The 57671-nt window shown below is 40.8% G+C and carries 55 protein-coding genes (1 of these 55 running past the window's edge); 32 read left to right on the top strand and 23 right to left on the bottom strand.

From position 1 onward, the window contains the following. The 10 genes from ureC to ACE198_RS16135 form a co-directional block, all read left to right on the top strand. Positions 1 to 167: the end of an urease subunit alpha gene (gene ureC / locus ACE198_RS16180; protein WP_251459352.1), read on the top strand. It extends 1546 nt beyond the left edge of the window; 167 of the gene's 1713 nt are visible here — the last part of the coding sequence; its start codon lies beyond the left edge, outside the window; its stop codon occupies positions 165 to 167. 10 nt (positions 168 to 177) lie between these two features. After that, the gene (gene ureE / locus ACE198_RS16175) at positions 178 to 624 is read left to right on the top strand and encodes an urease accessory protein UreE (protein WP_098575804.1); all 447 of its coding nucleotides are present in this window, start codon (positions 178 to 180) and stop codon (positions 622 to 624) included. Further along, positions 617 to 1303 carry an urease accessory protein UreF gene (locus ACE198_RS16170; RefSeq protein ID WP_098575803.1) on the top strand — a complete coding sequence of 229 codons (687 nt, stop codon included), beginning with the start codon at positions 617 to 619 and terminating at the stop codon, positions 1301 to 1303. Before ureE ends, ACE198_RS16170 begins: the two co-directional genes overlap by 8 nt. 24 nt (positions 1304 to 1327) lie before the next feature. Next, positions 1328 to 1939, top strand: a complete 612-nt coding sequence (gene ureG / locus ACE198_RS16165) for an urease accessory protein UreG (protein ID WP_098575802.1) — start codon at positions 1328 to 1330, stop codon at positions 1937 to 1939. Beyond that, on the top strand, positions 1940 to 2758 hold the full coding sequence (locus ACE198_RS16160; protein WP_098575801.1) for an urease accessory protein UreD: 819 nt from the start codon (positions 1940 to 1942) through the stop codon (positions 2756 to 2758). A 223-nt stretch (positions 2759 to 2981) separates the two neighbouring features. Beyond that, complete coding sequence (locus ACE198_RS16155) at positions 2982 to 3125, top strand: hypothetical protein (protein ID WP_375376235.1); 144 nt, start codon at positions 2982 to 2984, stop codon at positions 3123 to 3125. A gap of 20 nt (positions 3126 to 3145) precedes the next feature. After that, positions 3146 to 4081 carry a dipeptidase gene (locus ACE198_RS16150; RefSeq protein WP_375376234.1) on the top strand — a complete coding sequence of 312 codons (936 nt, stop codon included), beginning with the start codon at positions 3146 to 3148 and terminating at the stop codon, positions 4079 to 4081. Next, positions 4078 to 5106, top strand: a complete 1029-nt coding sequence (locus ACE198_RS16145; protein ID WP_375376233.1) for a DmpA family aminopeptidase — start codon at positions 4078 to 4080, stop codon at positions 5104 to 5106. Before ACE198_RS16150 ends, ACE198_RS16145 begins: the two co-directional genes overlap by 4 nt. Positions 5107 to 5111: 5 nt before the next feature. Then, positions 5112 to 5342, top strand: coding sequence for an excisionase family DNA-binding protein (locus ACE198_RS16140; protein ID WP_098575798.1), 231 nt, complete (start codon positions 5112 to 5114; stop codon positions 5340 to 5342). Positions 5343 to 5468: 126 nt separating this feature from the next. Then, entirely contained in the window at positions 5469 to 5840 is a 372-nt protein-coding gene (locus ACE198_RS16135; RefSeq protein ID WP_375376232.1) for a DUF488 domain-containing protein, read from the top strand. A 284-nt stretch (positions 5841 to 6124) separates the two neighbouring features. Here the strand turns inward: ACE198_RS16135 and ACE198_RS16130 are convergent, their stop codons facing one another. Continuing rightward, on the bottom strand, positions 6125 to 6946 hold the full coding sequence (locus tag ACE198_RS16130) for a YitT family protein (RefSeq protein WP_251459346.1): 822 nt from the start codon (positions 6944 to 6946) through the stop codon (positions 6125 to 6127). 119 nt (positions 6947 to 7065) lie between these two features. After that, positions 7066 to 7713 (bottom strand): PAQR family membrane homeostasis protein TrhA, encoded by a 648-nt coding sequence (gene trhA, locus ACE198_RS16125; RefSeq protein WP_098575795.1) that lies wholly within the window; start codon positions 7711 to 7713, stop codon positions 7066 to 7068. A gap of 131 nt (positions 7714 to 7844) precedes the next feature. Between trhA and ACE198_RS16120 the strand changes: the two genes are divergently transcribed. Beyond that, the gene (locus ACE198_RS16120) at positions 7845 to 8435 is read left to right on the top strand and encodes a DUF1836 domain-containing protein (RefSeq protein WP_375376231.1); all 591 of its coding nucleotides are present in this window, start codon (positions 7845 to 7847) and stop codon (positions 8433 to 8435) included. Here the strand turns inward: ACE198_RS16120 and ACE198_RS16115 are convergent. Next, complete coding sequence (locus ACE198_RS16115) at positions 8426 to 9994, bottom strand: glycosyl hydrolase family 28-related protein (protein WP_375376230.1); 1569 nt, start codon at positions 9992 to 9994, stop codon at positions 8426 to 8428. The genes ACE198_RS16120 and ACE198_RS16115 overlap by 10 nt on opposite strands. A gap of 122 nt (positions 9995 to 10116) precedes the next feature. Here ACE198_RS16115 and ACE198_RS16110 point away from each other — a divergent pair, with 122 nt between their 5' ends. The 3 genes from ACE198_RS16110 (at position 10117) to ACE198_RS16100 (ending at position 11834) form a co-directional block, all read left to right on the top strand. Beyond that, positions 10117 to 10773 carry a glycosyltransferase gene (locus ACE198_RS16110; protein ID WP_375376229.1) on the top strand — a complete coding sequence of 219 codons (657 nt, stop codon included), beginning with the start codon at positions 10117 to 10119 and terminating at the stop codon, positions 10771 to 10773. A 136-nt stretch (positions 10774 to 10909) separates the two neighbouring features. Next, entirely contained in the window at positions 10910 to 11224 is a 315-nt protein-coding gene (locus ACE198_RS16105) for a DUF3892 domain-containing protein (RefSeq protein ID WP_098575791.1), read from the top strand. Positions 11225 to 11258: 34 nt separating this feature from the next. Beyond that, positions 11259 to 11834: a GNAT family N-acetyltransferase gene (locus ACE198_RS16100; RefSeq protein WP_098575790.1), complete on the top strand. Its 576-nt coding sequence runs from the start codon at positions 11259 to 11261 to the stop codon at positions 11832 to 11834. Between the two features lie 46 nt (positions 11835 to 11880). On the opposite strand, the gene leuD is transcribed toward ACE198_RS16100, so the two are convergent. From leuD to ACE198_RS16020, 16 genes are all read right to left on the bottom strand, one after another. After that, positions 11881 to 12465 carry a 3-isopropylmalate dehydratase small subunit gene (leuD, locus tag ACE198_RS16095; protein ID WP_375376228.1) on the bottom strand — a complete coding sequence of 195 codons (585 nt, stop codon included), beginning with the start codon at positions 12463 to 12465 and terminating at the stop codon, positions 11881 to 11883. Positions 12466 to 12468: 3 nt separating this feature from the next. Next, complete coding sequence (leuC, locus tag ACE198_RS16090; RefSeq protein ID WP_375376227.1) at positions 12469 to 13890, bottom strand: 3-isopropylmalate dehydratase large subunit; 1422 nt, start codon at positions 13888 to 13890, stop codon at positions 12469 to 12471. 87 nt (positions 13891 to 13977) lie between these two features. Next, a complete protein-coding gene (leuB, locus tag ACE198_RS16085) occupies positions 13978 to 15084 on the bottom strand; it encodes a 3-isopropylmalate dehydrogenase (protein ID WP_375376226.1) in 1107 nt (368 codons plus the stop codon). Positions 15085 to 15119: 35 nt separating this feature from the next. Further along, entirely contained in the window at positions 15120 to 16661 is a 1542-nt protein-coding gene (locus tag ACE198_RS16080) for a 2-isopropylmalate synthase (protein WP_375376225.1), read from the bottom strand. Then, on the bottom strand, positions 16648 to 17682 hold the full coding sequence (gene ilvC, locus ACE198_RS16075; protein ID WP_098575785.1) for a ketol-acid reductoisomerase: 1035 nt from the start codon (positions 17680 to 17682) through the stop codon (positions 16648 to 16650). Before ilvC ends, ACE198_RS16080 begins: the two co-directional genes overlap by 14 nt. Positions 17683 to 17708: 26 nt before the next feature. Then, on the bottom strand, positions 17709 to 18230 hold the full coding sequence (ilvN, locus tag ACE198_RS16070) for an acetolactate synthase small subunit (protein WP_098575784.1): 522 nt from the start codon (positions 18228 to 18230) through the stop codon (positions 17709 to 17711). Continuing rightward, complete coding sequence (gene ilvB / locus ACE198_RS16065) at positions 18227 to 19954, bottom strand: biosynthetic-type acetolactate synthase large subunit (RefSeq protein ID WP_375376224.1); 1728 nt, start codon at positions 19952 to 19954, stop codon at positions 18227 to 18229. The genes ilvN and ilvB overlap by 4 nt, the downstream gene beginning before the upstream one ends. A 501-nt stretch (positions 19955 to 20455) precedes the next feature. After that, positions 20456 to 22126, bottom strand: coding sequence for a dihydroxy-acid dehydratase (gene ilvD, locus ACE198_RS16060; protein ID WP_375376223.1), 1671 nt, complete (start codon positions 22124 to 22126; stop codon positions 20456 to 20458). Between the two features lie 11 nt (positions 22127 to 22137). Then, positions 22138 to 23046, bottom strand: a complete 909-nt coding sequence (ilvE, locus tag ACE198_RS16055) for a branched-chain-amino-acid transaminase (RefSeq protein ID WP_375376222.1) — start codon at positions 23044 to 23046, stop codon at positions 22138 to 22140. Positions 23047 to 23456: 410 nt separating this feature from the next. Then, on the bottom strand, positions 23457 to 24188 hold the full coding sequence (locus ACE198_RS16050; RefSeq protein WP_375376221.1) for an exonuclease domain-containing protein: 732 nt from the start codon (positions 24186 to 24188) through the stop codon (positions 23457 to 23459). A gap of 1 nt (position 24189) precedes the next feature. Further along, positions 24190 to 25146: a DUF294 nucleotidyltransferase-like domain-containing protein gene (locus ACE198_RS16045; protein WP_375376220.1), complete on the bottom strand. Its 957-nt coding sequence runs from the start codon at positions 25144 to 25146 to the stop codon at positions 24190 to 24192. Between the two features lie 70 nt (positions 25147 to 25216). Then, positions 25217 to 26476, bottom strand: a complete 1260-nt coding sequence (locus tag ACE198_RS16040; protein WP_098575778.1) for an ammonium transporter — start codon at positions 26474 to 26476, stop codon at positions 25217 to 25219. 214 nt (positions 26477 to 26690) lie between these two features. Beyond that, positions 26691 to 27020: a MerR family transcriptional regulator gene (locus ACE198_RS16035; RefSeq protein WP_375376219.1), complete on the bottom strand. Its 330-nt coding sequence runs from the start codon at positions 27018 to 27020 to the stop codon at positions 26691 to 26693. Between the two features lie 138 nt (positions 27021 to 27158). Further along, entirely contained in the window at positions 27159 to 27326 is a 168-nt protein-coding gene (locus ACE198_RS16030) for a hypothetical protein (RefSeq protein ID WP_180230208.1), read from the bottom strand. 26 nt (positions 27327 to 27352) lie between these two features. Next, positions 27353 to 27490: a hypothetical protein gene (locus ACE198_RS16025; protein WP_166256179.1), complete on the bottom strand. Its 138-nt coding sequence runs from the start codon at positions 27488 to 27490 to the stop codon at positions 27353 to 27355. A gap of 185 nt (positions 27491 to 27675) precedes the next feature. Next, positions 27676 to 28029 carry a hypothetical protein gene (locus tag ACE198_RS16020; RefSeq protein WP_180230207.1) on the bottom strand — a complete coding sequence of 118 codons (354 nt, stop codon included), beginning with the start codon at positions 28027 to 28029 and terminating at the stop codon, positions 27676 to 27678. Positions 28030 to 28372: 343 nt separating this feature from the next. Between ACE198_RS16020 and ACE198_RS16015 the strand changes: the two genes are divergently transcribed. From ACE198_RS16015 to ACE198_RS16005, 3 genes are all read left to right on the top strand, one after another. Then, on the top strand, positions 28373 to 29203 hold the full coding sequence (locus ACE198_RS16015; protein WP_375376218.1) for a basic amino acid ABC transporter substrate-binding protein: 831 nt from the start codon (positions 28373 to 28375) through the stop codon (positions 29201 to 29203). A gap of 102 nt (positions 29204 to 29305) precedes the next feature. Continuing rightward, positions 29306 to 29962 carry an amino acid ABC transporter permease gene (locus ACE198_RS16010; protein ID WP_098575775.1) on the top strand — a complete coding sequence of 219 codons (657 nt, stop codon included), beginning with the start codon at positions 29306 to 29308 and terminating at the stop codon, positions 29960 to 29962. Continuing rightward, positions 29959 to 30681 (top strand): amino acid ABC transporter ATP-binding protein, encoded by a 723-nt coding sequence (locus ACE198_RS16005; protein ID WP_098575774.1) that lies wholly within the window; start codon positions 29959 to 29961, stop codon positions 30679 to 30681. Before ACE198_RS16010 ends, ACE198_RS16005 begins: the two co-directional genes overlap by 4 nt. Positions 30682 to 30715: 34 nt before the next feature. On the opposite strand, the gene ACE198_RS16000 is transcribed toward ACE198_RS16005, so the two are convergent. Continuing rightward, complete coding sequence (locus ACE198_RS16000) at positions 30716 to 31222, bottom strand: hypothetical protein (protein WP_375376217.1); 507 nt, start codon at positions 31220 to 31222, stop codon at positions 30716 to 30718. A 156-nt stretch (positions 31223 to 31378) separates the two neighbouring features. On the opposite strand from ACE198_RS16000, the gene ACE198_RS15995 reads away from it, so the two are divergent. From ACE198_RS15995 to ACE198_RS15985, 3 genes are all read left to right on the top strand, one after another. Then, entirely contained in the window at positions 31379 to 33058 is a 1680-nt protein-coding gene (locus tag ACE198_RS15995) for an acyl-CoA dehydrogenase family protein (RefSeq protein ID WP_375376216.1), read from the top strand. 403 nt (positions 33059 to 33461) lie between these two features. Further along, on the top strand, positions 33462 to 36215 hold the full coding sequence (locus ACE198_RS15990; protein ID WP_375376215.1) for a dynamin family protein: 2754 nt from the start codon (positions 33462 to 33464) through the stop codon (positions 36213 to 36215). 134 nt (positions 36216 to 36349) lie between these two features. Further along, positions 36350 to 37576: an RtcB family protein gene (locus ACE198_RS15985; RefSeq protein WP_375376214.1), complete on the top strand. Its 1227-nt coding sequence runs from the start codon at positions 36350 to 36352 to the stop codon at positions 37574 to 37576. Positions 37577 to 37657: 81 nt separating this feature from the next. Here ACE198_RS15985 and ACE198_RS15980 read toward each other — a convergent pair whose 3' ends face one another. Beyond that, positions 37658 to 38614, bottom strand: coding sequence for a D-2-hydroxyacid dehydrogenase (locus ACE198_RS15980; RefSeq protein ID WP_375376282.1), 957 nt, complete (start codon positions 38612 to 38614; stop codon positions 37658 to 37660). 195 nt (positions 38615 to 38809) lie between these two features. On the opposite strand from ACE198_RS15980, the gene ACE198_RS15975 reads away from it, so the two are divergent. Next, on the top strand, positions 38810 to 40021 hold the full coding sequence (locus ACE198_RS15975; RefSeq protein ID WP_375376213.1) for an MFS transporter: 1212 nt from the start codon (positions 38810 to 38812) through the stop codon (positions 40019 to 40021). 203 nt (positions 40022 to 40224) lie between these two features. Beyond that, positions 40225 to 40992 carry a 3-hydroxyacyl-CoA dehydrogenase gene (locus ACE198_RS15970; RefSeq protein ID WP_375376212.1) on the top strand — a complete coding sequence of 256 codons (768 nt, stop codon included), beginning with the start codon at positions 40225 to 40227 and terminating at the stop codon, positions 40990 to 40992. 45 nt (positions 40993 to 41037) lie between these two features. Here ACE198_RS15970 and ACE198_RS15965 read toward each other — a convergent pair whose 3' ends face one another. Continuing rightward, complete coding sequence (locus ACE198_RS15965; RefSeq protein ID WP_375376211.1) at positions 41038 to 41244, bottom strand: zinc ribbon domain-containing protein; 207 nt, start codon at positions 41242 to 41244, stop codon at positions 41038 to 41040. Positions 41245 to 41387: 143 nt separating this feature from the next. Between ACE198_RS15965 and ACE198_RS15960 the strand changes: the two genes are divergently transcribed. The 8 genes from ACE198_RS15960 (at position 41388) to recQ (ending at position 52780) form a co-directional block, all read left to right on the top strand. Next, positions 41388 to 43133, top strand: coding sequence for a sigma 54-interacting transcriptional regulator (locus tag ACE198_RS15960; RefSeq protein ID WP_375376210.1), 1746 nt, complete (start codon positions 41388 to 41390; stop codon positions 43131 to 43133). Between the two features lie 175 nt (positions 43134 to 43308). Then, entirely contained in the window at positions 43309 to 44832 is a 1524-nt protein-coding gene (locus ACE198_RS15955; RefSeq protein WP_375376209.1) for a long-chain-fatty-acid--CoA ligase, read from the top strand. A 199-nt stretch (positions 44833 to 45031) separates the two neighbouring features. Beyond that, positions 45032 to 46177: an acyl-CoA dehydrogenase family protein gene (locus ACE198_RS15950; RefSeq protein ID WP_375376208.1), complete on the top strand. Its 1146-nt coding sequence runs from the start codon at positions 45032 to 45034 to the stop codon at positions 46175 to 46177. A gap of 14 nt (positions 46178 to 46191) precedes the next feature. Next, on the top strand, positions 46192 to 47349 hold the full coding sequence (locus ACE198_RS15945) for a thiolase family protein (RefSeq protein ID WP_375376207.1): 1158 nt from the start codon (positions 46192 to 46194) through the stop codon (positions 47347 to 47349). 180 nt (positions 47350 to 47529) lie between these two features. Further along, a complete protein-coding gene (locus ACE198_RS15940; RefSeq protein ID WP_375376206.1) occupies positions 47530 to 49104 on the top strand; it encodes a fatty acid--CoA ligase in 1575 nt (524 codons plus the stop codon). 15 nt (positions 49105 to 49119) lie between these two features. Further along, positions 49120 to 50214, top strand: a complete 1095-nt coding sequence (locus ACE198_RS15935; protein WP_375376205.1) for a CaiB/BaiF CoA transferase family protein — start codon at positions 49120 to 49122, stop codon at positions 50212 to 50214. Positions 50215 to 50332: 118 nt separating this feature from the next. Continuing rightward, complete coding sequence (locus ACE198_RS15930; RefSeq protein WP_375376204.1) at positions 50333 to 50527, top strand: hypothetical protein; 195 nt, start codon at positions 50333 to 50335, stop codon at positions 50525 to 50527. A 120-nt stretch (positions 50528 to 50647) separates the two neighbouring features. Continuing rightward, on the top strand, positions 50648 to 52780 hold the full coding sequence (gene recQ / locus ACE198_RS15925) for a DNA helicase RecQ (RefSeq protein WP_375376203.1): 2133 nt from the start codon (positions 50648 to 50650) through the stop codon (positions 52778 to 52780). A gap of 201 nt (positions 52781 to 52981) precedes the next feature. Here recQ and ACE198_RS15920 read toward each other — a convergent pair whose 3' ends face one another. Beyond that, the gene (locus ACE198_RS15920) at positions 52982 to 53782 is read right to left on the bottom strand and encodes a formate/nitrite transporter family protein (RefSeq protein ID WP_251459304.1); all 801 of its coding nucleotides are present in this window, start codon (positions 53780 to 53782) and stop codon (positions 52982 to 52984) included. 505 nt (positions 53783 to 54287) lie between these two features. Here ACE198_RS15920 and ACE198_RS15915 point away from each other — a divergent pair. Next, entirely contained in the window at positions 54288 to 55820 is a 1533-nt protein-coding gene (locus ACE198_RS15915) for a recombinase family protein (RefSeq protein ID WP_098575762.1), read from the top strand. Between the two features lie 416 nt (positions 55821 to 56236). Further along, positions 56237 to 57421, top strand: coding sequence for a radical SAM/CxCxxxxC motif protein YfkAB (yfkAB, locus tag ACE198_RS15910; RefSeq protein ID WP_375376202.1), 1185 nt, complete (start codon positions 56237 to 56239; stop codon positions 57419 to 57421). Positions 57422 to 57671: the final 250 nt, after the last annotated feature.

Genomic DNA, 57671 nt, shown 5'->3' with positions numbered 1-57671 from the left:
CGGTACAGGGAATCCGCCAGCTATCAAAAAAGGATATGAAGCACAATGCGGAAATGCCAACCATTGAAGTCGATCCACAAACCTATGAAGTCATCGTCGATGGTAACCTTGTGACCTGTGAGCCAGCAGACGTATTGCCGATGGCCCAGCGCTATTTCTTATTTTAGGAGTGAGAGAATGATTATTGAAAAAGTAATTGGCAATGTGGAGGAAATCTCAACGACTGGACGCCATATCGAAAGAGTATATCTGGCGAGTGATGACTTAGTGAAGCGAATTCAGCGGGTGACAACGGACCATGGAAAAGAGGTTGGGATTCGTTTAAAGGAACCAAAAGACTTGATTGATGGCGATATATTATTCATGGATGACCGAAATATGATTGTCATCAGTGTCACCAGCGACGACTTGATTGTGATTCAGCCGACAAGTTTAAAGCAAATGGGGGAAATTGCTCATCAGTTGGGCAACCGCCATTTACCAGCGCAATTTGAAGGTGAGGTTATGCTCGTCCAATATGATTATCTCGTTCAGGAACTGCTCGACCAATTGGGTGTTCCGTACTCAAGAGAAGAGAGAAAGGTTAAAAAGGCTTTCCGCCATATCGGACACTCGCATGGATAATCAACTTTTGGCTTTACTGCAAATTGGCGATTCGAATTTTCCTTCAGGCGCATTTTCCCATTCATTTGGATTGGAGACGTATATCCAGGAAGAAACCGTCTATAGTAAGGAGACCTTTTTTGCATGGATTCGCATTTACTTAGAAAAACAATTGGCCTATACGGATGGACTTGCCTGCCGCATAACGTATGAAACCTTACTTCAAAATGATATGGAAGAGCTCTGGTTGCTTGATCAGAAACTGTTCATACAGAATATCCCCAAAGAAACACGGGAGGCAAACCGGCGGATAGGGGAACGATTGATTCGAATGGGGATTGATTTATATTCCATTCCATTATTAGAAGTGTATCTTAAGAAAATCCGAGCCAAGGAGGCGTTTGGCCACCCTGGAATTGCTTTTTCGATCATCTGTCACTACTTAGGTATTGAGAAAAGCCAGGGGATCTTGACTTTCCTTTATTCAAGTATGGTGACTCTTATTCAGAATGGCGTGCGCGGAATACCGCTTGGGCAGACGGCTGGTCAGCGTATTCTATTAGAACTGCAGCCTTTTTTATTGAAAACAACAGAAGAAATTGACCGTATCGATGTTGATGATTTTGGAGTTGTCGCTCCTGGCCTTGAAATTGCACAAATGCGCCACGAAAGACTACATACCCGATTGTTTATGTCCTAAATAACCATGAAAGAAGGAGAGACGATGGAACCAATTCGTATAGGTGTGGGTGGACCAGTTGGAGCAGGGAAGACGCTGCTAGTAGAGCGATTAACGAGGTACCTCCATCAAGAATATAAAATGGCAGTTGTAACCAATGACATCTACACAAAGGAAGATGCACAGTTTTTAATTAAAAACAGTGTGCTCCCAGAGGAACGAATTATTGGTGTGGAGACCGGAGGATGCCCCCATACAGCGATTCGGGAAGATGCATCCATGAATTTTGCTGCGATTGATGAATTAAAAGAGAAACATCCGGACCTCGCGCTGATTTTTGTCGAGAGCGGCGGCGATAACTTAGCTGCTACCTTTAGTCCTGAACTTGTGGACTTTTCTATTTATATTATCGATGTCGCCCAAGGGGAAAAAATTCCACGTAAAGGCGGTCAAGGGATGATTAAATCGGACCTGTTTATTATCAACAAGATTGATTTAGCCCCATATGTTGGAGCAAGCCTGGAAGTCATGGAAGCAGATACAAAGGCGGCCAGAGGCAAGAAACCCTATATTTTTACGAACTTAAAAGAGGATGTCGGAGTGAACGCGGTTATTGATTGGCTCAAATCAAATGCATTACTGGTAGGGTTAGGGTAGGTGGAAAACTGGACAGGATACTTGCGACTAACCGCTTCGCGAAAGGGGAAGAAAACAATTTTAAAAGATTCCTATACTGAGGGTGCTTTTAAAATTACTAGACCCGTTTACCTAACAAATAGCGGTGAAGCCTGTTTTTATATTATGAATCCTGGCGGCGGTTATGTGGAGGGGGACTCCTATAAAATTAATATTTGTTTGGAAGAAGAAGCCCATGCGATTATCACGACGCAGTCATCCACCAAAATCTATAAAACTCAAGTCCAGCCGGCTGTTCAAGAGATGACGATCCATTTAAAAAGAGGCAGTGTTTTTGAATATCTGCCCGATCCCGTTATCGCTTACCAGTATGGATGCTATAAACAACGGACTGTAGTTCGAATGGAGAGCGGGTCCTCTCTTATTTGTTCAGAAATATTTACTCCAGGCTGGGCCCCAGATGGCACATTATTTCAATATGGTTTATTGCAAGCCAAAATGGAAGTATACCGAGATGAGAGATTAATAGTATTTGATCATGTAAAACTTCAACCAGATAGGGATATCAAGGGGATTGGTTTGATGGAGGGATATACCCATTTTGGGTCGATGATTGTTATTGATGATCGGGTAAACCAGCTTTTTTTAGAAGAACTCCATAACTATTTTGAATCGGTTTTAGAAGCGCGAATTGGCCTCACGATGCTGGCTGTGCCAGGGTTTGCCCTCAGGGTCCTGGCAAATACAACGCAGGAGATAGAAAAAATCCTCTCTTTTTGTCATGAATGCATTCGCAATCAATTGATGGAGAAGGAGGCCGTATTTCTAAGAAAATATTAAAATTAGTTTCAGGCTCGCCAGTCGGTGAGTTTTTTTTCATTTTGGTCCATAATTGTAGGAGAGGAAAAAAACTGCCTAGCATTAAAAAGATGGCAGAATCAAACTAACTATTATATTAAATTTTTGTCGGGCTAGGTATTTACCAACCTAGCCCCTTTTGTTGTGATAAAATTTTTAATAAATGGCTGTGTTAAAGGTTATGTTGATATTGGCACTCTGTTGATTGGAGAGGAAGGCGAAGACTCCTGCGGGAGTACGGGGCAGGGGAGACCCCGCAGGAGCAAAGCGACGAGGAGGCTCCCCGGCACGCCCGCGGAAAGCAAAGTGCCTGGAACGGAAATCAACAGACCAGTTTAACACAGCCTAATAAAAAGGAGTGTATGCTGAATGAATATCATTGACCTGCATTGTGATGCCCTGATGAAACTTCAAGAAACGCAAGGGAAACTACGGTTCGCGGATGCTCCGGAATTACATACAAATAAAACACGATTACAGCAAGGACAAATCAAAGTTCAATGCTTCGCGATATTTATTGAACCTGAAATCAAGGGTGATCAGAAATTTCAAGTGGCTCTCGAGCAAATTGATTATTTTTACAAGGAAGTACTCGGGAAAAATCCGGACATGGTCCATATCAAAGAATGGTCTGATTTTGATCGCTTGAAAATTGGTCAAATTGGCGCGATGTTAACGCTTGAAGGCGTAGATCCGATTGGCAACGATTTAGCGAAACTCCATATTCTTTATCAACTCGGGGTTCGGTCGGTTGGTTTAACATGGAACCAAGCAAATCTCGCTGCAGATGGTGCCGGAGAACCGCGCGGCGCGGGGCTGACAGTGCTCGGAAAAGAGATTGTCGAGTTTAATAATGAGCATCAAATCCTGACTGATGTTTCCCATTTGAGTGACAAGGGCATTTGGGAAGTCATTGAATTAGCCAAGTATCCGATAGCAAGCCACTCGAATGCACGAGCACTTTGCAACCATTTGCGCAATTTAACAGATGAACAGGCGAAGGCGATGTTTGTCAAGGGCGGCTTGATTCATGTTGTTTTTTATCCCCCTTTTGTTAAGGAATCAGGTGAAGTAACAATTTCAGACCTTGTGAGACATATTGATCATTTTTGCTCATTGGGCGGTGTCAATCAAATCGGATTCGGCTCGGATTTTGATGGGATTTCAACTTTTATTACTAGCTTAGAGGATTCCTCGAAAAGCCAGAATCTTATTAATGAGCTATTAAAATACTACAGTGAAGATGTTGTTCGCGGCTTTGCTTATCAAAACTTTCTCGACCATCGGCCAGGGATTATTCGATGAAGATTAGAGAAAAAGGTATCATTGTCGGAACCCTGCCAACGGGAAGGAAAAACTGTCTAACCGATGTGGCAGATGTGTTGGTTGGCCATGTCACACTGGACTATCCGCTTGACGAGTCAGGAGAGGAGTATGCCTGTACAGGAGTAACAGCGATTCTTCCTCATAAAGGCAATTTGTTTAAAGAAAAAGTAATTGCGGCGAGCTATGTGATTAACGGATTTGGAAAAACAACGGGTCTTGTGCAGTTGAATGAATTAGGTGTGCTTGAATCGCCGATTATGTTAACAAATACCTTCGCGGTTTCAGCTGTCACACAGGGAGTGCTGCAATACATGCTCGATGAGAACCAGGAAATTGGCGAAACGACTGGCACGATTAATGTAGTCGTTGGGGAATGTAATGATAGTTATTTGAATTCAATTCGTCTATTTCCTGTAAAACCAGAGCATGCAGTTGAAGCAATTAAGAATGCATCAGACCATCAGGCTGTAGAAGGGGCGGTTGGAGCAGGAAAAGGCATGGTTTGCTTTGGTTATAAAGGCGGGATAGGCTCGTCCTCCCGAATCGTTGAAGACTATACGGTCGGATGTTTAGTTCTTAGCAATTTTGGGAAAAAGGAAGAACTACGAGCGTTTCGTTATTCAGAGGTGGAAGGCTTTTCTGAGACATCGGATGGTTCGATTATCATCGTTCTGGCCACCGATGCCCCGTTAAGTGACCGGCAATTACAGCGGTTAGCGAAACGCTGCGGCATTGGCCTTGGTCGAACTGGCAGTCATTTTAGTCATGGCAGCGGTGATATTGTCATTGCTTTTTCGACGGCGCACAAAATGGCTCACTATTCGGAGGAGAGGATTGAAACTCGCAGCCAACTTCGTGAAGACCATCCAATCATGAATCAGCTTTTTACTGCCGCGGCAGAAGCAACAGAGGAAGCCATTCTTAATTCTTTATCACAAGCGGAAACAACAAAGGGAAGAGCCGGAAGGGTAATTAACCAAATCAAATTTCTTAAAGAGGAGTAATCAAATTGTACCTTACAATAAAAGAGACGGCAGAATATTTATCAGTTCCAGAGGCAACCGTCAAAAGCCTCATTCAGCAAAAGAAAATCCGCGCCCTCTTTGATGGGGAAGGATACCTGATCTACAAAGAACAATTCAACACCCACCTAAAACAAATGGAAAAATACAAACAACTAATCGAAGAAATCCTAAACGAACCCATCCCAGAAAGCATCGACGTAAAGGACGAAGATTAATATTGGTGGTTTGATAATGGTGTATTAATATTGGTGCCTGACACCATTCGTGGACAAACTACGAAGTTTGTCCATACGAAGCGTACATTTGGTTTATGGGTGCCTTACACTAATTGGAGGTGAAGTATGGATAAGATCTTGATGAAAAGGGTCTATGAGCCTGTTGAGGAAATGGATGGATTTAGGATTTTGATTGACCGACTTTGGCCGAGGGGGATTTCTAAAGATACGGCAAAGCTGTCGAATTGGTTTAAAGATTTGGCTCCAAGCAGCGAGTTACGGAAATGGTTTTGTCATAAGCCTGAGCTTTTTGAAGAATTCCGAAACAGATACCTTGAGGAACTTCGCACAGATGGACAAAAGCAGGAATATATCCGGCAAATCTTTGAAATGGCAGCCCGATGCCCAGTCACGCTCCTATATGGAGCGAAGGACCCGGTCTATAATCACGCTAGAGTATTAATGGAGGAACTTGGAAGATTAGCTGAGGGGGATTGAAGAAAGAGAAAGGGACTCGATTTTCTGATGCTGTCGAGGCTAGAAAATTGGCTCAGCAGTAACCAAGGGCCAGGTATGATGCCCGAGAAGGTTAAAAAAACGAGTCACCGGTACCCAAAGGCCCCCAATGATGCCCGAGAAGGTTAAAAAAACGAGTCGCCGTACCCAAAGGCCCCCAATGATGCCCGAAAAAGGTTAAAAAACATCCCAACAGTAACCATAACAAGGAGATTATCCCTGCAACCAAAAAATTACCTAAAAGGGCATCATCCCATCCCACCCCATCAATCCCTCCGAAAACGCCCCATTACTTCCATCGTTTGCATGATATTTACGAACGCCTTCGCATCCACCTTTCTAATCGCATGTTTAGTCTCATTTAATTCGTATTTGGTAATCACTGTGGTCAGCACCTTCTTGGGCTTGTGGGTGTACGCTCCTTCTGCGTCCGTTACCGTCACGCCACGGGCATGCAATTGGATGAGTGCATCCGTCAATTCTTCATATTTATCCGTCACAATCGTTACCGTTAATTTATTTTGATTGGTGTAAACCATATCAACTGCCCGGCCTGACACATAAATAGCAATAATCGTATAAAGTGTGATACCCCATCCAAAAATCAATCCAGAAATCCCCACGACTAAAAGGTTCATACAAATATTTAAAAAGCCCACCTGCAAGTTCTTTTTCTTCGCAAGCGTAAGACTAACAATATCCGTACCACCAGTTGAACCCCCAATCCGAATAATCAGACCAACGGCTATTCCATAAAGTGCTCCCCCAATAATGCAGGAAAGAAGAATATCATTGCTAATAGCATGAATAGGTATGAACTTCATACTGAATGATAAAACAAAAACTGCAAAGCCTGTTAGCAAAATAAACTTTTTTCCTAAGTATTTTAATCCTAAGAAAAATAGCGGGATATTGATAAGCAAAATAATCCAGCCAGTATTGATATTTAAAAAATGGTGAATAAAAAAAGCGATGCCTGTCACGCCGCCTGAGGTCAGTTTATGGGGAATAAGAAACGTGTTAAAGGCAAATCCAAAAAGTATTGAACAAAGTCCAATCACAACTATTTGAAAAATTAATCTTACCAACTAAGAACACCTCTATCTGTGTGTGGTGCATTATTAAAGTTATTTTGTGCCACATTTAAAAAGTTTATTTCAAAAACAAAAAACGCCATCCGTCGAGGGCGTTTTGAAGTCTCAAATATTTAAATAACGTATAGGAACACGCTTAAAAAGTGTGATAGACTTCCAAGCAAAATGAAAATATGAAAAATTTCATGGAAGCCCATGTATTTTGACTCCAAGAATTTAGGTTTCGCACCGTAGATTACTCCGCCAATCGTATAAAAAATTCCCCCGAGGATGAGCAAAAATAAACCATTGGGGTTTAAGCTTCCCATAAGCGGCGAGAATACAAACACAATCATCCAGCCCATCGCTAAATACAAAGAGGTAGAAATCCAGCGCGGGCAATTAAACCAGACCATTTTAAAAACAACCCCGCTTATGGCAATACCTGCAATAATAGAAAATAGAATTGCCCCTATTTTTCCGTTCAGGCTAATAAAACAAAAAGGAGTATACGTACCAGCAATTAAAATGAAAATCATCGAATGATCGAGCCGGCGTAAAAAGGCTATGACTTTATCGCGCGCAATTACCATGTGATAAGTGGCTGATGCCGAGTAAAGCAGAATCATACTAACGCCGAAAATAATGACCGCAGTAATGGCAGTCGGTGAACTGGTAGTTGCAGCCGCTTTAATAACCATCGCAAGGAGCCCGGCAAAGGCTAATATGGCACCCGCTAAATGAGTCAGTCCATTAATAGGTTCGCGAATGTAATTGTTCATTTGTAATGCCTCCTGTTACAACATGTAGTTTTAATAACTACTTATAATAATACTTATATACTCTCATCTAGTCAATGTATATTCGTTTAGGTATAATAAAAAATATAAAGCAAATGAACGGGGTTTTTAAATTGAAGAATTTCAATCAAATTATTGAACAGCTCGGCCTAGAAGCAAGTTTAACCTTAGAGGAAATACCACAGATCGATTTATATATGGATCAGGTAATCCAGTTATTTGAAAATAAATTCTCGGGGACAAAGCGAAATGCATACGACAAGGTCCTTACCAAAACGATGATCAACAACTACGCGAAAGGAAAACTCATTTTTCCAATCCATAATAAGAAATATTCAAAAGAACATCTCATTTTGATGAGTTTGATATACCAACTAAAAGGGGCACTATCAATCAATGATATTAAAGCAACCCTTGCTGGAATCAATCAAAAAATTATCAATGAGGAAATTGAACTTGATTCTTTTTATACCAGTTATCTGAATTTAACCCGCAAAAATGTTGATGATTTCAAAGTAGACATTGAGGAAAGGGGAAAGGAAGTTGAAAAAGAAATAATAGAGGCCAATCAAGGAAAATCGCAGGATCTTGAGCAAGTATTAATGATTTCTTCCCTTGTTCATATGAGTAATTTATATCGCAAGGCAGCCGAAAAACTGGTCGATGAAATGACGATTGAAAAAGGAGAAAAGCGTCACAAATAGTTGTGGACGCTTTGTGGATTTTCAATTGTAACATCTTCGATATCTGGTCCAATCTCAATTACTTTAGGTGCAGAATCTTGGCTCGCCACATTACAAATTTGGATAGAATCCGCACGATTTTCACCACCGAATACTTTAATATCGCTTCCGGCATGTTTAAAATTCTTGACCTTAATATGCTTTAATAGGACATTTCTGGCCCGATACTGGACAGCAATAACTGGGTGGCCTTTGTAGTCATAAGTTGGATCACCAATCAAAGTAAAATGGTTAATCACGACATTTTTATAAGCGGAGATCACCATCCCACGCGGTGTTGAGCCTTTATATAACTCAGTAAAAATTGGCGCGATCGCTACGAGATTCGCTGCACAAATATTATAGGCCGTTTTTGATTCAGCATCAGAACTTTTGTGATGTCCAATATGCCGGAAATTAAACGAGCGATTATCATTGACGGAAATATGTCCGACAATATGGACATTGGAAGCTGCTGACGAATTTTCGTGAGCTTTAATTTCTACCCCGCCAAAACATCTAGATGAAGAATTATTAACTAATACGACATTTCTCGAACCATCATCGACTTCAATCCCGTTGGAGTTGGAAAAATCCTTTTTGTGGGCCCGGCCGCTCGGATCACACATGTGGCAGCGTGAGATGAAAATATACTCACTATGATGAGTGGTGATACCATCATCACCGAAGCCATAGCCGTTTAAGTTATCGAGCCAGACATACTTGCTTCCGCCGCGGGCTCGAAAACCGTCGCCAGCATAATTGTACAAAGTCGATGAAATATCAAAGCAATGCAGGCCTGGATTCATCGCTTCAATGTCCTTAACCCAGCCATAGGTAACATTTGCATACGTTAAACAGCTTGAGTGGTTCCCCCAAGTGCTTGTTTTAGCCACATTGCCAAGCCTTTCCACATTCCAGTCCAAACTAAGTGCCCCAACGAAAAGATGGTGATTACCCTTCCAATGATCAGCGTTTGTAATCAGCCTTGTGCCTTTTTTGGCTGTATCATGAAGTTTAATGGTCGTCACACCTTTGCCTGCCCCGACTAGCAGAGTAAAGGAAGGGAGTTGGATTCCCTTTGTGATAAAGACGCCAGCCGGTACAATGACCTTCACGTTTCCGTTGCCAATCGCTTTTTTAAATGCAAGGGTGTTATCCGTTTTTCCATCGCCAACAGCCCCATAATCCACTACATTAACTACTTTCTTTATATTATTTTCTAGATGAACGAACTCATTGTCCAACAGATCTTTCCAATCGGGTATAACGCCTTCAGCCTTATCTACTATAACCTTTCCTCGAGAAACAGTAGTTGACTTGGTGGATAAAAGGCGAAAAAATATTCCAGCTAGTTTTTGCGAAAGAGATCCTGTAGAATGCTTTACATTCTTTCCACGATGAGAGGTTTCACGCAATCGGGTTGGATTAAAATATTGCTCGGTTTCTTGAATTGCCTTTGTTAAGTCAAATTGGTTGTTAATTTCAGCAAGAATTGCGGCGTTCCTTCTTGGGTCATGGTTCTTTTCTAAATAAAGCAATTATTTCCCTCCAAAGGACAATCTTATTAAACTTATTATGACATTTATTGGAGATAAATAAAATTTTCATTTTTGGGGAAAAATCCTTTTGAAAAAACTTAACAAAAAAGGAGATTTCTCATTTGAAAAAGTTAACCAAGAAATTTACCGTATTGCTCTTATCTATGGTCTTAATTTTACCTGCGATTAGTGTTCAGGCCGCCCCGCCGCCACCGCCGAATCAGAAACAAACCATGAGTGAATCTGCCCACCAGTTTAAGTTTAACTTAAGAAGACTTTGGATGGAGCATTTGATTTGGACGAGTCGTTATATTGTTAGCGCTGAAGCAAATCTTCCTGACAAGCAAGTGATCCTTGCAAGACTTTTGAGAAATCAGGACGAAATTGGGAATGCGATTAAGCCTTTTTATGGGGAAGCTGCAGGTAATAAGCTTGCCAAATTGTTACGAGAACATATTCTGCTTGACGGAAAGGTCCTCGAAGCTGCCAAAGCCAATAACCAGGCAGATTTGAAAAAATATAATACGGCTTGGTTCAAAAATGCGGATGATATGGCCGCGTTCCTTAGCGGTGCCAATCCAAATTGGGATAAGAATACGTTGAGGCAGTTGCTGCATGCGCATTTAAAAATGGTTACAGATAGTGTCACAGCAAGACTTAAAAAGGATTGGAACGGAGATGTCCGTGCGTTTGATGAAGGGGAAATCCACCTTATGAAAATTGCGGATGTCTTATCGGATGGAATCATCAAACAGTTTCCTCAAAAGTTTAAATTCTGAACAGCTGAGTAAAGAGCATTTTAACAATTATAAAGCATTTTCTAAAGGGCCAAGGTATTTGGTCCTTTTTTGTCCATTAAGCAAGGATAATTTATTTAAAAAGAAAAATACTAACAAATGTTCGGAGGTGGAAGATTTGGAACAGAAAGATTTTGAAAGAATTTATGATGAGTACAAGCAGGCCAGCCAGCAGCAAGCTCAGCTGGAAGCAGGGCAGAGTAATCCTGATGGCAAAGAGGAGTTCGTATCGGTTAGGAAAAACGATGATGGAGACATTATTGCGTTTAAAACAAGCACGGGCCGGGAGTTAGATTATATTACTGCATTAAATGAAGCAAAAGCTGGAATGATTGCTCATGTGGATGTATTCCATAAATATGGTCGAGACATTATCCGCAGTGAACCAGATGGCATCAAAGAAAATAATCTTGACCAATTGCCTGAGTTTTAATGAAAAAATAAGTAGCATATAAAGGAGTATTACCATGCATTGGTATGAAAAGTTGAATCAGTATTTTCCTGTTGAAGAAATGAAATCAAGGGCTCACATGGAAACCTTACTGAAAGAACGTTCAAACATCTATCATAAAGACGAGGGGCCAAATCATGTTTTGATGTATGCGGAATTAGACAATTTTGTGTTTATTGATTATCTATTTGTTTCAAAAAATGCACGAGGCGAGGGACTTGGCCATAAACTTTTAGAAAAGTTAAAACGAAAAGGAAAGCCTATTATCCTTGAAGTAGAACCAGTCAACTATGAAGATAGCGATACCGAAAAACGGCTTCACTTTTATAAACGTGAAAAATTTGAGCATGCCGCTTCTATCGGCTATGAGAGAAAATCATTAGCGACAAACGAGGTTAATAGGATGGAAATCCTCTACTGGGCGCCTAATGAAGAATCAGAAGAAATGATTTTTGAATCCATGAGAAAAACATATGATATGATTCACACTTATAAAGATCATCATTTTTACGGTGAATCATACGAGCCGGTTGAAGAGGTATTGACCTTTAACGAAGAATCTGAGAATAGAAATATTTTAAACGAGCTATGACAACCAATAATAAATGAGCCTGGGATTCCAGGCTCATTTTTGATGTTTATTTACGAGCAAGTTCATATTGCTCAATTTTATCCTCATACGATAAAGTGACACCAATCTCATCCCAGCCATTAAGTAGCATGACTTTAGGGTATGGGGCAATATCGAATGAAGCCTTGAAACCGTCATTGTCATAAACTACTTGATTTTCAAGGTCAACCGTTAATTGGTATTCTTCGGATTCAGCCTTTTTAATGATGGACTGAACTTGTTCATTACTAATTTGAATCGGGAGAATCCCATTTTTGACACAATTATTTTTAAAAATATCTGCAAAACTTGGGGCGATGACGATTTTAAAGCCAAAGTCTTGAACCGCCCACGGAGCATGCTCACGTGAAGATCCGCAGCCAAAGTTTTCACCGGCAACTAAAATTGAAGCGTCCTTATATTTCGGATCATTTAATGAGAAATCTGGTCGAAGATTTCCTTCATCATCAAAACGCCAATGATAAAAAAGGAATTGACCAAAACCACTGCGTTCAATCCGCTTTAAAAACTGCTTCGGGATAATTTGGTCTGTATCAATATTCGATCGGTTTAATGGATAAACAAGGCCTTGATGAATTTTTAATGGTTCCATATTCTATCTAACCTCCTGTGCAGCAGCAAAATGTCGAACATCTACGAAGTGACCTGCAATAGCGGCGGCGGCTGCCATTTCAGGGCTGACAAGATGTGTTCTGGCTCCGTTTCCTTGGCGGCCTTCAAAATTTCGGTTTGAAGTGGAGGCACAGCGTTCACCCGGTGGAACAATGTCATCGTTCATGGCCAGGCACATACTGCAGCCGGCTTCACGCCACTCAAATCCTGCATCTGTAAAGACCTTATCCAAGCCTTCTTTTTCGGCTGCTAGTTTGACACTAAACGAACCAGGAACAACGATGGCAGTTACAGAAGGGCTAACCTTCTTGCCCCGGATTACTTCTGCTGCACTTCGTAAGTCGCTTAAACGGGAATTCGTGCAAGAACCGATGAAAACATGGTCAATTTTCACATTTGAGATCGGCTGACCTGCTTCAAGGCCCATGTACTCAAGCGCACGCTGGATTTCGTCCTTTTCACTAGGTTTCTCGGTTTCGTCTGGATTTGGAACATTTGCCGTAATCGGAATACACATTCCTGGATTTGTTCCCCAGGTTACTTGTGGCTCAACTTCGGCTGCTTCAATCTCAACAACCAAGTCATAGGCTGCCCCTTCATCTGAAGCAAGAGCCTTCCACTCAGCAACAGCTTGTTCAAACGCTTCTCCTTGCGGTACATGACGACGGCCGCGTAAATATTCAAAAGTCGTTTCATCTGGAGTGATGAGACCGGCTCTTGCACCCGCTTCAATCGACATGTTACAAACTGTCATTCGTTCTTCCATGGAGAGCGAACGGATGGCTTCGCCTGTGTATTCCATCACATAACCTGTTCCAAATTGGACACCGAATTTACCTATGATGGCAAGAATTAAGTCTTTAGCTGTAACACCCGTACCTAGCTTTCCATTGACCTTGACATTTAAGGTTTTAGGCGGTGCTTGCCAAAGGGTTTGGGTTGCAAGTACATGTTCAACTTCGCTTGTACCAATTCCAAAAGCGAGCGCACCAAATGCTCCGTGTGTAGAGGTATGACTATCACCGCACACAATGGTTTTTCCAGGCTGCGTAAGTCCAAGTTCAGGGCCGATGACATGGACAATTCCGTTATCTGGGTGATGAATATCAGCAAGTGAAACCCCGAAATCCTGACAATTTTGTTGTAAGGTATCAATTTGTTTCTTTGAAACAGGATCATTGATGACAAGGCGTTGGCGGGTTGGCACATTATGATCCATCGTCGCAAAGGTAAGATCAGGGCGTCGAACTTTACGACCATTTATTCGTAAACCCTCGAATGCCTGAGGAGAGGTTACTTCGTGAACAAGGTGTAGGTCGATATATAATAAATCGGGTTTTCCGTCTTCTTGGTGTACTACATGCTTTTCCCAAATCTTCTGGATAATATTTTTTGGTGTTTGCATAGCGTCCTTCCTCACGTAAATGAATTTTAATTCTTTAGATAAATTTAGGGGTAAACCGCCGTCAAGACGGTTTACCCAATGAAATTTTTAAAAATAACAACTAGCGATGCACTTCGAAGCATTTTGTGATTTGATGTAATCTGCAATCCGTTTTGTCATTTCTGCTGTTCCAACAAGACGTCCATCATTTACCTGAAGGTCGCCAGTGTGGAAGCCGGCATCTAATACCGATTGGACTGCATCTTCAATGATGTTAGCTTCGTCATTCAATTGGAATGAGTATCTAAGCATCATTGCGGCCGACAAAATCATAGCAACTGGATTGGCTACGCCCTTACCAGCGATGTCAGGAGCGGAGCCGTGAACAGGTTCATATAGGCCGACTCCATTTTCATTTAAGCTGGCAGAAGGGAGCATCCCAAGTGATCCGGTAATAACTGAGGCCTCATCACTTAAGATGTCGCCGAATAGATTCTCGGTAACGATGACATCAAACTGGCTAGGGTTCGTGATTAGTTTCATAGCGGCAGCATCAACTAATACATGTTCCACAGCTACATCTGGATATTGAGCTTTCTTCTCTTCGACGATTTCGCGCCATAGTTTGCTAGACTCGAGTACATTTGCTTTATCCACCGAAGTAAGATGACCACGCCTTTGCTGGGCTGCCTGAAAACCTTTATCGACAATTCTCTCAATCTCTTGACGGGAATAGACAAGTGTGTCTACAACGGAGTTTCCGTTATCACGACGTTCACTTGGTGTTCCGAAATAAAGGCCGCCCGTTAACTCACGTACGATAAGGAGGTCGCTTCCAGATACTACTTCTTCCTTTAAAGGAGAGGCATGAAGAAGGTTTTTAAATCCTTTAATCGGCCTTAAGTTTGCATATAAGTCAAGTGCCTTGCGGATTCCTAGCAGGCCTCGTTCAGGACGTAGATGGGAGGGATTGTTATCCCATTTTGGCCCGCCAACAGCACCGAGCAATACCGCATCCGCTTGTTTGCAAGCATCAACGGTTGATTCCGGAAGGGGAGTGCCGTAAAGGTCTATGGCTGCTCCTCCGATTTCATGGGTTTCAAAGCTAAAAGTATGATTGTATTCTTCAGCGATTGCATTTAATACATCTTTTGCTGAGTTAATAACTTCCTTGCCAATGCCATCACCGGGAAGTAAGACAATACGTTTTTTCATTAGAAGCAACCTCCTCATTTATTGTTTGTGATTTATTAGACTACCGTTTCTTTTACAGCTGCATTTTGGTTGAAAAATACGCGATTAACAGCGTTTAGGAATGATTTTGCTGAAGCTTCCAGAACGTCTTGTGCTGAACCGCGTCCAGTTACAGGGGTTCCGTTCACGGTCATTTTGACATGGACCTCAGCAAGTGCGTCCCGTCCTTGACCAATCGAACTTAATCTAAAATCTGTAAGATGGATTTCTTCTTTAATTAGTGCTTCCAATGTGTTCATTAAAGCTTCAACACTACCAGAACCTGTACGGGCTGTTTCGACTCGAATACCTTCTGGAGTGGTTAATGCTACCGTCGCTGTCGGCAAGTTGGCTGAGCCGTAATGGACTTGGAAAGCAACAAGTTCATATTTTTTGATATCAACAGCTGTTGTTTGAATATCGGTTAAAATAGCAAAAAGATCTTCATCCGTTACTTCTTTTTTACGGTCGGTTAACTGTTTAAAAGCAGTAAAGGCCTCAATCAATTTTTCATCCGGTAGTTCAAAGCCCATCTGTTCAATTTTATCTTTGAAGGCATGACGGCCGGAGTGTTTGCCTAGAACTAAATCATTAGATTTGACCCCGACTAACTCAGGAGTAATAATCTCATAAGTTAATGTATTTTTTAAGACGCCATCCTGATGGATTCCCGATTCATGGGCGAAAGCATTCTTTCCAACCACGGCTTTATTAGGCGGAACGATCATACCTGTAAAGCGGCTGACAAGATCACTCGTGCGTTTAATTTCTTTTAATACTAAATTAGTCGTATAAGGATACTTATCTTTTCGAATGTTTAAAGCAACAGCAACTTCCTCTAAAGAAGCATTCCCAGCACGTTCTCCAATTCCATTGATCGTACCTTCAACTTGGGTTACACCGTTTTCGATTGCAGCTAATGAATTCGCAACCGCCATTCCTAAATCATCATGACAATGGCAAGATAATGCTGCTTTATGAATATTCGGAACGTTTTCTCGGATGTAACGGAACATGCGACCATATTCTTCCGGTGTGGTATAACCGACTGTATCAGGAAGATTAATAACTGTAGCACCGGCATCAATGACCTTGGTAATAATTTGAACAAGGAAATCTAAATCAGAACGGGATGCATCTTCCGCTGACCATTCAATGTGCGGGAAGTTCTTTTTCGCATAAGACACCATGTCTACCGCAATTTGTGTAACTTCCTCAGGTGTTTTCATCAATTTATACTGCATATGGATTGGGGAGGTGGCAAGGAATACATGCAACCTTGGTTCTGCTGCATCTTTTAACGCATCCCACGCAATGTCAATGTCCGATTTCGTCGCTCTTGCCAAGCCTGTGACTGATACATTTTTTATATTCCGGGCGATTGCTCTTACTGCTTCAAAATCGCCTTGGGAGGAAGCCGGAAAGCCGGCCTCCATAATATCAACCCCAAACCGTTCAAGTTGTCTTGCGATTTCCAATTTTTCCAGCTGGTTTAAATTCACACCAGGGGACTGTTCACCATCGCGTAATGTCGTATCGAAGATGTTAACGTGAACCATTTACCACCACTTCCTTCTTTGCATTTACTGGTTTGTTTTTAATAAACGGCATTAATGCACGAAGCTCACGGCCAACTTGTTCAATTTGGTGATTGTTTTCAGCACGATTAATCGCATTGAATTGAGGGCGGTTTGTTTGATTCTCTAAGATCCAGCCCTGAGCAAATTTACCAGTTTGGATATCTTTTAATACTTCTTTCATGCGAGCTTTTGTATCTTCGTTCACTACACGTGGTCCAGAAACGAAATCTCCCCATTGTGCAGTGTCAGAGATTGAATAACGCATGTTTTCTAAGCCACCTTCATATAAAAGGTCAACGATTAATTTCAATTCATGTAAACACTCGAAGTATGCAACTTCAGGCTGATAACCTGCTTCTACTAGTGTTTCGAAGCCAGCTTTGATTAGGGCAGTAGTACCGCCGCAAAGAACCGCTTGTTCTCCGAATAAATCTGTTTCTGTTTCTTCTTGGAAAGAAGTTTCTAATACTCCCGCACGAGCAGAACCGATTCCTTTTGCATAAGCAAGAGCAACATCGCGTGCTTGACCAGTGTAGTCTTGGTAAACTGCATATAGAGCAGGAACTCCGGCACCTTCTGTATAAGTACGGCGTACTAAATGTCCTGGGCCTTTTGGCGCTACTAAGAATACGTCAACATCGGCAGGAGGGACGATTTGGCTAAAATGAATGTTGAAGCCATGAGCGAAAACTAGAGCATTTCCTGCTTCAAGGTTTGCTTTGATGCTTTCTTCATATACTTTTGGCTGCATTTCATCTGGTAGAAGAACCATTACTACCTCTGCAGCTGCAGTTGCTTCTGCAACAGTACGAACGTCTAACCCATCCTCGACTGCTTTATCCCATGATTTTCCTCCACGTAAACCAACTACTACATCAAAGCCGCTTTCTTTTAAGTTAAGGGCATGTGCATGACCTTGAGAGCCATATCCGATTACTGCGATTTTCTTTCCTTGTAAAACCTCTTCTTGAATATCTCCGTTATAAAGTACCTTTACCATTATGAATCATCCTCTCAAATATATTGTTATTTTAATAGTGAGTATGTTGCTAGGTCGCTTCCTTGCGGTTGGTGCCCACGCTGGAGGGCAGTCAAACCAGTTCTTGCAATTTCCTTAATGCCATAAGGTCTGAGCATTTCGATCAAGGCATCGATTTTATCAGGACGTCCTGTAATTTGGACGGCGAGACTGTCTTTGCTTACATCAATAATTAGGGCGCGGAACGGATCGATAATCCCGTGAATTTCACTGCGCAATTGACTGCTTGAAGCTACTTTAATTAGGGCCAGTTCACGGGCGACAATTGCTTTATCCGTAATATCTGAAACTTTTAAAACATCAATTTGCTTATTTAATTGTTTCGTCACCTGTTCCAGGCGCTGTTCATCTTCAACCTCGACGACTAGTGTCATTTTTGAAATCCCTTCGGTTTCAGATGGACCAACTGAAATACTTTCAATATTGAACTGGCGTCGCTGCAAAAGTCCGGTGACACGGTTTAGGACTCCGCTGCGGTCTTGGACGGTTGCTGTGATGATCCGTTTCATGGTTTCACCCCAATCATTTCATGAATTCCTTTACCAGGGGCAATCATTGGGAATACTTTTTCTTGCTGAAGTACACGGCAATCAACTAATACTGGGCCATTATGAGCAAATACCTCTGGCAACACGGTAATCAGTTCTTCCTGGTTGTTAACCCGGTAACCCTTAATCGAATAACTGTCAGCAAGTTTGACAAAATCAGGTTGTGTATGAAGAATCGATTCCGAAATACGGTTTCCGTGTAAAAGTTCCTGCCATTGGCGAACCATTCCTAATGCGCCGTTGTTGACAATAATGATCTTTACTGGAAGGTTTCGTTCGTAAATAATCGATAATTCCTGAAGTGTCATTTGAAAACCGCCATCCCCAACAATCGCAACGACTGTACTATCTGGCTCGGCAATTTGTGCACCAATCGCTGCAGGGAACCCAAAGCCCATTGTTCCAAGTCCACCTGAAGTAATCCAGCGGTGCGGCTGCTTAAAGGTGTAATACTGCGCTGCCCACATTTGGTGCTGCCCTACATCGGTTGCGACGATAGCGTCACCGTTTGTTACTTTATGGACTGCTTCAATAACCCATTGCGGACACATTCCGTTTGGATCATGCTTATACCAAAGCGGATATTCCTGTTTGTTTTGACTCAATTTTTGCAGCCATTCAGCGGTTGCTGGTGATTCTATTTCTTGAACAAGCAGCTCACTTAAAGCCTCTTTGGTATCAGAAACGATTGGCAGATGTGTTGGCACATTTTTTCCAATTTCGGCTGGATCGATGTCAATATGGGCGACTTTCGCAAATGGAGCAAAGTGCTTAAGATTCCCTGTTAGTCTGTCATCGAAGCGGGCACCAAAGTTAATAAGTAGATCACTTTCGTAAATGGCCATGTTCGCTGCATACGTTCCGTGCATTCCTCCCATTCCTAGTGAGAGGGAATGATCTGCCGGAAAAGTACCAAGTCCAAGTAAAGTAGTAACGACCGGGATCTGATGTTTTTCTGCAAAAGCAGCGAGCTCGGCTGATGCTTTTCCATGGAGAACACCTGCACCGGAAAGAATTACCGGCTTGGAAGCCTTTGAAATCGAATCAGCAAGTTTCTTTATTTGAAATGGATTCGGCTTTGTTGTTGGCTGGTATCCAGGTAAATTAATGCTTGCTTCTTCAGGTTCTTCCGTTAGAAATCCGGCCGAAATATCTTTAGGGACATCGACTAAGACTGGCCCTGGCCGTCCGGTAGAAGCGATATGAAATGCTTCCTTCACGATACGTGGTAAGTCCTCGATAGATTGTACCTGATAGTTATGTTTGGTGATGGGTGTTGTGATCGCCATAACATCCGCTTCTTGGAAGGCGTCTGTTCCGATGACACTTCTTGCTACCTGCCCTGTGAAGACAACAAGTGGCAGGGAGTCCATCATCGCATCTGTTATCCCAGTCACAAGGTTGGTTGCCCCAGGTCCTGAGGTAGCAATAACGACTCCAGGTTTTCCGGTAACTCGCGCATATCCTTCAGCTGCATGGATCATTCCTTGTTCATGTCGGAAAAGAACATGCTTGATGGTACCCTGGGCGCGATAAATGGCATCGTATATTGGAAGCACGGCACCTCCCGGATATCCAAACAGTGTTTCTACACCTTCTTTTTTTAGTAAGTCGATGAGAAGGTCTGCACCGGTTCTCGGTTCTGTAGTTGTTTGGACCTCAAGCTTTTTTGCTTCTACTTTCACGTCGTAATCCCTCCTTGCGGATGATTGAATTTTAAAAAATTGTTTGAAACTTCGGTATTGTTAGAAACATAGTAAAAAAGGCCCTATTCTCCCTGAATAGACTGCAGTCAAGAACATCAAAAGCAGAATAATCGGGGAGAAAAGACCTTTCATTTTCTCGGTACCACCCGTTTTTACAGTATTCTTACGAATACTGCCTTATGAAGCGACATCTAAAATATTGAGGAACGCTTCTTTTGGTAACAGGTGTTCAAGATGGACACCCGATTAAGCCTACTTAAGTTATGATTGTTCGGCTTAACACTCAGGGATGATGTCGGAATAAGTTGTATTACTGGGCTTCCAGCAACCCCAGCTCTCTGAAAATACGAATTCTTATTCCTTTATTCCCGTCATCGATTTATGGATATTTTTTTGTCAAATGATTTTCTTTACACTTTAGCACCTTAACTTCCTTTAGGAAGGGGAGGGGTACTAATGAGTTCCCAATGTTCTAAAGTTTTATATTTTCATAATCCCGCCAGTATTGGCAGATGTAACAAGTGCTGCATATCTTGCAAGATAACCAGTTTTAATTTTTGGCTCTGGTTTCACAAATGCCTTCTGTCGTTCAGCTAAAACTTCATCATCAACAAGAAGTTCAATAGAGCGTGCTTCTAAATCGATTAGGATTTTATCACCATTTTCAACAAGAGCAATTGGTCCACCTTCTGCTGCTTCTGGTGAAATATGACCGATGGAAATTCCACGGCTTGCACCTGAGAAGCGACCATCCGTAATTAGGGCAACTTCTTTCCCTAATCCACGGCCCATGATCGCGGAAGTAGGTGCAAGCATTTCAGGCATTCCTGGTCCGCCTTTTGGACCTTCATAACGGATAACGACCACGTGTCCTGCTTGAACCGTACCGTTATTAATATTTTCTTGTGCCTCATCCTGGGAATCAAAAACGATTGCTTCACCTAAGAATGTTTTAATGGAAGGATCTACAGCACCAACCTTGATGACACTGCCGTTAGGTGCAATGTTTCCATAAAGGATGGATAGTCCGCCAACTGGGCTATATGGATTGTCTTTGGTCCGGATGACCGTTTCATTCGTGATTGTTGCTTCCTTCACATTTTCTGCAAGAGTCTTTCCAGTAATGGTAATACAGTTATCATGCAAGGCGCCTTCCACTTTATAAAGTTCATTAATAATGGCACTAACACCGCCTGCACGATGAATGTCATCCATTGAATAATCAGATGCTGGCATAATTTTTGCTAGATAAGGAACTCTTTCAGCAATTTTGTTAATCTCACGTAAGTCATAATCAATCCCAGCTTCATGGGCAATTGCCAATGTATGAAGCACGGTATTTGTAGAACCACCCATGGCCATATCTAGGGCAAAGGCATTATCAATTGCCTCTCTAGTAATAATGTCACGAGGGCGGATATCTTTTTTCACTAGTTCTACTAAATACCTGGCGGCTTGACGAATAAGTTCATGTCTTTCTTCAGAAGTTGCCACAATGGTTCCATTTCCAGGAACAGTCATTCCTAATACTTCCATTAGGCAGTTCATTGAATTGGCTGTAAACATCCCGGAACATGAGCCGCAAGTAGGGCAAGCATTTGTTTCAATGTCTAGCAGCTGCTGCTGACTAATCGTACCGTTATGGTAAGCCCCAACACCTTCAAAAACAGAAGTGAGGGAAAGGTTCTTTCCAGTCGATGGTGAAACACCTGCTTCCATCGGCCCGCCTGAGACAAAGACAGAAGGGACATTGGTTCTTGCTGCTGCCATTAGCATACCTGGTGTAATCTTGTCACAGTTGGGAATGTAGAAGACACCATCGAACCAATGTGCATTAATTACGGTTTCGGCACTATCGGCGATCAATTCGCGACTCGGTAGGGAATAGCGCATCCCAATATGTCCCATTGCAATCCCATCATCTACACCGATTGTATTAAACTCGAAAGGAATACCGCCTGCTTCGCGAATAGCCTCTTTTACAATCTCACCGAAATGATTAAGGTGTTTGTGTCCTGGGATAATTTCAATGAACGAGTTACAAACTCCGATAAACGGTTTTTCAAGATCACTCGTTTTGACCCCGGTTGCATATAATAGGCTGCGGTGGGGTGCCCGATCAATTCCCTTTTTAATCATATCGCTACGCATGTTTTTATCTCCTAACTAACGATTGCGTGGTTTGCACCTTCTGGATAACAAGCCACACCGTCTGTTGTTACAATTTTTCTAAATTCTTCTAAGAGGTCTTTCGTAACCTCACCGGGTTTTCCATCACTAATCTGACGGCCATCCACATCGATAACAGCAATAACCTCTACGGCTGTTCCAGTTAAGAATACCTCATCTGCTACATAGACATCGTGTCTAGTGAACGGAGATTCTTTAACCTCATAACCTTTAGACATTGCGACATCAAGGATGGCGTTCCGGGTAATTCCCTCTAGTGCTCCTAAATAAACAGGAGGGGTATAGATAACACCGTTTTTCACAATAAAGATATTGTCAGCGGAGCCTTCGGTCACATAACCTTGATCATTCAGCATTAATGCTTCCTCAACCCCAGCTTGATTCGCCTCTAATTTAACAAGAATATTATTTAAGTAGTTTAACGATTTAACTTGTGGACTTAGAACATCTGGGCGATTTCTTCGACTCGCAACCGATGCAATTTTAATCCCGCGTTCGTAATACTCTTTAGGGTACATTCTCAATTCTTCAGCAATAATGATGACACTTGGCTTTGAGCAGGATTTAGGGTCTAGGCCGAGATTCCCTTTTCCACGAGAAACAACGACACGAATATAGGCGCTCTCTAGCTGATTTTTTCTGATTGTATCGACGATTAATTGCGTCATTTCCTCTTGTGTGTAAGGAATATTCAGCATAATGGATTGTGCTGATTCAAATAGTCTCTTTAGGTGTGCATCGAGTCGGAAGACGTTACCGCTATAAACTCGAATGCCTTCAAATACTCCATCACCATATAAAAAACCATGATCAAAAACTGATACTACAGCATCCTCTTTCTTGACGAACTCACCGTCAAGGAAAATCCATTGACTCCCCAACTTAACCACTCCTCTTTTGTGATAGACCGCTTTAAATGACTAAAAAATTTTAAAAAAAGAATTACCATACCCTTCTCCAAATGATGGGGAGCGATGGCACTTAATGAATTGAATGATTATTTTCGATAATCATACAACCAATCGAAAACATGGTCAACATAAAAATCTGACAATTCAAATAAATCAAAAATATTGTTAGCGTTTACATTATTGTTCTAATAAGGAAAACAGCAAAGAAAAGTTTTTTAAAATTTTTTTATTTTTAAGTTATTTTGTCAGAGCTAAGGATTGTAAATGGGGAGATAATCAGAGGTAAGTAAGATAGAGGTGTTGCAAAGTCGAGAGGATTTCACGTTGTAAACTTTTAGAAATTTACAAAAAAACACTAGTTTGAAATAGTGTTTTTGGGCTCAAAGCTTTGCGAGATGTTCATACACTTCCTGTAAATTACTATATCCCTTTATTTGAGCTTGGTGTAAATAGCTCCCCCAAATTTGCGCGGTCATTAGGGCATCGCCAAGTGCGTGGTGACGATCTTTTATGGCTATCCCACATCGATCACATACATCTTCAAGCGGTAGAGATTTCATAGAAGGGTCCGAAAGTCGTATTAAGAAGGATGTATCGATGATTCGATGTTCAAATCGTGTCTTTAAGAGATCCCAAGTCATTTTCTGCATAAAGGACTTTTCGTGGTTGGAGTGGTGTGCGACAAGAATATGACTTTGTGAATAGTTGAAAAATTGGAGTAAGACATCTCTGGCAATGGGAGCATCGCGTAATTGCCCTTCCTGAATTTTCGTTAAAGTTGAAATTTCATCGGATAAAGGAAGGTCTGATTTGATGAGCGAATAAAAAGTATCATGATTCCTTATATGAGGACCGACCATTTTCACTGCTCCGATTGAAAGAACATAATCACCCTTTTCTGGATAGAACCCCGTCGTTTCTAAATCGAATACGACCACTTCTAATTCATTAAGGGGGGTGGACAAGTTATTTTTTTCTTTCATTTCTTTTTGAAGTTGTCGGACAAAGGAAAGCTGTTGTGGATTGGCTTGTCCTTGAATGCCTGCATAGATATTAGAACTAACCCTGCCGGAAATTTGTCTAAGGTATTGTGCTAAATCATTGATTTTCATTTTATCCCTCCTTTTCGATAAGTTTTCCGGCATGTTGGTTCAGTGCGACACCATTCTTGATGATTTCTTTTAGTTCATTTTTTTGATCTTTTCTTAGTTTATCAACCGGTACATAGTGTCCAGATTCATAGTCAGAGTGGGTAGAAAATTGAAGGCGATAGGTTAACAGTTTTAAAAACATGTCTTGATAGATCTTCTTGTCATGAATTCGGAGTTTGTCGAGTCTTGAGAGGGTAGAGGTTTCTAAGACATGATCTTTCATTGCCAATAGACGGGCTGCATTGATGTAAGGGAAAAAGGCAGTTTCCTTTATATTTAAGGATCCGGCATGAATTCCGTGAGTCTCCACTAAAAGCTGCCCTAGGACACCAATTCCTTTTTTAAAATGAAGAGTATTATGATAAAACCTTGGAAGAATCTGTTCTTTTTGTACGGTTAAATAAGTATATGATTTTAGTTGTTCTATTAGGCGATGGTGGCCATAAATAGAGCGTCCGTCGATAAAAATTAAAAGATACCGTAACGATTCCCATGACGCGTCGGCGGCCCAGTTCAGAATTTGTTTTTCCCATTCAGCTTGTGATTTGCACCAGAATGGATTGCCTGACATCACACCGCCATCGCAATAAGGATAACCAGCCTGATACAGACCTTTTGATATTTCCTTTCCTAATGACAAAAAATATGCTTTTGCATCTGTGGATGAATCAAGGTAAATGATGCCGTGGTCTTGGTCACTCCAAACCGATTGTTCAAAGCGGCCGGCGCTCCCCATGACAAAGAACGAGAAGGGGCATGGAAGAGGTCCATTCCGTATTTGAATTTCCTTCATTGAGATTTCTAAGACCTTTTTGATTATGTTGTCGTGAAGCTGGTTCAATTGGAAGTGATCCTTGGCAGCTTCTTTCATCTGGGTATTCTTGTATTCAGCAATCGCAGAATAGGTATCGCACTTCATGTTTGTTCACCTCCACTTAAAAAGTGTAGAAAGGTGCAAGCCAGAAAGGACTTGCACTTTTCATAAATATTTAAAAAGCTTTTGTTTGTTCTGCCTTCACTAATTCTGGATAACCATAGCTTCCGTGTTCACTCATATCTAATCCAATAATCTCTTCTTCTTCTGTAACACGCAAGCCATTCATAAACTTTTTCATAAGGGCAAGGAGGATGTAGGAGACAATAAAGGCAAATGCGGCACATGTGAATACTCCGAGTGCTTGAATACCGAGCTGGTGTAAACCGCCCCCGTAAAATAATCCTGGCTTTCCGACTGTTGCTAATTCTTTTGTAGCGAAGAAACCAGTCGATAACGTTCCCCAGACGCCGGCAGTACCATGTACTGAAAGAGCAGCGATAGGATCATCAATGCCTCTGTTTTCAAAAAAGCGAATGCTGTAAAAAACAAGAATTCCTGCGATAAAACCAATTAAGACGGCGGCCCATGTATCTACAAAAGCACAAGAAGCAGTAATAGCAACTAGCCCTGCCAAGGCTCCGTTTAACATCATTGGAACATCAGCTTTTCCAAGTACTATCCAAGAGACAATCATCGCTGCTACCGTTCCAGCCGCTGCGGCTAAGTTCGTATTAACAGCAACAAATCCAAAGAACGCTTTATCAACAGATAATGTACTGCCGGCGTTAAAACCAAACCAGCCAACCCATAGTAGCAATACGCTTAGTGCTGTGAATACTTGGTTATGACCAGCTAGATTATTAGCTGAGCCATCTTTGTTGAATTTCCCAATACGTGGTTTTAATAGAATCGTAGCTGCAAAAGCTGCCATGGCCCCTGTTAAGTGAACCACAGTAGAACCGGCGAAATCTTGTTTCCCGTGCTCTGCTAACCAGCCGCCGCCCCAAATCCAGTGAGCAATTGGCGGATAGACAATGACTGAGAAAAGTAGAGCAAATACAAGGTATGCACCTAATTTTGCTCGTTCTGCAAAACCGCCGAACGCAATCGTTAAGGAAATCCCTGAAAAAGCTAATTGGAATAAAAAGAATACGGCACCTGAAAGTGGCAATCCATCAACGTCATAGCCTGAATAAAAGAAATCGGAGAAACCAATCAGCGGATTACCTTTACCGAAAATTAGTCCATATCCTACTGCCCAAAATACGATCGAGCCAATTCCGAAGGTTAGAATTGTTTTCCCTGCAATATGTCCTGCATTTTTCATTCGAGTTGACCCTGTTTCTAAGAGGATAAAACCTCCGATCATTAAGATAACAAGTACTGCTCCCACCATTACCCAAAGGCTATTCATTAAGAATGTAGTATCCATTTTTTCTCCCCCTTTAAAATGATGTTAATATTCTTAACATTTGGTATGTTAGTATTCTTACATGATTTTAGAATGGTTTCTATAAGTTTGGGAGATTATCTAACATGGATTTTAAAAAATGGTCATTTACCTTAAGTTATAGACAGATTGATGTACCGAGAAAGGATGAAAAATCCCATTCCTTTAATGAAGGAATGGGATCATAATGGTTTCTTCATAACTTTTTTCGTAGACCGAATTGGGCATTGAGTTGCCCTTGGATCATTTGCCTGCGAATCTGTTCTTCGTTGTGTTTCTTTTGTTCACGAAGCATTTCCTTCCTAATATCGTGTGTTTGAATGCCATCTTCGATTTTATTAGCAATCTCCATCAACAATTCCACGTCTGAAAAAGAAAACTTACGGCTTCCACCCGCAGATCTTTCGGGGAAAATTAACTTTCGTTCTTCATAGTATCGGATTTGCCGTTCGGATAGACCAGTGAGATCTCTGACGATGCCTATAGTTATTACTTTTTTATCTTTATAAGAGATTTCTTTTCCCATTTTTGTCGCTCACCACACCCTATTGTATACAATTAGTTATAAATCCTTTTCATAGTATTATATTATGTTATATTTTCTAACATAGGACTAGGTTATCATACTATTTTGCTTGTTTGTCAAAATAAGTAATAATGAAAATTATTTTAAATCAGCTGAGGAGAATGTTTTGTTGTACAATCTTTCTAATTCTGAGAAGGTAAGGGAGTGTAGTTCTTGATGTGTAAAATCAGTGGTTCCTGATTCTAGCAACTTTCTTAGATAAAACTGTCTAAGGCGCTCGAGTCCTTTCCTTAAGCGTGTTGTCAACCTTCTTCCCCCTTTTCAAATAGAAATTAGTAATTTTGTAATCTCCTTAAAAGTTCGTTCGCTTGGGAGCCCATTGTTTTCATGAGTTCTTCATACAACTCATCCCTTAATTTATCTAATTGAAGGATTCTTTCAGCGAGCTTAATATCATTTCTTCGATACATTTGAAATCTTCCTTTCTCTTGAGGTTTATATAGAAAAGTTAACTGAATTTTCGCTCCCTGTCAGTGGATTTGTAAGATATCCTAACAGGATTTTAACATCGTCCTTCAAATTGGTAAAAAACCTTCCAATTTTTCCTTCAGTATGTAAAAGAACCGGACATGTGCCCGGTTCTGTGAAAGTCTTTTTAATATTCTCCATCAAATGGAGTGAATGGGAAGTTGAATCTTCTTTCAACAGCACGAAGACGCTGATTTACTCGTTGAAGTCTGCGGTCGAGTTGTGCTACTTGACGTTGTAGTTGATTGATCTCTCTTTCTTGACGTTCATTTTGCCGCTCCAATTGATTCAGTCTGCGCTCAACTTGTTGTGGCTGTCTTGCCGGGTCATATTGTTCTGGTAGATAGGGATTAAATGGTTCTGGTTGTTCATAGTAATTCACTTGTTCTGGTTGTACATAGTAATTCATTGGTTCAGGTTGAACATAGGTATTATATTCCATCGGCATTTGAGGGGTTTGATAAAGACCATACGGATTCATTTAGGCATCTCTCCTTATGTTGTAAATACCCTATAGATTATGTAGGTATGGGTAAGGAGTAACGGCGAATGCCCATAGACAGGGAATGTCGTTTTAGATATTTATCCCTATGAAATAAAAATAAGATAACCGGAGTCATCTCAAAATCATACAACGATTAAGTCGGAAATCAACCAAAGAAATTATTCTACAATGTTAATACTTTAGTTAATTACAGTATTAAAATAGTAAATTATTTAAATATTGAATATATAATAAAATCGGGTTATAATCATTTATATTCAAAATATTATTAAAATTTTTAAAAAATACTTTTCAAAAAAAACATTGGGGGTCTGAAAAAATGAAGAATTTTAAATTATTTTCAACATTTTTAATGGTTGCACTTCTTTTAGTTTTGTCAGCTTGTGGTACTAGTAAAAATACAAGCACGGGAACAAAAGAAGGAGGAGACACTGAAAAGAAAACACTGCGCGTGGTAACAGATGCTGCCTATGCACCGTTTGAATATCAGGATAAGGGAGAAGTTGTCGGTTTTGATATCGATTTTATCAATGCAGTGGCAAAAGAAGCAGGCTATAAAGTGAAGGTTGAACATGTCGGCTGGGATCCAATCTTTGTTGAATTAGATAAAAAAATTGCTGACATTGGTATTTCTGCCATCACGATTAATGATGAAAGAAAACAATCCTATGATTTTTCAGTGCCATACTTTTTATCAACCAACAAAATCCTCGTTCCAAAAGATAGTGACATTAAGAGCGCAGCTGATCTAAAGAATAATAAAACGATTGCCGTTCAGAATGCTACAACTGGACAAGAAGCTGTTGAAGGTCTATTAGGCAAAAATAGTGATAAAATCAAAAAATTTGAAAATAATAATCTAGCAATTTTGGAATTGAAAAGCGGTGGGGCAGATGCTGTAGTCGCAGATAACACAGTTATCGAAGAATATGCAAAAAACAATCCTAAAGATAATTTTGTTGTTATTGAAGATTCAGCCGCATTTGCAAAAGAATTTTATGGACTTATGTTCCCTAAAGGCAGCAAGATTAAAGCAGACTTTGATAAGGCAGTAAAAGCAGTAATTGATAACGGGACCTATGCAGAAGTATACAAAAAGTGGTTTAAAGTAGAACCAGATACACAAATCTTAAAAGATCAACAGAAGTAAACATCGCTGAATGAATTGCGTAACTCTTAACCAAGCAGTTACGCAATTTTTGCTAGTTAGCTTAGAATAATTAGCTTGTCGTTTAATAGGGGGATTTATTTTATGGATTTTCGTTGGGATATATTAGTTGAATACGCTCCATTTTTCCTAAAAGGAACACTTCTAACTATTGGGCTTTCCATCGCAAGTATTTTGATTGGTACTGTTCTTGGCTTATTTATCGGATTAGGAAAAATGATGAAAAATAGGCTCCTCGCTTGGCCGTTTACGATTTACATTACTTTTTTTCGCGGGACACCTTTACTTGTTCAGATATTATTAATCCATTTTGCTGTTGTTCCTCTTTTTCTTGATGAAACCAGTCCCGTTTTAGCTGCTATTCTTACTCTATCATTAAATGCTGCCGCCTATATAGCTGAAATCTTTCGTGCGGGGATTCAATCGATTGATCGCGGGCAAATGGAGGCTGCCCGTTCATTAGGGATGAACCATGTACAATCCATGCGTTTTGTCATTCTGCCGCAAGCGTTTAAGCGAATGATTCCGCCGCTTGGCAATGAATTTATCGTTCTAATAAAAGAGTCATCATTAGCGGCTCTCATAGCAGCCCCTGAATTAATGTATTGGGGACGAGCTATGCAAGGACAATATTTCCGTGTATGGGAACCGTATCTTGCGGCAGCAGTTATTTATCTCGTGTTAACACTTTCTTTAAGCTTCCTGCTTACTCGTCTTGAACGGAGGTTGGCGACTGAATGATCCAGGTAAAGAATTTAAAAAAATCCTTTGGTAAAAATGAGGTTCTCAAGGACATTAACGTTACAGTTAAAAATAAAGAGGTAGTTGTGGTCATTGGTCCTTCAGGTTCCGGGAAATCGACGTTCCTTCGCTGCATTAACATGCTAGAAACCATTACTGGGGGGCATGTTTATATTGAAGGTGTCGACTTGACTGACAAGAATACCGATATTAATAAAGTACGGACAGAAGTGGGAATGGTTTTTCAGCAATTCAATCTATTCCCGCATAAAACCGTGATTGAAAATATTATGCTTGCACCGATGAAAGTAAGAAATATTCCTAAGGATCAGGCCAAAGCTAAGGGGTTAGAGCTTTTACGTAAAGTCGGTTTAGAGGATAAGGCCGAAGCCTTTCCTGATTCCTTATCAGGCGGACAAAAGCAGCGGGTTGCGATTGCAAGGGCGCTGGCAATGGAGCCGAAAATCATGCTTTTTGATGAACCAACCTCAGCGCTGGACCCTGAAATGGTCGGTGAGGTACTAGAGGTTATGAAGGACCTTGCAAAAGAAGGGATGACGATGGTAGTCGTGACTCATGAAATGGGCTTCGCGAAAGAAGTGGGCGACCGCGTTATTTTTATGGATGGCGGGTTAGTTATCGAAGAGAATATTCCAAGTGAATTATTTGATCATCCGAAAGAAGAACGGACAAAGGCTTTTTTAAGTAAAGTTTTATAACATAAAAGGAGGTTGAGGCCTCCTTTTTCTTCGTTTATTCAAGCTTAAATTTTTCAACAATCCGGTCCGCCATTAGCCGGTTTTGACAAAGTTTAAATACTTGTCCTAGAAATTTTTCCACCTCAAGGGCCGAGGAGGGCAGTTTAATTTGTATGGTTGTTGAACCAAACATTTGCTTGAAATAAGCTTTTCTTTGATCATTTTTTCCGTCCCGTTTAAAAGGCTTATATGTCCAGATGAGATGTGGTGCTCCGTCTATTTCTTGAATTTGCCGTATCTCTGCACAGGTCGTTGAACGATCATGTGCATAAACGACTAAATAATAGTTGTCATTTTGATGCCAATCAATGAATACAAAGTAATAGCCAGTATCACTATCCGGCTTTGTAATCTCAAAAGCGGCGAGTGTAGGCTTCCCGTTTGTCCATTGATGAAACTTCAGCAAACGGCCGCCCGAAGTTTCAAGTTTTTGTATTTCATAGACCGCGGAAGCTGAGTTCTCAATAAAGTCAGCTAACAGTCTTGCTTGTTCTTTTTCCAATGAAGATTTCCCCTTAATGTATTTGAACTAATTATACGTTGTATTTAGATAAAAAGGAAAGACGTCTAAAAATATCCAAAATTTATTTTTATCTGGATAAGAAAGTGATATACTAAATTTATTGATTATTCTGAAAAAAGGAGGGTGTTATCCAAGTTGAATTTTTATAAAGAGGATTTGGCGTTTCAAGTCTTGCTTAAAGAGTTACTCGATCCATCCTTTTTCGAGTATGCAGACAAGGAGTTGACTGCCTTCGGTGAGAAATGTGCCATAGATATTGATTCACGGGCTAGGTTTACGGACCGGGAAGGACAGCCGCGCTTAAATAAATACGATGCTTATGGTGAAGATATTTCTGAAGTATGGGTGAATGAAGGTTATCGTAGAACGGTGGAAGATACCTATAATACCGGAATTGTCGGCTATGTTCATAAAGAAATCCCCTCACTCGGTGAGAAGGGGAATTATATTTATTCCTATGCCCAAGGCTATCTGCTCTCACAAACAGAACCAGGGTTTTACTGTCCAGTCACATTGTCAATGGCCACCGCTTATTTACTAAACCAGTATGCATCTGAAGAAATGAAGGAACGGTTTTTGCCGCATGTCCTCTCAACAGGAGAAGTTCCACTCTATGAGGGAGCGACATTCCTTACAGAGCGTCAGGGGGGCTCAGATGTCGGAGCGAATGAGACGAGAGCTGTGGAACATGGAGAGCATTTCAAGCTTTATGGTGAAAAGTACTTTGCCTCCAATGCCGGTATGTGCGGAGTGGCGATGGTCTTAGCACGGAAAGAAGGAGCGCCATCTGGGACGAAAGGGCTGACTTTATTTGCCGTACCATGGCGGGATCAAGATGGCAGGCTAAATGGAATCCGGATTCGCCGCTTAAAGGATAAACTCGGAGTCAGAGCTGTCCCTTCGGCTGAAGTGGAATTCGATGGTGCCGATGCTTTTGTGGTGGGAGATCCTTCGAAGGGTTTCTATTATATGATGGAAGCTCTTAATCTCTCAAGAGTGTGCAATGCCGTTGCCTCATTAGGAATTATGAGGAGGGCCTATCATGAAGCTAAGGAATATGCCCTTAGAAGGGATGCGTTCGGCAGTAAACTCGCTACCTATCCAATGGTCAAGGATACACTGACAAGGCTCGCTGTAAAGTTGGAAATTGAAACACGCACCGTTTTCACGTATCTTCCATTATTTGAACGGGTCCTGAACAATCAAGCTAGTCAGAAAGAAGCCATTCTTCATCGCCTCTATATTGCTTTATTGAAAAAAGAAACGGCAGAACAAGCGATTCACTTTTCGCATGAAGCAATCGAAATGCACGGAGGCAATGGCTATATCGAAGATTTTGTGACTCCAAGATTGTTACGAGATGCCCAAGTCCTAACTGTCTGGGAAGGGACGGCCAATATTCTCGGGTTAGAGGTCCTGCGTTTAATGGAGAAGTTCAAAGCGGATGAACTATTTTTAGATGAGATGAGCCAGCGTCTACGAGGTGTCGCCCATTTGCCATCTGAATGGACGTATTTAGTAGAAAATAAGTTGATTCAGTTACAGAACTTTTCAAAATCTTTACGGACGGCATCGGCTGATCAAAAGACTTTTCATTCGAAAAAGGCGGCCGAACTTATGGTGAAAATTTTTGAAAGTATCGTGGCGCTTGAGCAGGCAGCAAGCGGTCATCCGCGCTCAGTCAAGGTAATGGAGATTTTTCTAGAGGAAACATGGAAATCCTCTTACTTGTTCAATGCAGAAATGAAAACAGTAAATTATTTTTCTGAGATTGTCTTGAATGCAAAGAGTGAGAAGACTGTGTCTGTTGGATGAGAATGACTTCTAGTAAGCCTGCTATTCATCTTTGGCAGGCTTATTTTTTCCTTCATTTATCAGGTTGTTTCCTATTATTATCCAGCAAATGTCGTAAATTTCGTAAAATATGTAATAATAGTCCAGAAATAGGTAATAACTTCCTAAAAATATGTAATAAGTATCATGAAATTTTTGCGATTTTCAATTATTATCCAGTTAAGGTCGGTATGTCCTGAAAAATATGTAATAAGTTCTACTTTGTCTCCAAAATGAAACACAACTGACATCCTTTTAATAAATTGCTTTGGTAGAATCGTAATAATTGAGACTTAAAATCAGATAATCCGTCGAATAGTATAGAGAATAATTATGGCTCTTTTCCATATGAATGACAGAGAGTGTTGTAATTGGAGGGAAAGATATGACATTAGATACGCAATTAAAACTGAAAACGTATTATAAAATGTTCATCAATGAACATGAAAATATTCATCCGATTGAGATCCTTGGTGAACTGTTTCAAGAGGAAGCATCTAAGGATTTACCGAATCTATCATCGATTCGCTTTGCTCAGGGAGAAGTGTATTTTCATCACAAAGATTATGAAGCAGCCATTTTTAAATGGGAAAATATTATCAATGAGCTAGAACCATGGGCAAAGAAAAATACAGCTGATGCATACTATCAGTTAGGCCTGTTATCAACTGCAGAAGATCTTTACTGTGCGATCACAAGTGACAATCTTACGTTAACGACTGAAGTTGCCTTACAGTTATTTTCGTTGTATATCGAGCGAGGTAAGTTAGACCTCGCACTAGCAGTGATAAAAAAAATCATTGATACAAATCCAGATTATCCAAACGTGACTGAAATAGCTCGTACGTTTTTTGAAGAACAGCGAGATTGGAATCATGCCATTGAGCTGGCCGTAAACGAGGCCATTCGGACCGGGTCCTTAGAGTGGTTTGATACGATCATTTCGTATGTGGAAAAGGGTGTAACTCGAAATCATGCGCCGAGTTATTTTTCCCAAGCTGTCCATTTTCTGTTTAGTCTAGATCAACGAAAATTCGAGCAGCTTATTTCCACTCTTTGGGACAGCTATGACAATGAAGAAACCTATTTTACTTGGATTAGGGAAATGAATCATTTGTTATTAAGCCTCGATATTCATCGGGATGACAACTTGGCCGAGCTTTCAGGCCTTCATAAAGAAGCATTTTTTAGCTTTATCGATGGCAGGTATTTCATAAAAAGTCTCCAGGATTTTATTCCAGATTTTCTAACGAATTGGCTGCGTCTCGCTGACACTAAGAATGTTGTCCTTTCAGCGGCAGCCGTTCTTTCATGGAATGAACTGTTTCCGGCGAGTTTAAGTATGTCGATCGTAAATGAGGCTGAGAAACTAATTAGTATTACCGAAACAGATATGGATGAACTTGAAGAGTGCCTGACACTCTTTGATGCTATTACGAATTGGGCCCAAGCCAATGAGATGGGTGATAATAATCGGGTAAAATGGATTGTTCAGCAATTAGTGAATTTTGACACACAGCATCTTCTTATTACCGGGTTAAGCGGCAGCGGAAAATCGACGTTTGTTAATGCAATTCTTGGTGAAGACCTGCAGGATAGCCCGACTTCTTCACTGGTTTTGTTTAAAGACTCCGAAGATGAAGAAATCACGGAAATTACGGATCGAGAGATTACTAGTTTATCCGGCCTTTCTGATTTCAAAGAACGAATGGATCGCCGCCGTAACGCGATGGAATCTATCATTGAATTTAAGCGTCCAAATGCCTTCTTGAAGGAAAATAAGGTCACACTTATCGATACTCCAGGATTAAAAGGAAACTATAATGATTCTTATGAGGTGTTGAAGAATCTGCAATTGGCTGATACGGTCCTCTTCGTACTTGATGCAAATGCACCGTTTACAGATAAAGAACGGTCTGTTCTTGCAAAAATTCAAGAGTTAGCACCTGACATTCCCGTGCATTTTCTGCTCAGTAAGATGGACGCGATTGCAAATGAGCAAGATGCAATCAGTGTCTTTGATGAAACAAGGGCGAGGATTCAATCGTATATTCCGGATGCATCCGTGTTTGCCTTTTCATCGCAATATGAGAATCACAAGCAGTTAAAGGACTTACAAGAGTTTATCCATTCTATTAAAAATACAAGAAATATGGAAGATAAACGTTTGGCAAAGCTATTGTTCTATATTCGCACAACAATTGCCAGCCTGATGCAAAAACGGGTGGATGTCGAAAATCAATTGATCGAATCAGTCCGCTGGAATGAAGAAATGCTCCAGAAATTAACGGGTGCAATCAATCAACTGAAGGATACAGAAGTTCAAAAATCAAAAGCTGTGGTACAGTCTTACCGTGCCATCAAAAATACGGTTGCAAAAGACATTTCAGAGGCGGTTCCTAAAATGCTTCAAGAGTGTTCTGCCTTCATCAAAGAAGATAGTAATTTTAGCAAGATTCATATCGAGCTTAATGAAGTGATGAACAAAAAACTAGAAGAGTATTTAGACCAGACAGTGCTGCCTAAATATTACCGCTTATTGCAAGAATGGATTGATGAGTGCAAAGAGGAGTTTGTGCAGAGTCAGGATTTTCTAAATGAAATTGGCGAAAGTTTTAATCGTATGTATGGAGAAGACCGTCTCGTGCTTGATTGTGATTTTAAGGTAATTGACGATTGGCACCGCGACACCGACCGGATGACAAGCCGCTTTCAGTTGGAAACTGTTAACATCCTGCTGCGCAGAACCCCATCGCAATTTATACTGAAAAGCGCTGGGAAATTATTTGGGGCGATATCACAAAATAAAGCGCTGCTTTTTAATAAGTACAAAGCATTTGTGGAAAATGAAGATTATGTTGAAGCTATCTCTGTAGTGAATCAACAGTTTTTCCAGCAATTTGAACTGTTTGAAAAGTCACTTGAGCGCGATGTAACCCTGTTTTTCAAGAGTCCAATGCAGTTGTTAAGTCAATCAGCAGAAGAGGCGCAAGCTGGAATACAGGCGAACCAAGAAATGCTTTCGAATATGAATGCCAACCCAGAGATGTTCCGTGATCCATTAACCCTGTTTGAGGTTAGATTGCGTCAGTTTGAGTGGATGACCGTTGCAGGAAAAGGCATGCAAACTGTTTATTAATAATTTAAAGAAGGAAGATGTCAAAGGGCATCTTCCTTTATTCATATAGAAAAAAATGTCGTACGAATATCGGTTGCCCGAACGCCCATTAGATGGTAGCCTATTGGTAATCTGCTTTAAAGGAGGGAAAACAAGTGATTAAGGTAACCGGTACACAAACAGAAGCAAAGGTATTTTCAAACTATCCCCAAGAAACAGCCCTAGAGCAAATCCAAGAACTTTGTAATCAAGCATTTTTAAAGGATACAAAGATTAGTATTATGCCAGATTATCATGCGGGAAAAGGCTGTGTCATTGGAACGACCATTCAACTAAAGGATAAGGTTGTTCCTAATCTAGTTGGTGTGGATGTCGGCTGCGGCGTATTAACCGTCAAGCTTCAGGATAAAAAGATGGATTTTAATAGACTAGATCAAGTAATCCGGACCTTTGTCCCAAGTGGACAGGAGATTCATTCAGATGAAACTGTCGGGTTTATTAACACGAATTTTCCCGCCATTCAAGAATTCCGTGCAGAGCATATCTTAAGTGAAAATCGAAGCCGTTATAGCTTAGGGACACTAGGGGGCGGCAATCATTTTATAGAAGTTTCTGTTGATGCCGATCGATACCACTATTTAACGATTCATACTGGAAGCCGTTATGTAGGATCGAAGATAGCCACCTACTATCAAAAGGTAGCTATCTCAAAACTTCGTCAACAGGATCTTTCGGGACTTATTGAGCAATTAAAGGCGGAAGGACGCCAAAAAGAAATCCAAGCCATGATCCAGGGTTATAAAGAAAAGAATCCAGTTATTCCAAATGATTTAGCGTATTTGGAAGGTGAGGATTTTCATAACTATATGCATGACATGAAGCTAGCGCAGGCTTTTGCAAAAGCAAACCGCGAAGAGATTGCGAGAGCGATTACGGAGAACATGGGATTTGAGGAACAGGACCGTTTCGATACCGTACACAATTATATTGACACCGAGAACCTAATTTTACGAAAAGGGGCAGTTTCTGCACAAAAAGGGGAGCGTCTTATCATTCCAATTAATATGAGAGACGGGTCGATTTTGGCAGTTGGTAAAGGGAATGATGACTGGAATTGCTCGGCACCGCATGGAGCAGGCCGCGTTTTGAGCCGGACAAAAGCGATGAAAACTCTCAATATGGATGATTTTCATAAAACCATGGAGGGCGTTTGGACAACGTCTGTTTCAGAGGAAACCTTAGATGAGGCGCCAATGGCCTATAAGCCCATGAATGAAATTTTAGAAAAGGTTGAAGAAACCGTGGAGATAGCCGGCTTTATTAAACCCATCTATAACTTTAAAGCCAGTGAAAAGTACACACCTGGAAAATATAAAAAATAATGGAACAAGAAAGGGTGCCTCAAGGTTGAGGCACCCTAATTTTTTAAATGGATAATGCGGGAAAAAGGGAGTCTTTACATGTTAATAACCTTTCGAAAAATCTACAAGATTAATTGGTGGAACCTTACCAGAAAGATAGGCCTTTAAGTTAGGAATTAAGATATTTTCAAGCACCCGCTGATTATAATGGTCGGTTGAACCAGATGTGTGTGGGGTAATAATCACATTTTCCATCTCCCATAATGGACTTTCATTGCTTAATGGTTCCGTTTCAAACACATCAAGTCCAGCTCCTGCAATTGTTCCTTCAGTTAGAGCTTGGATCAGGTCATTTTCTACCACAATCTCACCCCGGCCGATATTAATAAAAAATGCTGAAGCCTTCATTTGCTTAAATTGTTCCCTACCAAACATTTGATAAGTATCCTTTGTGAGCGGCGACGTAACCACTACATAATCACAAGCAGGAAGCAATTCACCTAATTGATTTGGAGTATACATTTCATCGACATTGCGAGCAGGCATTCCCGAGTGCCTGACACCAAGTACCTTCATGCCGAAGGCTTTCGCTATTTTGGCTGTTTCTCCCCCAATCGTTCCTACTCCAATGATGCCGATTGTTTTTCCGTGGATTTCTTGGCCCATATTTGCATGATGCCAAGTTTTTATCTGTTGATTTTTGACGTATGTATGGATTTTGCGTGTTAATCCCAGCATCAATGCAAAAATTGTTTCGGAGATGGGATAGGCATGAACGCCATTGGCACTAGTTAAGAAGAAATTTCTAGAATTTAATTCTTCAAGAGGTAAATAATCAATACCAGCACTCCATGATTGCAGCCACTTAAGTTTTGATTGTGGGTCCAGACAGTATTCATCCAACCCCTTACTCCAGCCAGCTATAATTTCCGCATCTTTAACATGTTCCTGCCAAATTTGCTTATCCTTGCCAACAATCAATTCCCAATCTGGAATGATATCTTTGATTTGCGAAATATGAGCTGAATCAATATTACGAGTGATAACCATTTTTTTCATCAATGAGAATACCTCCATTTCGACAATGCTTACTCTAGTTAATGATAACGGAAATCAAAATAAATGATAAGATTTTTGTTTCAATGTTTTTCCAGAAAGCTCGTATTCTTTTTCCAGTATCTGTGCTATTATTTAGTAATGCGAAGTAAATATAATTATGTGAATTAACTTGTTGGGATGAAGGGAGGGGACGGTTTGAAAGAGCGTTTGTGGACGAAGTCGTTTATCATGCTCATGGTGGGAAATCTTTTTGTATTTTTGTCATTTCAAATGCTCATTCCTACTCTGCCGCCATATATAAAATCAATAGGGGCTTCAGGGCTAGAGATTGGCTTAGTGACAGGATTATTTTCAATTGGCGCGGTGATAAGCCGGCCATTTATCGGCTTTTTGCTTGAATATAAGCCAAGAAAGTCGTTTGTTATAATAGGAGCCTTGATGCTCTTCCTGGTCACAATTCTTTATCCTATTTCACAGATTGTTGTGGTTTTTCTGTTATTCCGCTTCTTCCATGGTCTTGCATGGGGGTGGTCAACAACAGTTAATGGAACCGCAGCGGTAGATGCAATCCCCAATTCGCGGCTGGGGGAAGGGATGGGTTACTTCGGGCTCTCCATGACCATTGCATACATTATTGCTCCTAGTCTAGGAATCTTCATTTACAATCTGACTACTTTTGGAAATCTTATTTTTATATCGGCGATATTAGGGGCTGTTTCAATTATCCTGCTTACAGCTGTACGCTATCAAACTCCTCAAGCAGTGATAAATACACGTAAAGAAGATTTGAAGTTTTCATATATTGGTTCTTCAGTTGAAAAATCAAGCTTGTTTCCAGCCTTTATCACCATTATTATCAATTTAGGATATGGCTCAGTTGTGACTTTTATTGTTATTTTTGGTGTAGAGCGCGGCATTGAACAAATCTTTTTGTTTTATATTTTCAACGCGATATTGGCAACATTGGGAAGACCATTTGCCGGAAGATGGTTTGATGAAAAAGGTCCCATCGGTCTTGTTTTGTTCTGTACATTCTCTACGTTTGTTGGGATGTGGGTCCTTTCATTTGCCCATTCCAACTTGCTTATCGCCATCTCGGGTGCCTTATTTGGTTTAGGATTTGGCTGCTTGATACCTACACTGCAATCTTGGGCATTACTCATGACCCCATCTCATCGACGAGGTGTGGCGAACGGGATGATTTTCTCATCCATTGATTTGGGCTTGGGTTTAAGCGGGATTATTTTTGGTGTAACAGCCCAATTTGTTAGTACAGCATCCATTTTTCGGATTGCGAGTCTTTTTCTCCTAGCGGCCATCGTCTTAGTTATATTCATGGAAAGAAAGAAGCAATCTGGCTTACGAGCAGACGTTGTGGCAAAGAAAAAGGTCAGGACCTCATTTTGATGAGGACTGACCTTTTATTATTTTTATAGATTCTCTTTTCTTCTAAATAAAGTAGTACATGTACAGGATTTGCACACTTTGCAGGCGTATCTGTCCAAACAACAAACATTAATGCGGTTAACTTTTGCACATGTGGCTAGAAACCCGCTTTGGCACAATACTTGCAAAATAATAAAATATTATTCTTTTTAGGGGGTTACTATATGCAAATCAATACATGTCGGGCCATCGTTACAGGAGGGGCTTCAGGGCTGGGAGAGGCGACGATTCGAAAAATTGTTCAAAATGGAGGAAAGGCAGTTATTATTGATCAATCTGGGGAAAATGGTGTACGGCTCCAAAATGAATTAGGGGAAGCCGTATTGTTTATAAAGGCTGATGTCACGAAAGAAGAGGACATTCAAGAGGCTGTTCATCAAGCAGCGGATTATATGGGCAGTGTAAATACTGTGGTGAACTGTGCTGGAATTGGTATGGCGGAGAAGGTGATTGGCAGAAATGGTGTACATAATCTTTCACTTTTTTCAAAAGTCATTCATGTAAATTTAATCGGTTCATTTAATGTAATTCGGATTGCGGCGGAAGTAATGGCCGGTAATAAGGTGAATGAACAAGGTGAAAGAGGTGTGATTATTAATACTGCATCCATTGCCGCCTTTGACGGGCAAATTGGCCAGGCAGCTTACAGTGCTTCTAAAGGTGGAATTGTCGGAATGACCCTGCCAATAGCAAGAGAGCTGGCTCGCTATGGGATTCGAGTCATGACGATTGCTCCTGGTTTATTCCACACACCGATGTTTGATACCCTGCCGGAAGAAGCGAAAGATTCGCTCGGAAAAATGGTGCCATTCCCATCAAGGTTAGGATATCCAAGTGAATACGCGCAGCTCGTTCAAAGCATCTTCGAAAATCCGATGTTAAATGGAGAAACAATCCGGCTGGATGGGGCAATAAGAATGCAGCCCAAATAAATGTTGGTAACAAGGGGAATTCCAATTGGAATCCCCTTTCATTCATCAACCTCCAAAGAATAGGTCAATGATATTTGAAGCAGTGGATGTTTTTTTGTTGTAAAACTCTGAGTATCCACAGTTCTTGCAAAAGACAACCGTAAACGTGTTGTGTTGGAGATCAAACATCTTTGATAGACCCGTCCCTGTCATGGCTACATCTTTTGTTCCAGTATCTTTGCTGCCACATTTAATACAGCCTTTTTGGCTCATAATCTCACTCCTCGAATAAATTCCTCTTATTTATTTACGACTCACGAGCCTAAAAGTTTCCATTAAAAATAGATATTATTTAAATATTCAAAAATATCTCTTGCTTTTGTTACAATAAAGATATGAAGAAAAGGGGGGATGACATGGTCCAATTTAACGAGTTGATTACGTCTGTCGACTGCATGGTTACCGAGGATACAACACTATGTGAAGCTATCCGTTTAATGAATAACAAGAAGTGGAACTTGCTTCCAGTTATAGACACGAATGGAAAACTAGCTGGCGTCTTTACGCGAAGCGGATTATTTCAAATGGTTCTAGAAGAGGTGCCCCTATCCACCCCTATCAAAACTTATATTAAAGAACAAGTTGAAACACTGCCGATTGACACTCCCTATGAAAGTATCGAAAAAATTGTAAAAAACAGCCAGGTGGGCACCGGAGTAGTTGTGGATCATCAGAACCATGTTGTAGGAATCCTCACAAAAACAGATATGGTCATGTCCTTGTTGCAAACCTCACAAGAATTAAACAGAGTAAAAACCTTAAAAAGGACATTAGAAACTGCGTTAGACCATGCTTATGACGGAATTGTCATGACGGATGAAAATAAAAACATCCAGATGGTCAGTCCTCCTCTACTCGAATTATTTAATCTTCAACCAGCATGCGTTCTCTACAAACCAGTTGCCAAAGTATTGCCGACCCTTCATCTCGATAAGGTCTATCAAACTGAAACAGCTGAAGTGAGTGGTTTTCTAGAGATTAATGGCATTAAATATATGGTCCATCGAATACCTATCTTAGAGGATGGAAAAGTCATAGGAGCGATTGGGAAAATAGTATTTAGACAATTAAAAGAGGTCAGTGAATTATTTAAAAAGCTACAGAAAGCGGAAAATAAGGCGAGCTTTTACCATCAGCAATTTCAAAAGTCGGAGTCTGCTAGATATACCTGGGAGCACCTTTTAACAGTTGATCCCTATATGGAAAAACTGAAGAAAAGTGCGGCCAAAGCAGCAAAGGGCAGGTCTACTATTCTTATTCGTGGAGAAAGTGGCACGGGTAAAGAGTTGTTTGCACAAGCGATTCATAATAGTAGTGCAAGAAGTACAGGAAAGTTTATTGTCGTAAATTGTGCAGCAATTCCAGAAGAATTGTTAGAATCGGAGTTTTTTGGTTATGACCAAGGTGCCTTTACAGGTGCAAGGCAAAAAGGCAAACTTGGAAAGTTTGATTTGGCTAATGGGGGAACCTTATTTCTTGATGAGGTTGGCGATATGTCTCTCTCATTACAAGCCAAACTGCTCCGCGTGCTTCAAGAACGTGAATTCTATCGGGTTGGTGGAACGGTAAGAATTCAAGTGGATGTCCGTATCATTGCTGCCACCAATCGGAACCTGGAAGAAATGGTCAAAGAGGGCCTGTTTCGAGAGGATTTATATTATCGTCTCAATGTCATTTCATTATTTGTCCCGCCACTTCGCGATCGACTGTATGATACAGATCATTTAATTGAGCGGTTTATGATTGAATTAAATCAAATTTTAGGCACCAGCATTACGGGAATGGATTACAGGGCAAGAGAAGCAATGCTAAGTTATCCGTGGCCAGGAAATGTTCGCGAACTACGGAACGTGATGGAACGGGCTATGACCTTTGCTGAAAATGGGAAAATCATGCTAGAGGATCTTCCTGATTATTTAGTGAAGCAGGTCTCTATGATAGATCCTTCTCAAAATATATCATTAGTTGAAAACGCTGAACTTGAAGCAATTAAAATGGCACTCGTCCAGGTCCAAGGAAATAAGGTTCAAGCCGCCAGATTACTAGGAATCAGCCGATCTGGTTTATATGAAAAAATAAAAAAATATAAACTGCCAACATAGGAAGAAGAGTGTCCAGAAAATGGACAGTAAATTGTCCACTGTGTTTGGAAGATACCCATCTCGTTATGGGAATTTGACGCTTGTTCAGGACTACAGAACTACAACATGATTTCTAGTATATTGGCATAAATATTGCATAAATACTAGAGTAGTCATTTAAAAGGGGGATTCATTTATGAATATCGGAAGCTTACTAGCCCAAAATGCCCGCAAGTTCCCTGAATTACTAGCGATTGAATGTGAGGGGCGAAGTTATACATATCGCCAATTTAATGAGGAAGTAAATCAACTTGCTAACGGCCTATTGAAGCAGGGGGTCAATAAAGGAGATAAACTAGCATTGATGATGAAGAATTCGGATCACTTTGTATTTACCTTTTTTGCTGCTGCAAAAATTGGTGCCATTGCCGTCCCGATTAACTTCCGCCTCACTGCTTCTGAGGTTCACTACATTTTAGACCAATCCGATACGTCTTTAGTTGTGTGTGATAAGGAGTTCGAACCTATCATTGCGGCGGCAAAACAAGACACGGATGTGCGATTAGTCATTACGGTCGGGGAACCAGAAATAACAGGCAACTATTCTTATCAAGGAATTTTATCGGAAAACGACATGGAACCGGATGTGGAAGTTTCTGAGCAAGACGATTTAGAAATCTTGTACACTTCGGGGACAACAGGACGTCCGAAAGGTGCCCTGTTTGATCATAGTCAAATTTTTAAAGTAGGAATTGCTGTCGTTATCAACATGGGGATTAGGCAACATGAACGAATTCTCCATCTCGCTCCACTTTTTCACTCAGCCCAATTAAACCTATTTCTTATTTCAGGTGTAGCACTTGGTGCCACACATATTATCCATCGAGATTTTCATCCAGTCAAAACACTCCAAGCGATTCAAGAACATAAAATCACCCACCTTTTTGCCGTTCCAGCTATGTATAATTTTCTTCTTCAAGTACCCAATGCAGCGGATTATGATTTATCTTCTATAAAGAGAGTCGGCTACGGGGCCGCGCCAATGGCACCGGAACTGGTCAAAAAGAGTATTCAACTCTTTAAAACCGAGCAGTTTTATAACTTGTGCGGCTTGACAGAGGCGGGTCCAGGCGGAATTCTCCTCGATCCGGAAGGTCACAAACTCCATCTTGGTAAAGGTGGGAAACCCATTTTCTTAACAGAAACAAGGGTTATCAATGAAGAAGGCAAGGATGTATTGCCTGGAGTGATTGGCGAATTTATCGTTCGCAGTGACATGGTGATGAAGGAGTATTATAAAAAAACGGAGGAAACGAAGAGTACGTTGAAAAATGGCTGGCTCTATACCGGAGACTTAGCGACGATTGATGAAGAAGGGTATATCACGTTAGTCGATCGTAAAAAAGACATGATTATCTCAGGTGGTGAAAATGTATACTCTGTTGAAGTGGAATCGGTTCTTTTTGAACATCCAAATGTCCTCGACGCTGCCATTATAGGCTTGCCTGATGAGGTATGGGGGGAGGCAGTCTGTGCCATTATTGTTCCGAAGGAAGGTACAGAAATTGATGAACTGGAATTAAAGAGTTTCTGCCGTCAAAAATTAGCAGGCTATAAGGTTCCTAGGCGGATCTTTATCGAAAAGGAGCTGCCGCGGAACGCGTCTGGGAAAGTCCTAAAATATCAACTGCGTGAGAGGATGAGAAATGTAACGATTTAGAGGTATACGAGGGAAATAATTCCAATTATTGTATAAATTCATCCGTGATTTGTAAAATAACCCCGAGTTTACGTCTAATAAAGCATAATTGTGTAAAAAAGTCTAAGTTTACGTAAAAATATAGTAATTTCCTCAATAAACCCGGAGTACTTTTTATAAAAATGTAAACGCTATCAATCAGAAAGAGAGGTATTTGTATATGAAACATCCCTACTTAAATGAAGATCATGAAATATTTCGTAAGTCATTGCGAAAGTTTTTGGACAAAGAAGCATATCCCATGTATCAGAAGTGGGAGGAGGACCGGATGATTCCGCGCTCTTTCTGGAAGAAGATGGGCGAACAGGGGTTTCTTTGCCCTGATATCGATGAAAAGTACGGCGGCAGTGAGGTCGACTGGGGATTCGCGGTGGTCATTAATGAAGAGCTGGAACGGGTGGGATCAGGGTTAGTTGGAATAGGACTCCATAATGATATTGTCGTCCCCTACATTACTTCTTATGGGACAGAAGAACAAAAGCAGCGCTGGCTCCCGAAATGTGTGACAGGTGAAATCATTACCGCGATTGCCATGACGGAACCAGGCACAGGCTCTGATCTAGCAAACATCAAAACAACGGCCAAACTTGACGGTGACCATTATATTGTGAATGGTCAAAAGACCTTCATTACCAATGGAATCCAATCTGATCTCATTGTTGTCGCCGTTAAAACGGACCTAAATGCAGTGCCAATGCATAAAGGAGTTAGTCTCCTCGTCATTGAAAGAGGTGCACCTGGATTTTCACGAGGGAGAAAGTTAAACAAAGTCGGTCTCCACTCCCAGGATACAGCGGAATTAATCTTTGAAGATTGCCGTGTCCCGAAGGAAAACCTTCTCGGAGAGGAAGGCAAAGGATTTCTTTATTTAATGGAAAAACTCCAACAGGAAAGACTCCTTGTCGCGATTGGAGCGCAAACGGCGTCGGAAGTAATGCTGAAAATGACGATTGACTATGTAAAAAGCAGGGAAGCGTTTGGAAAACCGGTCAGCCAATTCCAAAACACCCAATTTAAAATTGTGGAAATGGCTACAGAAATTGAAATGGGCAGAGCCTTTTTGGATCAGTTAATAGCAGAGCATATTGGAGGGAAAAACGTTGTTACCAAAGTCTCAATGGCTAAATGGAAACTAACCGAAACCGCAAAAAGAGTTGCCGCAGAATGCATGCAGCTTCATGGCGGTTATGGATATATGGAAGAATACGAGATTGCGAGAAGATTCCGTGATATACCCGTTTCTAGCATTTACGCTGGAACTAACGAAATAATGAAAACCATTATTGCCAAAAATCTAGGATTATAGAGAGGGAGATTAAGATGCGTGAAGTAGTAATTGTGGAAGGTGTCCGTACACCAGTTGGAAGAAGAAATGGCGTCCTAAAAGATATCCGTCCGGATGATTTATCAGGGTTAACGTTAAAGGAACTAGTTAATCGAGTGGGGATCGACCCGGCGCTTGTAGACGATGTCATTTGGGGATGTGTGACCCAAGCGGGCGAGCAAGCAGGTGACATTGCCAGAGTGGCCGCGTTAATCGCCGGCTTCCCGATTGAAGTCCCGGGAACAACCATTGACCGTCAATGTGGCTCAAGTCAACAGGCCGTACATTTTGCTGCACAAGCAATCTTGGCCGGTGATATGGATGTGGTAATAGCCGGAGGTGTGGAAAGCATGTCGCGTGTTCCAATGGGTTCCAACTACAAAGGGGCTGAGGAGCCTTTTAGTCCTAATTTAAGGTCGAAGTATGAAATGATCCATCAAGGACTATCAGCCGAGCGGATATCAGAAAAATATGGGTTTACCCGTGAGGTACTTGATCGATTTTCCCTCGAAAGCCATCAAAAAGCACTAAAGGCACAGGAAGAGGGGCATTTTTCAAGGGAGATTTTCCCGATTGAGGTAAAGCTTCCAGATGGAACCTCCACCGTTATCAAGGATGATTCTGGTCCGAGAAAAGGAACATCTTTAGAGGCATTGGCTGGACTTCGTACCTCTTTTAAAGAAGATGGCGTGATTCATGCAGGTAATTCAAGCCAAATAAGTGACGGGGCAGCGGCGGTACTGCTCATGTCCCGTGAGAAAGCAGACGAACTTGGATTGAAACCGCGCTTTCGTGTTCACACACGCGTGGTGGTCGGTTCAGATCCCACTTTGATGCTGACAGGACCGATTCCAGCTACACAAAAGGCACTAGAAAAGTCCGGCTTATCCATTGATGATATTGATGTGTTTGAAGTTAATGAAGCTTTCGCCCCTGTTCCACTTGCTTGGCTGAAAGAGACAGGTGCAGACCCTGCGAAACTAAATCCCAATGGCGGTGCGATAGCCCTCGGACATCCATTAGGAGGTAGCGGTGCACGTCTAATGGTGACGATGATGCATGAATTGGAGCGAACTGGCGGGCGCTACGGATTGCAAACTATGTGTGAAGGTCATGGGATGGCCAATGCCACGATTATTGAGCGTTTAGTTTAAGCATTATGCAGATTCGCTGATAGAACAGTAAAATTCGCCGATTGGAGAGGAAAATTCGCCGATTGACCAGCAAAATTCGCTGAAAGACCAGTAAAATTCGCCGATTGACCAGTAAAATTCGCTGAAAGACCAGTAGAATAGCTGATAAACCAAAATAAATTCGGTAACGGAGGCAATTCAATGACGACAACGATTGGTAAAATCTTTGATTTGACGGTGAAAAAGTATCCGAACAAACAAGCTATTTACGATGTTAGGAAAAATGTCCGCTATACGTATAGGGAATGGAACGAGCAGGTGAATCGACTCGCGAATGCCCTCTTAAAAGAAGGGGTGAAAAAAGGCGACCGTGTCTCTACCTTCATGTTTAATACCGAAGAATTAGGGACAGCTTTTTTCGCTTGTGCAAAAATCGGTGCTATCTTCAATCCGATTAATTTCCGCTTACCGTCAGAAGAAGTTGCCTATATTCTTTCAGATGCTACTCCAAAGGCCGTTATTTTTGAAAAGGCCTTAGAGCCTGTCATATCAGCGATTGCCAATCGCTTTGAGAAAACCTCCTTTTGGTTTATAGATGAACAAGCACCAAAGTACGCACAAAGCTACCAGGAAAAACTGGCAGCGGCTTCCACTGAGAACATTCATACGGACGTGAAAGAAACCGATCTTTATGCCTTTATTTATACGAGCGGGACAACGGGAAGGCCAAAAGGAGTCATGCATACCCACCGTAATATGGTCGACCAAAGTGTATTCTGTATTGCATCATGCAAACTTAGAGCAGAAGATGTAGGTCTTGTCACTGCACCGATGTTCCATTGTGCTGAACTACATTGCGCCTTTCTGCCAAGGATTCATGCAGGAGCAAGCAATGTCATTCTGCATCAATTCAATCCAAAAGCAATCCTTCCATTAATTGAAAGAGAAAAAATCACAAAATTCTTTGCAGCACCAACCATGTGGAATATGCTCCTTCAAGAGGACCTAAGTCAGTATGACCTGTCCAGTCTCCAGCTTGGATTATATGGTGCGGCACCCATGGCACCAGCACTTGTTCATGCGCTCCATGACAATCTAGGAATCTCATTGATTCAAGCCTATGGAATGACTGAAATGGGCCCCGCTATCACCTTCCTATCGGAGACTGATCAACTGAGGAAAGCAGGTTCAGCAGGGCAAGCAGCCTTAAGCCATGACATTCGGGTAGTTCGAACAAGAGAAGACGGGCCATCCAATCCTGATGATGTTGTACCAGTCGGTGAGACCGGAGAGATTATTGTACAAGGGCCATGTATGATGGTTGGTTATTTCAACCGCGAAGAAGCGACGGAGAAAGCATTGTATAAAGGTTGGTACCATTCCGGTGATATCGGTTATCTTGATGACGAGGGGTATCTTTATGTCAATGACCGTGTCGATGACATGATTATAAGCGGCGGTGAAAATATTTATCCAAGGGAAGTGGAGGACGTTTTACATGCCCACACTGGTGTCCTGGATGTGGCAATTGTTGGCCAGCCGAATGACCGCTGGGGCGAGACGGTTACGGCGTTTGTTGTCAAAAAAGATCCAAAGGTCACGGAGCAGGAACTGGATGAATACTGCAAAAACTCAGACCAGCTCGCGAATTATAAACGTCCGCGAAAATATGTATTTTGTGAGGCTTTGCCGAGAAATGCCAGTGGTAAGATAATGAAATTCGTTTTAAGAAAACAATTGGAGGAGCTTTATACTCCAGGCACTACAAAATCGTAAAAGAGGGTCCTTACTATGTTAAAAGGTATTAAAGTTATTGATTTTACGAACTACTTGCCAGGTCCTTTCGCCACATTACGTCTTGCTGAACTGGGTGCAGATATCATTAAAGTGGAGCCGCCCGAAGGGGATCCTGCACGGCATACAGGGATTTCAAAACAGCGGGACGGCTTCGTTTTTCTAGCTAACAACCGTCAGAAGAAAAGTATCATCCTTAACTTAAAGGAAAAAGAGGGATACGACATCGCTTGTAAATTAATCTCTCAAGCCGATGTCGTCATCGAAAGCTTCAGACCAGGGGTAATGGAGAAGCTTGGTTTAGGATATGAGGCGGTTCAAAAAGTAAAGCCGGATATTATCTACTGCTCGATATCTGGCTATGGACAGAGAGGGTTATTAAGTAAACTGGGTAATCATGACATCAATTATATGGCGTTAAGTGGAGTATTGTCCCAGTTCAAGGACAAAGCCGGCAAACCTGTCCATCCATCGATCACTTTAGGAGATTATTTAGGCGGTTATGCTGCCAATGAACGGATTTTAGCCGGACTTGTTTCGAGAACTTTAACCGGAAAAGGAAGCTATCATTCTATCTCTATTACAGACCAACTTGTGTCGTTATTAGGGAACCATGTGATGGTTGAAAAAGAAACTGGGGCAGAAACAGGCATTAATGTTCTTAACGGAAGCATTGTTTCTTATGCATTATATGAAACAAGTGATGAGAGGTTTATGAGCATTGGCGCGCTCGAACCAAAGTTTTGGTCTAATTTTTGCCGGGCCCATGGTCGTGAAGAATGGATTGGAGAACATTTTTCTGCCGCAGAAGATGGTAACCCTATTTTTCAGGAACTCACTAAGTTATTAAAAAGTAAAACCTTCTATGAGTGGATTGAATTCGCCCAAAAGGTCGACTGCTGCATGACCCCTGTTCTTGAAATAGGGGAATTAAACACTAACCCCTACTTCCGAGAAAAAGAACTCGTCTTTGCTTCATCCTGGGGAGACTATCAGGTAAAGATGCACAGTGACCTAGAGCAGGAATCCATTGCCCCGCCTCCGCAAAAGAACGAACATAAGGACGAAATCATGAGGAATATCTTAATTTAAAAATAAAAACTGACTGCCAAGGGGAATTTTGGCAGTCTTTCTTGTTAATAGTGGTAATAGTCAATACAATATAAAAATAGCAATGTATAAATGTAATTAGAAAGGGGAGGTTTACGTGATGGAAGGTACGAATTTTTTTGGACTGTTTGCTATAATTCCAATTTTATTGTATTTAGCTATTCTGGGCTTTAGTATTTATTTCATTATCCGAACAATAAGGTTCATGAATGAAAAAACTAAATTAGACCAACAAAGAAATGAGAAGTTGGATTTATTGATAGATGCCATAAAAGAGGGTAAGACTGAAAAATAAACCAACCATAAAAAATGCGCTTAGAAACCTAAGCGTTATTTTTACGGATAATTGCTTTTTGAAAATCGAATGGCTAGCAGTATAATAGAGTTAGATTAATAAATGAAAGGAGGAACAAGTTTGTTTGAAAAAGCACTGCCTTTACTAGAGTCCCACTTCGGTTATAGCTCCTTTAGGACAGGCCAAGAGCAGGCCATTCGGTCCGTTTTATCTGGCAATAATACAATTACTGTCATGCCAACCGGTGGTGGGAAATCCATTTGTTATCAGATTCCTGCACTTGTTTTACCGGGTACCACGATTGTTATTTCCCCACTAATTTCTTTAATGAAGGACCAGGTAGATGCCCTCATTCAAGTTGGTATTCCCGCGACATTTATCAATAGCTCTTTAAGTTACGGAGAAGCAAATAAGCGCATGCAAGAAGCCGTGCAAGGAAGATACAAGCTATTATATCTCGCACCTGAACGATTGGAATCACATGATTTCCTTGAAGACCTATACAGCATGGATATACCATTGGTTGCAGTGGACGAGGCCCACTGTATCTCGCAATGGGGCCATGATTTCCGTCCAAGCTACCGCCATATTCAAGAGTTAATTAATAGCCTTCCACAAAGACCCATAGTATTAGCTCTTACTGCTACAGCCACACCAAAGGTTCGAGAAGATATTTGCGATTTATTAGGCATTAATGAAGAGAATACGATTATTACAGGATTTGAGCGGGAAAATTTATCTTTTACGGTTATTAAGGGTCAAGATCGGGATAAGTTTATTAAAGACTATCTAAAAAGGAATGATAAAGAAGCAGGCATTATCTATGCAGCCACCCGCAAGAATGTCGATCAACTCTATGAACGACTTATAAAAGCGAATATAAAAGCTGCACGTTATCATGCTGGGATGGGTGATGTGGAGCGGAACCGGGAGCAGGAACGTTTCTTAGCAGATGATGCAACGGTGATGGTTGCGACCTCTGCATTTGGTATGGGGATCGACAAATCCAATATCCGCTATGTGATCCACTTCCAGCAGCCCAAAAACATGGAGAGTTATTATCAAGAAGCAGGCCGTGCCGGCAGGGATGGATTGAAGAGCGAATGTATTCTTCTCCATTCCTCACAAGATGTGCAAATACAACGTTTTTTGATTGATCAGTCCAGTGATCGAAGCCGAATGACTCAAGAATTAGAAAAACTTCAGCTAATGGTTGATTATTGCCATACAGAAAACTGCCTGCAGGAATTTATTTTAAAGTACTTTGGTGAAACAGAGACAGAGCCTTGCGGCAGATGCGGAAACTGCCTAGATACTAGGACAAGCATCGATGTAACGAAGGAAGCACAAATGGTGATGTCCTGCGTGATTCGTATGGGGCAGCGTTTTGGAAAGACAATCACGGCCCAAGTATTAACGGGGTCGAAAAATAAAAAGGTAACAGAGATGAATTTCGACAGGCTGCCAACCTATGGAATCATGAAGGATAGAAGCTCAAAGGATGTCAGTGACTTCATTGAGTTTTTGATATCACAGGAGTTAATAGGAATCGAACAAGGGCAATTTCCAACCTTGTTCGTCTCACCAAAAGGAAAAGATATCCTCTTAGGTAAGCAGCAGGTCCATCGCCGCGAAACTGTTCAAGTGAAACAGGTAGCCAAAGATGACCCATTATTTGAGGTATTAAGAGAGGTACGGAAGCAAATTGCGGAAACTGAGAAAGTACCGCCGTTCGTGATTTTTTCTGATGCCTCCTTAAAGGATATGTGTGCGATGCTGCCAAAAACGACGGAAGAATTTTTACAGGTGAGCGGCGTAGGGGAACTGAAGTTAAAAAAATATGGTCTAGAATTTATTCAAGCGATCAGGTCCTTCTCCGAAACCAATTCAGACTATCAGAGTGAATTGGCACATGTTGAAAAAGCCCCAAAGAAACCTGCCAAGAAAACTGGGGTAACTGATTCGCATTTGGAAACATTAAAACTGCATCAGGAAAATTTATCAATTGAGGAGATTGCCGAGAAGCGTGATTTAGCGGTAAGCACGGTAGAAAATCATCTGCTTCAAAGTGCACAACATGGTTTAGAGGTTGATTTTACGAAGTATATACCTCCCGAATATATGCCGCTTTTGGAAAAGGCATTGGCAGAAGCCGGCCGAGAACGCTTAAAACCGATCAAGGACCTGCTTCCAGAGGAAGTAAGTTATTTTATGATTAAAGCCTACGTATATTTTATTAGCAAAAAGAAATAAGAAAAGGCACACATCAATGAATTTCACCTGATGTGTGCTTTTTAAATATGCTTAAGATGTACTTATTAAGATGGTGATTACAATTGTTTTTATTTTTAGAATATTCATAATAGTTGTCGATTACTCTCTGATCTTGTTGATATTTCCCCGGGAATTTGTCGATATCCATCTTAAAATAAAGCGAACAGGGCTTATTGAAGCTTAGCTGCCCTGTTCTTTGTCGTAATCATCTAAAAATGGCTTGTTTGCATAATAGTACATCATGGCCATAAAAACAGCGCCTCCAATCATATTTCCAATCGTGACAGGTACTAAATTGTGGATGACACCGCCCCAAGAAATAGTTCCAGGATGATTTAAAACTAAGGCAATTGCAAACGTACACATATTAGCGATGCTGTGTTCATATCCAGAAATAAAGAAACAAAAGACAAACAGCATCATCGTAAACATCTTCGGTCCATCCCCCTTCAAGCCCATAGGCAGAAAGAAGGCCATACAGACAAGCCAATTACAGAGAATGGCCCGAAAAAATAACTCCGTCGTTGGGACCTGCATTTTTATCTCGACAACATGAAGTAAAAAGCCGTTAACTTCTGAACTTTCATAAAGTCCTGTTGTAAAAATAATGAAAGCAAACACGGCAGCTCCAAGAATATTTCCTCCGTAACTGCAAACCCAAAGCTTAAAGACATCTGTCCAGTTCATCTTCTTACGAAGCGCGGCATAGGTGTAATAAAAGGTATTTCCTGTAAACAAATCTCCACCGCCATAGGCAATTAAAATGATCGCTGCCCCAAAGGTTAGTGCTGCCATTGGATAAGCGAGAGGGTTATCAACAATATAGAAGAAGTTTCCTGTTTTAAAGGCTACAATGACACCAAAACCAATAAACATACTTGCAAGCATCGCACGTAAAATATAGCGAAGTATGCTTTGCCGAAAGATTTTCATCTTTTTAAGGGCAAGTTTCTCTGCTTCTCCTAAAGGCTGCATTTCCATATTGATATTCCCGCCAATCCGATTAAATAATATCCCTTTATTTTTTATCGAAAAGGGGGGAGTTATGTATTTATAGGGAAATTTTTCATCAAACAAGCTTAGAATAATTATATTTTTTTATTCATAAACTTTTGTAATGGTTGAAAATAGCAAAAACATCCGGAAATCAGCTATAATAGAGAGGTTTTTTGAAGACTGATTTTAAGGAGATATTATGTCGACATTGAAAAAAATTACCCCTTCATATGATCCATGGGAAGCCTATTTTTTGATCAATAGGAATAGATAATAGCTGGGAAATGGTACTAGCAGGGGTGATGGTATCTGCTGAAACGATGCTTACCAACGCAAACTTCTAAAATTAGAAAAAATCCATCTTAAGACTGTCAATGAAATACTATGTCAGAGATATGAAATTCACTCCACGTATCTAAAGTTATAAATCTTACTCCTTACCAAAATACTGTTATAATTACGTATATAAGGTATAGAGGGGGAGCGCAAAGTGAAAACTGAGACTCCAAAAAAACTAGTAGCAATCTATGTTAGGAAATCAAGGTTAAAAGATGCAGCCGCTATCGAGATTGAAAAACAGACCGAGCTATTAACCAATTATGCAGCAGCAAACAATATGGACTATGAAGTATTTTCCGAGGAAGGAAGCTCAGAGGATTGGAACAGACCCGAATTACAGCGCATGCTACGAGAGCTAAAGTGTAACATATACGACGGAGTGCTAGTTACCGACCAAGACCGACTCACGAGAGATAGAACAGACTTCGGGATATTCGTACGCTTTATGAGGGCTGAGGGCTTAATGTTATTTACGCTAAACAAGGCCTATAATTTCTTAAATGACGACGACCTTTTCTTATCGGGCATACAATCGGAAATGGATAATCACTTTTTGCTTATGACCAAGCGTAAACTACGTAGAGGACGTATACAAGCAATAAAAACGGGCGTTTGGTTTGGTATAGCTCCGTACGGATACAACAAAGACTCTACTACTAAGAAGCTCGTACCTAATACGAAAGAATCCAATGTTGTAAAATCAATTTTCGATATGTACGTAAATAAGGGCATGAACCAAGCCGAGATTTGCGAACAGTTAACTTTAATTGGACAAATGACGAGAAAGCAAGGGAAGAAAGAGGACCGCCCTTTCACAATTAGAGCTATATCGCTAATCCTAGGTAACGTAGCGTACAGAGGTATCGTTCACTATGAGCTTGAAGGCGTAGAGCCTATTCACGTAATAGACGCACATGCAGCTATTATAGACGAGAATACATTTAATAAAGCGCAGGTAATAAGAGAGCAAAATAGGAAAGTGCCACAGACTTTACATAGGGGCGTATATGCTCTCTCGGGGCTGCTTGTGTGTCCTAAATGCGGACAGACACTATCTTTTTGTATGAAGTATAATAAGCGCTCAGCTAGAAATACGCTCAATAAGGCCGAGCGAGAGCTATACGTATTAAATTGCTATGCGTCCAAGTCACAGAAAACTAAGAGCGAGACTGCTGTACGCTGCTCTAATAACGGCGTAAAAGCCAGTAGGATAGAAGACGCACTCTTTCAACAGCTACGGATACAGTTAGAAAAGATAGACGAGGAAATAGAAGTAGTACTTTCCGGAGCTAATAGGTTCATAGACTCAGTAGAATCGAAGCAACAAGTACTAGATAACCGATTTGCGCAGCTAGAAGAGCAAAAGAAGTGTGTACAGAACGGGCATAGAATGGGGATCTATTCGGACTATGAAGCTATAAGCGAAATTAAAGCTATTAGAGTTAAGCAGTTATTAGTAACGCAAGAGCTAAGAAACATGGAGGGAGCAAGTGTAAAAGCCGAAGTAGACCGTAAGAAACAGACCAAGCGCAAAATAGAGCAGATACTTTCGATGGATACTACAGACCTAGTTAAGACAAATAAACTACTTCACGAAGTTATCCACAAGGTTTATTACTGGAAGGAGCGCAGTGACAGTAACGGCGAGAAGTCTTTCGAGATACTAATAGAATTAAAAGAATAGTCAGCTAATGCATGCTTTATTGATGACACATGAAACAACTGATAACAATATAATAATTATGCGTAGGAGAAGACAAGGATATAAACGAACAAAGACGACTATATAAAGAGAATACCCCCACTTTAATAGTATAAAACATGTACTCTATCGGCCCATTTCCCAACAAACCTAACAAAGATAAATGTACATTTATATCTAAAAACTACATTTTTTTACCACGCTTTCACCTCTTTTGAGTATTACTTACACTTCCTTTTTCTTCAATATCAAGGGATATCTATATAAAGCTATTGCTTCCTTATTGTCTAAAAGGATGAGAGTTTTATTACAATCTGTGTATAAAGATGTTTTGTATTGACATAAGTTATTCTAACTGCTCATAATAATAAGTTATGAATAAGATAGGAGTAATTGATATGAATAGACAAGTAACCAAACCTAAAAGCACTCCCCAAAATGATGCATGGGAGGCTTATCTAGATGTAGAGAAGTATGGAAAAACAACTCTATCAAGTATAGAATTTACTACCACTCATCTCTGTAATATGAGATGTGCTCACTGTGCTGTGGGGCATACTCTTGTAACTAAGGACTCTGAGGCATTACCTCTAGAGCTTTTACTACAAAGATTAGATGAGGTTTCTACATTGAGGACTATGAGCATTACAGGTGGAGAGCCTATGATGTCCTTAAAGTCAGTAGAAAACTATGTACTGCCTTTATTAAAATATGCTAATGAGAGAGGCATTTATACTCAGATAAACTCTAACCTAACATTAGACATAGACAGATATAAGCTCATAGCTCCTTATTTAGATGTATTACATATCTCTCATAATTGGGTAACAGAAGATGAGTTTATAGATACAGGCTTTGCTATGATGGAAAGAAAGCCTACTAGGGAACAGAGGAAAGCATTGTTTGACAGGATGATAAGTAACTCAAAGGCTCTATCTGATATGGGAGTTTTAGTATCTGCTGAGACAATGTTAAATAACAGGACAGTACCTCACATAGAAAAAATACATAAGCAGGTTGTTGAGGAGATGGGATGCAAAAGGCATGAGATTCACCCTATGTATGACAGTGGATTTGCTGGTATGACTGCATCATCCGGGATGCAAGATTCATTACTTTCCATGTACCCAAGTGACTTTGCTAGCAATCTTGAAACCTTATCACTAAGTGAAATTCGAGAAGCAATACATCACTTACTGGATGTAAGAGATGAGAAGGTCTGGATGTTGTTTGGGACGCTTCCATTTTATGCTTGCAGCGATATTCAAGAGGATCAAGCTCTTTTACAACGTTTGTATAAAAGTAAAAATGTTACCGTCAGAAATGACCCGGATGGCCGTTCGCGATTGAATGTGAATATTTTTAACGGTGATATTATTGTGACAGATTTCGGTGATACCCCGCCATTAGGCAATATCCAAACTACCAATCTATTAAATGCTTATCAAGTATGGCAAGAATCCTCTGTAGCCAAGGAATTAAGTTGTCATTGCCCAGCGGTCAAATGTCTTGGTCCCAATATTTTGGTGAAGAATAGTTATTATCAAGAGGTAGACTTCACCATTCAAAAAAATAAAATATAAGAAACTAAAAAAAGGATTGTAAAGTCATTTGCCTTTACGGTTCTTTTTTTTTTATTGATAAATCTATTAAAAGTAATTTTATTCCATTAAAATTTCCCTTATACTAAATTTATTGATATTTGCAGGTAGTGTCAAAACTTCTATGAAAAAGTGACCTGAAGTTTTTTTCTTCTCTCTTTTTTGTAGTGGAGGTACCCGCAATCGCTCTTGACAAACACACCAATGGTTTGAGGTTCCTTTAACAAGGGCG

Origin of the sequence: Neobacillus sp. KR4-4 (assembly GCF_042136325.1) — a bacterium.
In the GTDB taxonomy this organism is placed as follows: Bacteria; Bacillota; Bacilli; order Bacillales; family Cytobacillaceae; genus Neobacillus.
The sequence above is the reverse complement of the archived record's forward strand: the minus strand, read 5'-3'. Positions and strand labels throughout refer to the sequence as shown.

Excerpts from the sequence above, each read along its gene's own strand:
- ilvN (WP_098575784.1), bottom strand. The coding sequence starts at position 18,230 with ATGAAACGGATCATCACAGCAACCGTCCAAGACCGCAGCGGAGTCCTA.
- ACE198_RS16035 (WP_375376219.1), bottom strand. The coding sequence starts at position 27,020 with ATGGGAAAAGAAATCTCTTATAAAGATAAAAAAGTAATAACTATAGGC.
- ACE198_RS15940 (WP_375376206.1), top strand. The coding sequence starts at position 47,530 with ATGACGACAACGATTGGTAAAATCTTTGATTTGACGGTGAAAAAGTAT.
- ACE198_RS16170 (WP_098575803.1), top strand. The coding sequence starts at position 617 with ATGGATAATCAACTTTTGGCTTTACTGCAAATTGGCGATTCGAATTTT.
- ACE198_RS16020 (WP_180230207.1), bottom strand. The coding sequence starts at position 28,029 with ATGAATCCGTATGGTCTTTATCAAACCCCTCAAATGCCGATGGAATAT.
- trhA (WP_098575795.1), bottom strand. The coding sequence starts at position 7,713 with ATGAACAATTACATTCGCGAACCTATTAATGGACTGACTCATTTAGCG.
- ACE198_RS16145 (WP_375376233.1), top strand. The coding sequence starts at position 4,078 with ATGAAGATTAGAGAAAAAGGTATCATTGTCGGAACCCTGCCAACGGGA.
- ACE198_RS16150 (WP_375376234.1), top strand. The coding sequence starts at position 3,146 with ATGAATATCATTGACCTGCATTGTGATGCCCTGATGAAACTTCAAGAA.
- ACE198_RS16005 (WP_098575774.1), top strand. The coding sequence starts at position 29,959 with ATGATCCAGGTAAAGAATTTAAAAAAATCCTTTGGTAAAAATGAGGTT.
- ureG (WP_098575802.1), top strand. The coding sequence starts at position 1,328 with ATGGAACCAATTCGTATAGGTGTGGGTGGACCAGTTGGAGCAGGGAAG.
- leuB (WP_375376226.1), bottom strand. The coding sequence starts at position 15,084 with ATGAAAAAACGTATTGTCTTACTTCCCGGTGATGGCATTGGCAAGGAA.
- ACE198_RS15950 (WP_375376208.1), top strand. The coding sequence starts at position 45,032 with ATGAAACATCCCTACTTAAATGAAGATCATGAAATATTTCGTAAGTCA.
- ACE198_RS16010 (WP_098575775.1), top strand. The coding sequence starts at position 29,306 with ATGGATTTTCGTTGGGATATATTAGTTGAATACGCTCCATTTTTCCTA.
- ACE198_RS16135 (WP_375376232.1), top strand. The coding sequence starts at position 5,469 with ATGGATAAGATCTTGATGAAAAGGGTCTATGAGCCTGTTGAGGAAATG.
- ACE198_RS16050 (WP_375376221.1), bottom strand. The coding sequence starts at position 24,188 with ATGAAAATCAATGATTTAGCACAATACCTTAGACAAATTTCCGGCAGG.
- ACE198_RS16040 (WP_098575778.1), bottom strand. The coding sequence starts at position 26,476 with ATGGATACTACATTCTTAATGAATAGCCTTTGGGTAATGGTGGGAGCA.
- ureE (WP_098575804.1), top strand. The coding sequence starts at position 178 with ATGATTATTGAAAAAGTAATTGGCAATGTGGAGGAAATCTCAACGACT.
- ACE198_RS15945 (WP_375376207.1), top strand. The coding sequence starts at position 46,192 with ATGCGTGAAGTAGTAATTGTGGAAGGTGTCCGTACACCAGTTGGAAGA.
- ACE198_RS15920 (WP_251459304.1), bottom strand. The coding sequence starts at position 53,782 with ATGGAAATGCAGCCTTTAGGAGAAGCAGAGAAACTTGCCCTTAAAAAG.
- ACE198_RS15965 (WP_375376211.1), bottom strand. The coding sequence starts at position 41,244 with ATGAGCCAAAAAGGCTGTATTAAATGTGGCAGCAAAGATACTGGAACA.
- ACE198_RS15980 (WP_375376282.1), bottom strand. The coding sequence starts at position 38,614 with ATGAAAAAAATGGTTATCACTCGTAATATTGATTCAGCTCATATTTCG.
- ilvD (WP_375376223.1), bottom strand. The coding sequence starts at position 22,126 with ATGCGTAGCGATATGATTAAAAAGGGAATTGATCGGGCACCCCACCGC.
- leuD (WP_375376228.1), bottom strand. The coding sequence starts at position 12,465 with ATGGAACCATTAAAAATTCATCAAGGCCTTGTTTATCCATTAAACCGA.
- ilvC (WP_098575785.1), bottom strand. The coding sequence starts at position 17,682 with ATGGTAAAGGTACTTTATAACGGAGATATTCAAGAAGAGGTTTTACAA.
- ACE198_RS15935 (WP_375376205.1), top strand. The coding sequence starts at position 49,120 with ATGTTAAAAGGTATTAAAGTTATTGATTTTACGAACTACTTGCCAGGT.
- leuC (WP_375376227.1), bottom strand. The coding sequence starts at position 13,890 with ATGCAAACACCAAAAAATATTATCCAGAAGATTTGGGAAAAGCATGTA.
- ACE198_RS16080 (WP_375376225.1), bottom strand. The coding sequence starts at position 16,661 with ATGGTTCACGTTAACATCTTCGATACGACATTACGCGATGGTGAACAG.
- ACE198_RS15930 (WP_375376204.1), top strand. The coding sequence starts at position 50,333 with ATGGAAGGTACGAATTTTTTTGGACTGTTTGCTATAATTCCAATTTTA.
- ACE198_RS16100 (WP_098575790.1), top strand. The coding sequence starts at position 11,259 with ATGCATTGGTATGAAAAGTTGAATCAGTATTTTCCTGTTGAAGAAATG.
- ACE198_RS16025 (WP_166256179.1), bottom strand. The coding sequence starts at position 27,490 with ATGTATCGAAGAAATGATATTAAGCTCGCTGAAAGAATCCTTCAATTA.
- ACE198_RS15955 (WP_375376209.1), top strand. The coding sequence starts at position 43,309 with ATGAATATCGGAAGCTTACTAGCCCAAAATGCCCGCAAGTTCCCTGAA.
- ACE198_RS15990 (WP_375376215.1), top strand. The coding sequence starts at position 33,462 with ATGACATTAGATACGCAATTAAAACTGAAAACGTATTATAAAATGTTC.
- yfkAB (WP_375376202.1), top strand. The coding sequence starts at position 56,237 with ATGAATAGACAAGTAACCAAACCTAAAAGCACTCCCCAAAATGATGCA.
- ACE198_RS15970 (WP_375376212.1), top strand. The coding sequence starts at position 40,225 with ATGCAAATCAATACATGTCGGGCCATCGTTACAGGAGGGGCTTCAGGG.
- ACE198_RS16045 (WP_375376220.1), bottom strand. The coding sequence starts at position 25,146 with ATGAAGTGCGATACCTATTCTGCGATTGCTGAATACAAGAATACCCAG.
- ACE198_RS16015 (WP_375376218.1), top strand. The coding sequence starts at position 28,373 with ATGAAGAATTTTAAATTATTTTCAACATTTTTAATGGTTGCACTTCTT.
- ACE198_RS15960 (WP_375376210.1), top strand. The coding sequence starts at position 41,388 with ATGGTCCAATTTAACGAGTTGATTACGTCTGTCGACTGCATGGTTACC.